This window comes from Photobacterium angustum (assembly GCF_003026365.1).
Taxonomy (GTDB): Bacteria; Pseudomonadota; Gammaproteobacteria; order Enterobacterales; family Vibrionaceae; genus Photobacterium; species Photobacterium angustum.
On the sequence record NZ_PYOM01000001.1, the window covers coordinates 1 to 57,671 of the forward strand.

Here is a 57,671-nt window from a genome sequence, read left to right on the forward strand (position 1 = left end):
GGAATCGATAACCGCTGAAAGCATCTAAGCGGGAAGCGAGCCTCAAGATGAGTCATCCCTAGACCTTTGAGGTCTCTAAAGGGTTGTTGAAGACTACAACGTTGATAGGTCGGGTGTGTAAGTGCTGTGAGGCATTGAGCTAACCGATACTAATTGCCCGTGAGGCTTAACCATACAACACCCAAGGGGTTTTATACGGACTCCAAGTACACTTGAACGTGTAGAGAACACTAGTTACCTTTCCCAGATTGCTATTTATTGTCGATGACAATAAATAAAACCGAATTTGCTTGGCGACCATAGCGTTATGGACCCACCTGATCCCATGCCGAACTCAGTAGTGAAACGTAATAGCGCCGATGGTAGTGTGGGGCCTCCCCATGTGAGAGTAGGACATCGCCAGGCTTTAAATTTAAGATACTTGTTCTGAACGACAGGTATCGGATAAAACGAAAGTTTTATCTCCGTGTGGAGCGGTAGTTCAGTTGGTTAGAATACCGGCCTGTCACGCCGGGGGTCGCGGGTTCGAGTCCCGTCCGCTCCGCCACTTTATTTAGACACAGTTAAGTCTTTAAAATAACTACAGGGGTGTAGCTCCAATTGGCAGAGCAGCGGATTCCAAATCCGCGTGTTGGGAGTTCGAATCTCTCCACCCCTGCCATCTTCAAGAAAGCCTCGTCAGAAATGACGGGGCTTTTTTACGTCTGGATATTATTAGGTCCGCTATGTTCTTTGTAACTCTAGTTTATTGATTTCTTTTATCGAATTTAAATTATCATTGTATTCACTCTTAAATGTATTCTGCTGTTGATATTGTATTGCTTGGTGTAAAAGCAAAAAAGGAGGGGTATGATTACGCTTATAAGTAAAGAGATTGACCCATCGCTAACAATAAAATCTCGAGCTTAGGTAAGATTAAGTGGTAATCTAGTGCTGCTAACATTGATTAATCAAGGAGAGTTCATGCCTCATCTTCGTTTCCGTGCTGTAGAGTTTGATGCAGTGAAAACCTTATCAACAGAGCTTGTTGATGAACTTCAACCACTCATGTCATGTCCTCGCGAAGACTTTACTCTAGAGCATATTCCGGCATCTTTTATTTTTGACGTAGAAGTATCTGATGCTTACCCGTTTGTAGAAGTATTGTGGTTTGATCGCGGACAAGAAACGCAAGATAAAGTTGCAGCTATAATAACCGCCGCAATACGTAAAACTCTGGATGATAAAGATCAGGATGTTGCTGTTATTTTTACCGCATTAACGGCGACCGCTTATTATGATAATGGCGAACATTACTAATATCCCTTTCTAAAACAGATATTCAAGCGTTTAAATATTCATTTTTATAAGTCAGCTTATATTCAATAGGCTGACTTACTCTGTTTAAGGGTTAGTATGGCACGTTATACAAAAACGAAGCTTGTTGCTGGTGTTGGGGTGGTTGCGGGGGCATTAGGCCTTGGGGCTTTTAATGCCTCTTTTGATATATCAACCCAACCCGATGTTACTAATGAGGTCTTTGCTCCACACCTCTCTTATCGTTGTATGGAAAGTGTTATTGCGCCGCCATTGGATATTGATGGTGAATTAACGGTAGCAGTCTGGAACATTTATAAACAACAACGTAGTAACTGGCGTAAGGCTTTAGAGTCTTTTTCAGCAGGAACGGATTTAGTTTTACTGCAAGAAGCGAGCTTAAATACTGATTTAAAATCATACCTTGATGATAATAGCTGGACAGTAAGGATGGCGAATGCTTTTCGTTTCCTAGATACGCCTGCAGGAGTGATGAATTTATCTCGAGTAGACTCTAAGCAGACGTGTGCTTATTTAGCTATGGAGCCTTGGTTGCGATTACCAAAGTCAGCATTGTTATCAGAGTTTTCGCTTTCTAATGGGCAAACACTGGTTGTTGTGAACTTGCACGGTGTGAACTTTGCACTAGGGCTTGATGAGTACAAAGCACAGCTAAATAGTTTAAAAGATGTGTTGTCCAATCATGTTGGTCCTATCATTTTGGCTGGGGATTTTAATACTTGGCGTCAGGGAAGGATCAAGGTGTTAAAATCGTTTGCGCATTCATTAGGATTGAAAGAAGTATCATTTGCGGATGATCAACGTATTCGTATATTAGGCAAGCCACTTGATCATTTGTATTATCGTGATTTAACGTTAGTAAAATCAGAAGCACCAAGAACTGATGCTTCCGATCATAATCCGCTACTTGCCTCGTTTAGGTTGAAGTAACAATACGAGCGACGAAGTTGCTAGGCCACAATAATCAGTAGTGGCCAAATGATAAGTGTTAATGCCCAAGGTAATACAGCAACAATAATTGCTTTAGGACGATCGAAGTCAGTCCAAGCGCCTACGGCAGCATAAGTGAGTGCAATATACCAAGGCGCTAACAAGGGTATTGTAGTTGCAAACGGCGCCCATGGGTTATTTAACGGTAGCTTTAATAGTCCATTAATGCTGTTTAAATCAGCGGCATTAGGCAGAATATTTGCAGAATTAAAGATAACATTAATATAACTCGCAATATCACCAATAAATGCAGGTAACATGATAAAGCAAGACGCTGCTAACCACTTACCGTAACTGTGTTGATATTGACTTCCTTTGGTGGCCATTTTTAACCATAATGCCAGTAGAAAAATAACCGCAGTTCTACCTGAAAAATCGCTAAATACTTCGCCAGCCAGTAATACTTCTTTTGTTAACCACGCTTGTTTTACGGATTCATCCACACTACCGAGTTGGCTTTGTAAGGCTTGTTGTAACCAAGGTAGGTCAACGTGATTAAAGTAATTCCCCCAGAAGATAAACGAGCCGAAAATAATAATGATGTAGGGTAAGAACGCCCACTTTGGACGTTCATAAACCGCTGCAAAACAATCAATTGGCGAACGGAAAAGATCAACAAGAGCAATTAATGGATTTTTGGACGGTGTCATGCTTTAACCTTGCTTGTATCTATAACCAACTTAAGTGTTTGGCCCTGTTTTAGATACTTTTTACTATTAAGATTATTCCATTTTACTATTTGTTTTACAGTTACTTTGTGACGTTGTGCAATAACACTTAAACTGTCGCCATTTTTTACTTTATAGCTGATTGTTTTGACTTTATTGGTTGATTTTCCTGTACTTGTCGATACTTTGTTGCTGACAATTTTCAGCTTTTGACCTAAACGTAATGTTGATTTTGTTGAGATTTTATTCGCTTTCGCGAGTGCCTTAACTGAAGTGTTGTATTGACGTGCTATTGTCCACAAGCTATCGCCTTTACGAACGGTATATTGCGTTTGAGTAATAGCATTGTTGTGTTGAGTACGAACTAAGACATAACTTGATGATGGTAGTTTCAGCTTTTGGCCAATGCGTATATTACTAGTTTTCAGGTGGTTTGTTTGTTTAATCGCACTGATTGTTGTGTTGTGGCGAGCGGCTATTACACCCAAGCTATCGCCAGACTTAACTGTGTAGGTAGTAGTAATTAACGCTTTCTTCCTATTATTAGCTAATGAGCGATTAAATTTATTGACGCTGTTTATTGGCAATAATAAATCGTTTAACCCATTAGTTGCTGTAACGCCTCGACGATAAGCCGGATTTAGCGCCTTTATTTCAGCGGTGCTGATACCTGCAAACTTTGCTGCAATATCGAGATCGATTTGTGTATTGGGTTTAACTATTGCAACCGCAGGTTTGTTACTAATTGCTGGCAATGTGATGCCGTACTTTTTCTGATTTTTGATAATATCAGCAACAGCATAAAGTTTAGGCACATAACTACTTGTTTCGTCCGGTAGATCTAAATCCCAATAATCGGTTGATTTACCAAGTGCTTTATTTTTCTTAATCGCATTAAATACTCGGCCTTCACCAGTATTGTAAGCAGCAAGTGCGTATTGCCAATTACCATCAAACTTTTTATTGAGATAAGTCAGTAGATTTAATGCAGCATCTGTTGATTTCACAATATCGCGACGACCGTCGTACCAACTATTTTGCTTTAAGCCAAAGCGACGACCAGTATCGGGGATAATTTGCCATAAACCTGCAGCAGCCATACTAGAGTAGGCGTTTTGATCAAATGAGCTTTCTACAATAGGCAGTAAGGCAATTTCTAATGGCATACCGCGCTTCTCAACTTGTTCTGTAATGTAGTACAAGAAAGGCTGAGCACGCTCTGCAATGATTTCCAAATTGCGAGGGTGTTTTAAGTACCAGTTACGGTAATAACGGATACGTTTATTATTCGGGATGTGGGTATCGATTTGCATACCAATGCGATCCCAGACATTTTTTTGTTGTTGGGGTGTAATTTTTTTTACTTCTGAAGTTACCTTGTCTAGTTGGGATTCAAACAAGGGTGGAATGACTTCATTTGTCGGTTTTACAACGACGGTATTTACATCGTTAGTCTCGGCTTTTTTGGTGGTAGGCTGTGTTGTTTCACAGCCAACTAATAAAAGCACGCTTGCTAAAAGAATCCGTGATTTCATAACTGTCGTCTATTGCTAAAGTGGCTGAAGATAATACGTGTCCAACCACCTTAGTGACAAGGTCTAGTATGTTAAAACTTATCTTTCCAACGTCGAAGTGCAGCGAAAGTCTCAAGATCGGAGTTATCATATGCTTTATCAGCAACAGAACGCTTGATGCTAGGTTGATCGCAACGTAAAAAAGGATTGATGCGTTTTTCTTGACTTAGTGTTGATGGAAGCGTTGATTTTCCGTTAGCACGCAGTCGAATCACTTTATCGCGGTATTGCTGTAGGTGGGGATTATCTTGCTCAGCGACAAGAGCAAAAGCGAGATTACTTGCAGTGTATTCGTGAGCACAAAAAACTTCTGTTTCATCAGGAAGGCTAGCAATTTTTTGTAGTGAATCGAACATTTGTGCAGGTGTGCCTTCAAATAAGCGTCCGCAACCCGCAGAGAAAAGGGTATCACCACAAAAGAGTTTTTCATCCCCGACATAAGCCACATGACCTAAGGTATGACCTGGAACACTAAGCACCATAAAACGTTCACCAAAAATATCTACTTGGTCGCCATCTTCTACTGGTTGCGTTAGCCCTGGGATTGGCTCATTAACCGGTCCGACGACTTTCGTTGATGGAAAGCGGCGTTTTAGTTCACTGATCCCCCCGATATGATCATGATGATGATGGGTAATAAGAATCGCATCAAGGGTAAAACCGAATTTATCGATGGTTTCTAAAACCGGAGTCGCATCACCTGGATCGACAACGACACAGTGATTATCTTTGTTGTGAATGAGCCAGATGTAATTGTCATTAAATGCGGGTATGCTTTTAACTGTTAGCATGAATTTCTTCTCCAGCCTTATTCAAGTGTTGAGCAGTACTATTATGAAGCCAGCGCGTACAGTAACACATATTGAAGTGCCTTATTCTTGGTCTAATGTGACCAATGGTGAATGGGCGGCACAATTATTACAAGCTCGAATCGATGAGTGGTGTCCGAAGCTGTTTGGTTACCATATGTTAAAGCTTGGTGGCTTAAGTGCAGAGCTGACCAGTCACCATTGTAATATCCAACATCAAATTAGTGTAGATAAATTCAGTAGTTATCGTAACGTCGAAGCAGAGTCTTTTGAATTACCCTTTGTCGAAAAGTCATTTGATGCGTGCTTGCTTATTCATCAGCTCGATTATTCAACGGATCCTCATCGATTATTGCGTGAGGTTGATAGAGTTACTGTTGATGATGGCTACCTGTTACTTAGTGGTAATAATCCATTAAGTGTTAATGGATTTTGTGGATTATTGCCGTGGAATAGAAAAAAAGCGCCATGGAATGGAAGAATGTATTTATCGTCTCGAGTCATTGATTGGCTTAGGTTGTTAAACTATGAGGTGATATATCATGAAACATTTGCGGTATTACCTTCTACGCGTCATTTAACGTGTTCAGCATGGCTGGAAAATATTTTATCAGAGCCCTTATCTATGGTCGGAAGTTTGTACTTTATCGTTGCTAGGAAACGTACTTTCCCATTAAGGCCGATAAAACCGAAATGGAAAGTGAGGCGTCAATTGGCTCCGTTACAAGTAAATTGTCGTACCGAAGCCTGTAATAAAATGGATAAAAGAGATGAGGCGTATAAAAAGTCAAACTAATTGGCTTGGTAACCCTCGTCAGTAAATTTGGGTTTTTCTGCCGCGGCTCTAGCTAATACGTCGCAACGTTCATTTTCTGGATGACCCGCGTGACCTTTTACCCAGTGCCATTGCACCTGATGGCGTTGGGTTTCTGTATCTAAACGTTGCCATAAATCTGCATTTTTTACTGGTTTTTTATCTGCTGTTTTCCAACCACGTTTTTTCCAATTATGGATCCACTGCGTAATTCCTTGACGCACGTACTGGCTATCAGTGGTAAGATCAACTAAACATGATTCCTTAAGGCTTGCTAACCCTTCAATGGCTGCAAGTAGCTCCATTCGATTGTTAGTTGTCATGAAAAAGCCGTCACTTAATTCTTTTTCATGTTGCTTGTATCTAAGTACAGCGCCATAGCCACCGGGACCTGGATTACCTAAACAAGAACCGTCTGTGTAAATTTCTACCTGCTTCATCATATTTGGTAGTATTGCCCTAGATAAAAACTTAAGTCTGACACATAAGCCACTATGAAAGCCACTAACCAACGCATTATTGTATTTGATACAGAAACCACCGGTATGAATATGACGGGCCCGCATTATGAAGGGCATCGGATTGTTGAGATTGGTGCGGTTGAAATTATTAATCGTAAATTAACCGGTAAAACATTCCATGTTTATATCAAGCCCGATCGTCCAATCGATCCTGAAGCGATTGATGTTCACGGTATTACGGATGAGTTCTTAATCGGTAAGCCGAGCTATGCTGACATCCATCAAGAGTTTATCGACTTTATTGATGGCGCAGAGCTAGTGGCTCATAACGCATCGTTCGATATTGGTTTCATGGATTATGAATTCCAGTTAATGGGATCTGATCTTAAGAAAACGGAAGATATTTGCAAAGTAACGGATACCTTGGAAATGGCAAAACGCCTCTTCCCTGGTAAACGTAATAACCTTGATATTCTTTGTTCACGTTATGGCATAGATAACTCGCATCGAACGCTCCACGGGGCCTTGCTTGATGCTGAGATCCTTGCTGACGTTTACTTAATGATGACGGGTGGTCAAACATCATTGAAATTAAGTGGTGATGACGAAGGGGATAGCGAGAAAGAATTTGCGATAAAGCGTTTGGTCGGTGAGAGAAAAGGGCTAAAGGTTATCTGTGCTTCTGCCGATGAATTAGTTTCACATGAAGAAAGACTCGATTTGATCGGTAAAAAAACTGACGTTCTTTGGCGTCTGTAGGAGAGTTATGCTGAAGCGGTTATTAATATGTATGGCTGTCTGGCCGTTATTTGCCTGGGCGCAAGATAATGATCGGATGACGTGGCTTGATAACCGTTTCCGTGTGGATCCAACTATAAAGCAAGTGTCTTTCATGGTTAAACGAGAGCAACCCAGTCGCCCTGTGGTGTTGGTTGCGCCGGATGGTACGAAATATTATTCCAGTCGTCATCCTAAGCATGTTTCTTGGTATTCTGAAAATGATCTCGATATTATTTCGATTGATGAGCCAATGGCGGGACCTTGGCAAGCAATTGGACGCGTTTCGCAAGATAACCGCATTACCTTGTTATCTAATCTCCGCCTAACAGCTGATACGTTACCGCAAAATTTATACCAATCTGAAGTGTTAAAGTTCTCAGCAAAACTGTTGCAGAATGAGCAGCTTTTAACCGTCCGTGACTTTTTAGATCGGGTTAAATTACGTGTGTCATTTTATCCCTATATATCGAAAGAGCAGCAACTCGTTAATGACGTACAGCCAGAACCAATAGTGGTTGGTAACTTTGAAGATAATGGTCAAGATCGTGATGAAGTGGCAGGGGATGGTATATTTACTGTTTCTCTTCCAATAACGGTTGAACCGGGTAAATACCGTGTTGTGATTAAATCAATGAATGGTGTTTTTACGCGAGCCATAGAGCAAGAAGTATTAGTATACCCTAAACCGTTTTCTGTCACTCTCATTAAAAGTCATAAACTGCAAGAACCTCACCAGTTAGTGGTATTGCCACAAGATGATGCATTGGTTGCAGGATCGTTAGCTGCTTATATTCGCTACGGTACACCAAATACCAAACAGCAAATTATTCAGCAAAGAACATTATCGAATGAAACTGAGCTGTCGATTGGATTACCTTTTGATGGTGAGACGGGGAAATATTCGTGGGAAGGTTGGCTCTATGGAACTGATCGGTTGTATCAACGCGAGCTGATATTTCCATTAGTTGAGAGCCACTTTGCGGTGATTAATAATATTCGCTCTGAAACTCATATGGAGCTTCCGCCTATCGATAAAGCGGAGCTTGAACGACAACAGATATTGAAAGAGATTGAATTGCAAAAAGCCTCACGTGAAAAAACACTTAGCGTGATGGTGATGGGTAATATGGCGATAATCGTATTGGTTATTAGTGGAATATGGGGTTGGCGAGTATTTAAAAAGCGTCGAAAAGAGAAAAAAGAAGCCCTTGTTTTACCCTCATAAACAAGGTTCAGAGAACAAATAAAAGGGAAGCGCTAGCTTCCCTTTTGTATTTTTAACTGATTTCAACAATGAAATTTGTCGTGATTAAGCCGCGTTATTGATCGAGCAATCAGCGTTTGGTGTTGTCTTTGCCGCTAATTGTTCTGGCTCAAAGTCATCAACATTAATCGTACGTAAGCGACCTAACTCAGTACGGCGCAATAGCTCTGCTTCAGCATGTTCAATCACACCGAGTTCAAGTCCTTTATCGGCCACATTACCTAACTGTACAAACGGATATTTTTTGTTCGCAGCTTTACAAACGCGATCATAAATCGGCTCAGCGGCAAGAATATCGTTAAGTGCAGCTTCCATCATACCGACTGGATTCCCTTCAGATGCTTCTAAGAATTGACCTCGACCTAGGCGATCTCGAGTTTCTGATGGGGTTTGTGCTAAACGAGCAACGGCATGATCTAAGTTATCACTTGGTTTGATACGACGTTGACCTAATGGGAACAATACAACACGTAGTGCGCCAGCAATGAACTTATTAGGGAAGTTACTTAGGAAGTCATCAAGGGCTGTTTCTGCTTGGTATAATGAATCCTGTAGACCCCAATGTACTAATGGAAGATCTTGCTGTTGATAACCATCATCGGCATAACGTTTAAGTGTTGCTGATGATAAATAAAGCTGGCTAAGCACATCACCTAAACGGGCAGATAAACGCTCTTTACGTTTTAATGAACCACCAAGCACAGCCATAGAAATATCAGCCAGCAGCGCAAGGTTAGCACTGTAGCGGTTGAGTTGTTGGTAATAACGTGTGGTTGCATCTTTGCGTGGTGCGGATGAACCGTAGCCATCGGTAATACCTAACCAGAAAGAGCGTGCCATGTTACTTATCACGAAGCCAACATGCGCAAATACGGCTTTATCAAAGCTTTCTAAGGCTTGTTTTTTATCATCATTATAAGCGGCGTTCATCTCTTCTAACACATAAGGGTGACAACGGATTGCACCTTGTCCAAAGATGATCATTGAACGTGTTAGAATATTCGCCCCTTCAACGGTTACAGCAATAGGCGCACCTTGATAACCACGAGCAATAAAGTTGCTCGGCCCCATACAGATCCCTTTACCACCGACAATATCCATCGCATCAATCACACCGCGTTGGCTACGATGGGTACAATGGTATTTTACAATCGCTGAGATAACAGAAGGTTTTTCACCAAGATCAATACCAGCGACAGTTAGAGTACTGGCTGCATCTAAGACATAAGCATTACCTGCAATACGCGCTAGCGGCTCTTCAATACCCTCCATTTTACCAATTGGCATTTTAAACTGGCGACGAATGCGGGCATAAGCGCCTGTTGCGATTGCTGCGGTTTTTAATCCACCCGTTGAGTTAGACGGCAGAGTAATACCGCGACCAACTGATAGACATTCCACTAGCATACGCCATCCTTGGCCTGCCATTTCCTGACCACCGATAATAAAATCAATAGGGACAAAGATCTTGTTACCTTTAGTCGGACCATTTTGGAATGGTACATTAAGAGGGAAGTGACGACGGCCAATCTCAACGCCCTCTAGATCGGTTGGGATCAAAGCACAAGTAATACCCAGATCTTTTTGATCTCCGAGTAAGTTGTCAGGATCCGAGAGTTTAAATGCAAGACCTAGTACCGTAGCTACTGGTGCTAGAGTGATATAACGTTTGTTCCATGTTAATTCCATACCAAGGACTTCTTCGCCTTGCCACATACCTTTTTTCACAATACCGAAATCAGGAATTGAGCCTGCATCTGAGCCTGCTTCTGGGCTAGTTAAGGCAAAACAAGGGATCTCCTGACCAGCTGCTAAGCGGGGTAAATAATGGTTTTTCTGCTCTTCTGTACCATAGTGTTGAAGCAGTTCGCCTGGACCTAGTGAATTAGGAACACCAACGGTTGATGATAATACTGCAGAGACGCCTGTTAATTTTTGTAGTACTAGAGATTGGGCATAGGCTGAAAACTCAAGTCCACCATATTGCTTTTTAATGATCATGGCGAAGAACTTATGATCTTTTAAGTATTGCCATACTTCGGGTGGTAGATCGGCAAGTTCATGGGTAATTTGAAAATCATTCACCATACGGCAAAGTTCATTTACTGGTCCATCGAGAAAAGCCTGCTCTTCTGCTGAAAGGGTTGGTGCTGGAATATCATGGAGCTTTTTCCAGTCTGGATTACCACCAAAAAGATCAGCTTCCCACCACACAGTACCGGCATCGATTGCTTCTTTTTCGGTACGAGACATTTCTGGCATGACACCTTGAAAGGCTTTTAATGCAGGAGCGGCGAGATATTTTTTACGTAAAGCTGGGATATTAAGAGGAATTGCAATCGCAGCAAAAATTAACCAGCTAATAATTCCTGTAATAGAAAAAATAGTACCGATTAATAGTGTTGCAGCAATTACCGCCGTAAAGGTTTTTAATGACGCGCGATGATACGCCAATATGAACATAACACCGATAAAGCTAATGACATACGCAAGCGTAACCATAGAGATTCTCCTTAATCTGTGTATTAAGACTGTTTACACATCATCAGGAATAATTGAGCTAGACCTGACTTCATGATGGAGAGTTCAGTACATTGCTACACATTTTATTGTTAATTATAGGGTAATTATTATCAAGGTAAGAGGTCTTACCACTTTTGAATTATTGTAATTCGTTTTTTAACAAAATGTAAAATAGTTTTTCGGCATGAAAGTAAACTGTTACGTGTACAAAGTGGGCGTAAGTCAGGTTATTAAAGGGATTGATCGAGATCATTGAGGCTATTTTTTTTACTTGCAGATTTTTAGCAGAGCGTTAACATACGCCGTATTGTGATACTGTTCACGTTATTTGGGGGGGTTGAATTTTAACCATCCATGCAGAATGGTATTTCCCTTTGTTGCCTTTCCCGATTCCGACTGACACATGCCCGCCGGACTCCCTTACATCGGGTTGACATCAATTCCTGTTTATCAAATGTACGCAAAGTACAAGAGGTCTTGTTGTGTTGTTATTTCATGCTTTATCACAAGCGTGGAAGGATGGTTATTCCTTCTCTAAACTTCGTGCCGATATTGTATCGGGTATTACTGTTGGCATTGTGGCTATCCCATTGGGGATGGCATTAGCAATTGCTGTCGGTGTACCACCACAACATGGATTGTATACGGTCATTGTGGCGGGCTTTTTAGCGGCGTTATTAGGTGGTTCACGATTTAATATCACAGGTCCTACTGCGGCCTTTGTGGTTATCCTTTTACCGATCACTCAAAAATACGGCTTATCAGGCTTAATGTTAGCCACCATGATGTCAGGTATTATCCTGTTATTGATGGGGGTTTTCCGCTTAGGGCAGCTGGTGGCGTATGTGCCATATCCGGTTACTACGGGCTTTACTGCGGGGATTGGTTTTGTTATCGCTTTTTTGCAGCTTAAAGATTTATTAGGTCTAAATATTCAAGGTAGCCCAATCCATTTTCCTGAAAAAGTGATGTCATATGCCCATGCATTACCTACCACGAACTATGCTGATGCGATTGTCGGTGTGGTCACCATTTTTGTCTTTATTGGCTGGGCGAAATTAAAAACGCGTGTTCCACCCCATTTAGTCTCATTACTGGTAGGGACGGTTTTAGCCTTAGCACTAAACAAATTTGGTCCTGAGCATGTGACTTTGCTGGGTGAAAAATTTAGCTACACCATTGGTAGCCTTGTGGGTCATGGTATTCCACAAGAAGCGCCCCAGTTTATTGCTCTGTGGAAGTCAGATACCTTTAACTGGGCTACAGTGATTGAATTAATGCCATCAGCGCTGACTATCGCGATGCTTGGTTGTATTGAATCACTATTATGTGCGGTTGTTGCTGACGGTATGACAAGTAAAAAGCACAATCCGAATGCTGAGCTTGTCGGTCAAGGGATCGCGAATATTGTCGTGCCTTTCTTTGGCGGAATTCCAGCAACGGCGGCGATTGCGCGTACGGCAACAAATATTCGCTCTGGCGCGTTTTCACCAATATCTGGTATGACGCATGCGCTTTTTGTTTTAGCTGCGATGATTGTGTTAGCACCAGTACTCTCGTTTGTTCCAATGAGTGCGTTGGCTGGCTTATTAATTATGGTGGCATGGAATATGTCTGAAGCGCCTCACTTTGTGCATACGTTAAAGGTTGCACCACGTCGTGACGTTGCCGTCTTGATGACATGCTTTATCTTAACCGTTGCATTTGACATGGTGGTTGCCGTTATTGTCGGGTTATTACTTGCGGGCGTATTATTTATTCAGCGTATTGCGACATTAACTACAGTCACGATCACCCATGATGAGCATCCACATCTCAACTTTGGTGGTGATGTTGTTGTTTATGATATTAATGGTCCACTATTTTTTGCTGCGAGTGAGAAAGCATTTTCTGTTATTGAACATGCAACAACAGAAACGCGTGCCGTTGTAATTGATTTTAGTGATGTCTCAACCATTGATATTACAGCGATCAATGCCTTTGATATGGCGTTAGATCGCCTGTCTGAGCTACCTGTCTATTTATTGGGCGCGCAGCCGCATGTTGAACGTAAACTCTACCATGCTGGAATATTTGAGGCAGAGAATGTGCATTTAGCCCACTCTATTAGTCAATTACAGCAAGTTTTACTGATTAATTCTCACAATGATTCTGATCAGGAGTCGACACTGTAAGTTATTTGTATGTAAACTGCGAATAACGATGTATTTAAAACATCAAGCGGGTCTTTACCCGCTTGATTTGTATCTAAATAATAATAGAGAGAATCGATTATGTATCAGGATCTGATCCGCGATGAACTAACAGATGCAGCTGATGTACTAAATCGCTTTTTAAGTGATGATAAAAACCTTGCAGATATTGAAGCGGCAGCAAAGCTATTGGCTGATTCCTTTAAACAAGGTGGTAAAGTGCTGTCTTGTGGTAACGGTGGCTCACATTGTGATGCAATGCACTTTGCTGAAGAACTAACCGGTCGTTACCGTGAAAACCGTCCTGGTTATCCTGGTATCGCGATTTCTGATCCAAGTCACTTATCGTGTGTAAGTAATGACTTCGGCTATGAATACGTATTTTCACGCTATTTAGAAGCTGTTGGCGCTAAAGGTGATGTATTGTTTGGTTTGTCTACTTCTGGTAATTCAGGCAATATTTTAAAGGCGATTGAAGCTGCAAAAGCTAAAGGCATGAAGACGATTGCCTTAACCGGTAAAGATGGCGGTAAAATGGCTGGCTTGGCGGATGTTGAAATCCGTGTTCCCCACTTTGGTTATGCGGATCGCATTCAAGAAATTCATATTAAAATTATTCATATTTTAATTATGCTAGTTGAAAAGGAAATGGCAGCAGAATAAGCTTTAGATCATTCTAGCTATTGATAAGTATCGTTAATTAATAATAAAAGGGCATAAAGGAAAATGTGTGAATTGCTAGGCATGAGCGCAAATGTGCCAACAGATATTTGCTTTAGTTTTACTGGATTAATGCAGCGAGGAGGCAATACTGGACCTCATCGCGATGGTTGGGGCATTACGTTTTATGAGGGTAAAGGTTTTCGAACCTTTAAAGATCCGAATCCAAGCTGTCAGTCTCGTATTGCTGAATTAGTACAACAATATCCGATAAAGAGTCGGGCTGTAGTGAGCCATATTCGCCAAGCTAACCGTGGTGGTGTGAACTTAGAAAACACCCATCCATTTACTCGTGAGCTTTGGGGAAATTATTGGACGTTTGCTCATAATGGTCAGTTAACGGGCTATGAGAGTTTAGAAACAGGTAGGCATAAAGCGGTAGGTGATACAGACAGTGAAATTGCTTTCTGTTGGTTACTCAATCAACTTGAATCGAAGTTTCCAGAATTGCCTGACGATTTAAATCCGGTATTTAGCTACTTTGCCCAGTGTTGTGATCAGTTACGTCAGCTTGGCGTTTACAATATGCTATTAAGCAATGGTGAGTACGTACTAACTTATTGTACCAATAATTTGCATTGGATCACGCGTCGAGCACCATTTGGTCAAGCTTCATTAATTGATGAAGATGTCACGATTGACTTTCAGCAAGAAACGACACCTAAGGATGTGGTGACGGTAATTGCTACTCAGCCGTTAACCAATGATGAAAGTTGGCACAAAATGGCAATTGGCGAGTTTATTGTGTTCCATTTTGGTGAGCCTGTATTTAATCAATTGGCGACTGAATAAGTTGATGTAAGATCGAACGGTTATAACAATTTGGCTGACAAACGAAGGGGCGATCAGATGATCGCCTTTTTTATTGTTAACATTATCTTGAAAGGTAAGTACAAAAAATAAGCCATAGTTATACTCCTAACTTTGATTCTGTGACGGATTAAATATATTTATTGAATAGTAGGTTTTATTTAAACGTTGAGTTAAATTTTTTATTAAAAATATAAACGAATTTTTGTGATAAAATATGTAATGGTCTTGTTATTAGATATTTAGGTTTGCTATGAAAAAAAATGTTATTGAAAAGAGACTGAGTTTGGTTTGTTATTTAATTGACAGTAAACCTAATGAAAAATATTCACTGCAAGAGCTTAGTGATGTTGCAAGACTTTCAAAGTATCATTTTCAGCGCGTATTTAAATCTATGGTTGGTGTTACTCCTCATCGTTATATATTACTTTCTCGATTACGTCGTGCTTCTTTCGAGTTAGTTTATTTTAAAGAACTAAAAATAATAGATATTGCGCTTTCAGCTGGGTTCGAAAGTCCTGAAGCATTTACTCGTGCATTTGTTAGGTTATTTGATCAAACGCCAACAGAGTTTAGAAAGAAACCTCAATGGTCAAGTTGGGGACATAGATTTAATATTCGGGTACCCGTGAGAGAAAAAAAGTATGAAATTAAAGTAGAAGAATACCCGAGTAGGGAATGTGTAATGATCACCCACAAGGGGGATTATCTGGAAGGTATGAAAACTTTTGATACATTAGTTTCATGGTTGGTAGAAAATAATTTTTATAGTGAAACGAGCATTAAATCGATACCATTTATTACTATTCCTTATGCAAATCCCTTAGAGAGTGATAGATCTGATTATCGCTGCGATATTGCCATTGTAATTAATTGTAAAGTCTTACCCAATGATCTTGGTATTTTTTCAGGAACGATTTCAAGAGGCGATTTTGCTGTTGTTACTTATGTCGGACAAAGAGAAGTTTATGGTTTTGTTCATGCCATTACAAATGTTCTTACCGAGTGGTTACCAAAAACACAATGGGAGCCGTTATCAGCTCCCATTCTTTTCGAACATATAAACTCTCCGCTTGTCGTTCCTGAAACGGATTTAATTACAAAAATTTGTATACCTGTATGTAGGAAAATTAATCTTTAAATAACACATAGGGTTAGTATAAAGTTAATACCAAAATGAGTATAACAATCATAAAGAAAGACAAAATAAGGCTATTCATTATCGAATAGAATATTACCTTCAAGCCAGGTTAAGTTTGTTGTCATTCCTGCTAATAGCCAAGTTGATGCGTTTAAGCAGAATAAAACAGCGATATGATCTAAACCATCGATTGAATCGCCATGTAAGTAACTAGGTTTAAGTGGGTAATGTGCGACGTAAGAGCATTCAGAACCCAATGAGAGTTGTTTATAATTTTGTACCCAACTTGTCAGTACTGCTTTAGTAGATTGGGCTTTCGGCTGACTTAAAACAGTTATACAAGCATCATTATCTTCAGGTGTTCGTCTAAATTTATTGATTGCATGACGTATATCTTGAGCCGTCAGAGTGCTTTCAGTACTGATAATTATTGGTTTGATATAATTTCCAACATCCGTCTCATCAAGGTAATTGATATGAGGTCTCGCATTTACTGGAAATATGGCTAGATCTGGTTTTACTGAATTAAAAAATAATGAATTGATAATATCATGAGTAGACACCCATTCACCGTGCAAGTTTTCGTTAGTTTCATCTTTTAATTTATTAATTAATTCTAAGTTTATCTTTTTCACAAACGTTTGTTTTTCTATGGATGTGAATTTATTAACCTCTCCTTCGATTCTGGAAAATTGTAATTTCCTCTCAAAGTTAAAAGGTTTAATTTCTTCATCAAAGCTTAATAAACTTAACAGCTGATAATAACTTGTTCCATCACCAATAATATGATTCATTGAATAGATAATCGCAAACTCTTTTGCTTTTTTATCTTCAATGAGACTAAATTTTATTAATGGATTGTCAGTGTTAATACATTCTTTTGTCGATAATGGATAAAGTTTATTAATTATCTCTTTGTCTTGGCTATTATCGATAATTTCAATAAGATTATTAATGTTTGCGTTTTCATTCAACAAATCTTTTATATCAAAGAACTCCAAAAATGGGGAAGTATCATTAACTATTTCTGGTGTTTGACATGCAATTTCATCATCATTAGTACTTATTAGTTTCGCTCCAATCCAAGGGTTCGCAGTTAAAATGTCTTTAAATCTATCCTTTAATTTATCTAGAGGAGGCGTTCCATTAAACCTTGAAATTGTTGCAACGATACCATCGTGGCGAGCTGTGTTGATTTCTGACTTTAGAAGCGGACTGATTGGCATATATTTATACTCTTGGTTTTATTGTGAGAAAATTATAAAACCGAAGCGTAATCATTACCTGACCGATATTGCTATTTAGGTATTTGATGTGAATTTAAAAAAACACTGAAGCATACTCAGTATACTTCAGCATGTTTGATGTTAATATTGTGTTTTTATTTAACTATCTTCGGCTGCGTAGCCATGAGCACCAAGTTCTAAACCATCTAAATATGCTTTTCGATTTTTCATGGTTAAGCGTTCATCGGCTAACCATTTTACGACAATTGGATAAATGCCGTGTTCTTGTGTTAGCACGCGTGAAGCGAGAATATCGGCATTATCATCCTCAAAAACGGGAACTTTAGCTTGCAGTACTACAGGCCCGCCATCTAATTCTTCTGTGACAAAGTGAACACTGGTTCCGTGCTCTTTATCTGATGCATCAATAGCACGCTGGTGGGTGTGTAGACCTGGATATTTAGGCAATAGAGAGGGGTGGATATTTACCATTTTCCCCAAGTAATGAAGAACAAACGCTTTACTGAGAATACGCATATAGCCTGCTAGCACAATAATATCAGGTTGGTATTCATCTATTTGTTTCATTAATTCATCATCGAAAGCTTCACGAGATTCAAATGACTTTGGATCAAGAAAATGATCAGCAGCGCCAAATTTTTTCGCACGCTCTAAACCGTAAGCTTCTTTTTTATTAGAAAAAACAGCAACAACTTTTGCGTTGGGGATTTGGGCTTCAAAAATGGCTTGTAGGTTGCTTCCGCTACCTGAAATGAGGACAACGATATTTTTCATAATCTGGGACTACCATTGTGTTGTAAGCTGGAGATGTGTCATGACTAAACTAATACATTTTTAAAGGCTATCGATGTATAGATAGCAGAATGAGGACATAGCGTCCTCATTCTTTTTACGAGTCAGCATTGTTGAGAGTTATTTGATCTCGACTTGCTCTTCGTTATCAGCAGCGTTTGCAATTTCACCTAGTAGCCATGCGTTTTCGCCTTCAGCATTTAGGATATCAATGGCTTGTTGTGCTTGCTCTTGTGGAAGGGCAATCACAAGGCCAACACCACAGTTAAACGTACGGTACATTTCGTAAGTTTCTACATTACCTGCAGTTTGTAGCCAGTTGAAGATTGCAGGCCATTGCCAGCTCGCACCATTTACAACCGCTTTTGTACCTTTTGGAAGTACACGTGGAATATTTTCCCAGAAACCACCGCCTGTAATGTGTGAAATAGCATGTACGTCACAGCTTTCCATCATTTTTAGCGTTGATTTAACGTAAATTTTGGTTGGTGTTAATAGATGTTCAGAAAGTGTTTTACCTTCTAATTCTTCATTCAAATCGGCATTGGAAACGTCAATGATTTTACGCACTAATGAATAACCGTTTGAGTGTGGGCCGCTTGAACCTACAGCGATAAGTGCATCACCAGCAGTTACTTTTGAACCATCGATGATGTCTGCTTTTTCAACAACACCAACGCAGAAACCAGCTACGTCGTAATCTTCACCGTGGTACATACCCGGCATTTCAGCGGTTTCACCACCAATTAAAGCACAACCTGATTGGATACAGCCTTCGCCAATACCTGTTACGACACTTGCAGCAGTATCAATATCTAACTTACCGGTTGCGTAGTAATCAAGGAAGAACAAAGGTTCAGCACCTTGAACAATAAGGTCGTTAACACACATAGCAACCAGATCGATACCGATTGAATCGTGTTGATTTAAATCCATAGCCAAGCGAAGTTTAGTTCCTACACCATCCGTGCCTGAAACTAAAACGGGCTCTTTATATTTGGTTGGTAGTGAACAAAGTGCACCAAAACCACCAATTCCCCCCATAACTTCTGGGCGATGAGTACGTTTTACCACCCCTTTAATACGGTCTACTAATGCATTACCGGCATCGATATCAACACCAGCATCTTTGTAACTAAGAGAAGAGTTTTTGTCGCTCACAGATGATCCCTCAACGTATTAAAGTAAAAAAGCGGATACATGATAACAGCAGTCACCGTCTAAAGGAAAACGTTTGCGTCAATTTTTTTAGCTGGATACTAAGTAAACAGTTAAACGTTTACTACTACCTGCAATCGTTTGGCTTAGTATATAATGATGCGATTTTATTTTTTATTTGCTCAGGAGTCAGAGATGAAAGTTGTTGAGGTAAAACACCCACTGGTTAAACATAAGATTGGTCTTATGCGCGAAGGTGACATCAGCACTAAGCGTTTCCGTGAGTTAGCAACTGAAGTTGGTAGCCTACTGACATATGAAGCGACTTCAGACTTCGAGACAGAAAAAGTTACGATTGAAGGTTGGAATGGTCCAGTAGAAATTGACCAGCTCAAAGGTAAAAAAGTAACGGTAGTGCCAATTCTTCGTGCAGGTCTAGGTATGATGGATGGTGTACTTGAGCATATGCCAAGTGCACGTATCAGTGTTGTTGGTATCTACCGTGATGAAGAAACGCTTGAGCCGGTACCATACTTCAACAAGCTAGCATCAAACATAGATGAGCGTATTGCGCTTGTTGTTGACCCAATGCTAGCAACGGGTGGTTCTATGATTGCAACACTAGATCTATTAAAAGAGCACGGTTGTACGCAATTTAAAGTACTAGTGTTAGTTGCGGCACCAGAAGGTATTGCTGCATTAGAGAAAGCACACCCAGATGTTGAGCTATACACAGCTGCAATAGATGAGAAGCTAAATGATAAAGGCTACATCGTTCCTGGTTTAGGCGATGCAGGTGATAAAATCTTCGGTACTAAGTAAGTAGTATACAAGATTAAAATAAAACCGGACATTACGTCCGGTTTTTTATTTCTGAAAGTGCAAAACGTTAAGATAAGCAATTATAAGTGTTCGGTATCTTCGATTTGCGCATTATCGACCACATTATTTTCGCCCAAGTCTTTAGGTAGAATCAGGTTGAGTACAATCGCAACAATACCGCATAAGCTCACGCCTTGTAGACTAAATTCACCAATACCAAAAGCCATCCCACCAATACCAAAAACCAATGTCACAGCGACGATCACTAAGTTACGCGCTTTATGTAAATCTACTTGATTTTTGATCAATGTATTTAAGCCAACAGTTGCGATAGAGCCAAATAGTAAGATCATAATACCGCCCATCACTGGTGCTGGAATCGTTTGTAATACGGCGCCTAATTTACCGACAAACGCTAATACCAATGCTGTTATCGCAGCCCATGTCATGATCACAGGATTAAAGGCTTTTGTTAACATTACCGCCCCCGTGACTTCTGAATAAGTGGTATTTGGTGGAGCGCCAACAAGGGATGCGGCAATAGTGGCGATACCATCACCCGCCATAGTGCGGTGTAAACCAGGCTTTTTCAGGTAATCTTTTCCTGTCACATTCGAGATTGCCAGCATATCACCTACGTGCTCTACCGCTGGCGCGATAGCAACAGGGATCATAAAGAGTACAGCGTTAATATTAAACTCAGGAAAGGTAAAGTTAGGAAGCGCTAACCAACTTGCATTATGAACAGGCGTAAAGTCAACCACACCAAAGGCAAGACTTGTAATATAACCTGCTGTTATACCACCGACGATAGGGACAAGCTTTAATATACCTTTAGCAAAGACACTTAAGCCTATCGTCACGATTAACGAAATGGCTGAAATCCATAGTGCGGTATCGTGAGCAATCAACTGTACGCCACCATCCCCCGTTTTACCTATTGCCATATTGACGGCAGCTGGCGCTAAACCTAAGCCGATCACCATAATGACAGGGCCAACAACAACGGGAGGAAGCAATTTGTGAATAAAGCCAACGCCACGTATTTTGATGATAATTCCCATGATGACGTAGACAATACCAGCCATCATTAGGCCGCCCATAGTACTTGCGATTCCCCACGTTTGAATGCCATACATAATTGGAGCGATAAAAGCAAAAGATGATGCGAGGAAGATAGGAACAGAACGTTTTGTGACAAGTTGAAAAAGGAGGGTTCCTATACCAGCACCGAATAGGGCCACGCTAGGATCAAGCCCCGTAAGTAATGGGACTAGAACGAGTGCGCCAAATGCAACGAATAACATTTGGGCACCTTGTAATACCTGCATCATATTCAAAATCACCTTGTCATAAAAAAATCGCGCAATCCTATCACACATAGCAAACGATTAACTAGGTCGATTAAGAGAAAAATAATGCTAATTTTTTAAACACTACTATTTATCACTAGAGAATATTTTTCAGCAAATGGTTTGTTTTTTGCTTGTTGTATTGTTTTGGTTCAGGAAAAAGTACATATTGTAGAACTAATTGATTTTAGACTACGTGGCTATACAGAATATCAATGAGTCTTTATGCCTTTTTGATTATCTTTTTATTTTTTGACGACTTATTTTTGTAAATTACGAGTGCGATATGTTGCGATTTGCGTTGTTATTTTTAGCTCTACTGGCTTTACCTATTAAAGCGGCTACTGTCAGTGATTTATATCAGGCTCAAGTAGTGATGCCTGCTAATGGTCAAAACCCCGATCAAGCTGCAAGAGAGCAAGGCTTTAAGCAAGTATTAGTTAAAGTGACAGGTAATCCGAACATTACCCAAAATAGTGTTATGGCTCAGGCGATTGCGAACAGTTCAAATTACGTGAGTCAATTTGGTTATGGTCAAGATAATGGACAAAAGACGTTAGATTTAACGTTTGATCAGGTACAAATTAAACAGCTTTTAACACAAGCTAAAGCGAATTTTTGGAGCGCTCAGCGTCCTAATATTCTCGTTTGGATGGTTGATGATAACGGTAATAGCCGAGATATTTTATGGGATCAATCAACCAATGCACTCGTCTCTGATACAAAACAAGCTGCAAATAACCGTGGTCTACCCGTTACTTTCCCTGTGGGTGATTTTAACGATGTTACAGCAGTACATGTATCCGATCTTTGGGGGAGTTTTATCGATCCCATCACTAGCGCAAGTCAACGTTATAATGCGGGTGGTTTATTGTTAGTAAAAGCTCACCAACAAGGCGCAGATAAGGTTGAATTAACATGGCAGCTGTATGCTCAGCAGCCTAGTACGATTGCAGCTGATACGCAACCTATCACTGGTAAAGCGAGCGGTACATTGGTACAAGCTAGTCTCGATATGATGAATCAAGTGACAAACCAATTAGCGCAGAAATATGCTGTCGAATTAGGTGGTGTCGCGTCAGGTAGAGTTAATATTGAAGTTGAGAATGTTAATTCAACAGAAGACTTTTTTACGCTTGAACGTATGCTAAATCAGATGACGACAGTAAGCAGTGCTAATGCGGTAAATATTAAAGGTGATAAGGTGATTTTCAGTATGAATTTATCAGCATCTGATACTGAGTTTAAGCGTGAATTGAGCCATGAAAGTCGTATTAGCGCCGATGATTCTACTGTTACAAATACTAACGTAACGACAATGCCAAATACTGATGTGAGCCAAGATCCTAATTCGTTGGATGTTACAGCGACACAATCACAGCCGCAAACTCAACCAGAAAATTATGTTGCACCTGATGACATGTATATATGGCATAACTAAAATTCGGTGTTAATAGCAAAAATTAAGCCCTCATTATGAGGGCTTTTTAATATCTCATTATTAGAGAACGAGTCAATCTTTAGGTGGTTCAAAACGTTCGCGTTCTTGTCGCTCCACTTGCGATAGGCGCTGGAGTTTTATGCCGAGTTCTTTTGCTCTTACGCGTGCAAAAAGTATATTACTGAGAAAAGCGATGGTTACGAGTAGTAACTCTACGCTGGCTAACCAGCGTTCGCCTTCATCAATAGTGAGTAGCGTCAGAGCATGCAGGAAATAGAACATTAAAATGAAGTTCGACCATGCGTACGTATAAGGTTTCGCTGCTAACATCCCATGCAATGGTAGTACTAAAGGAATGATCCAAACAGCAGCCATTATCCAGTGATTAAGATGTGGGTGGGGAGAGAGGATCATTTGCCATAACGCGACCCATAGCATAAGGGTTAAATTCGCGCAGAATGCAAAGCGGTGCAGATATTGTGTTTGCGGTTGCATTGGAGGCATCGAATGTTCCTTTTCGTTAGCCATATGGGTTAACGCTGAAGTTGCATCGCGGTTAGTGCAAGCCGTTTACCGAGAGCTTGTGCAAGTTCAATTTCATCACTATGGAGTTGCTTGTTAGTACCTGTGTTGAGATGTGAAGCTCCATAGGGGGTACCTCCATGTTGCGTAGTATGCAAAGTGGGTTCGGAGTAAGGGATACCAACAATTAGCATGCCGTGATGCAATAACGGTAACATCATTGATTGTAACGTTGTTTCTTGACCACCATGCATAGAGGATGATGAGGTAAATATACAGGCTGGTTTATCGATTAATGTACCTGATAACCATTCTTGGCTAGTACTATCAATAAAGTGTTTTAATGGCGCTGCCATATTACCAAACCGAACAGGGCTTCCCATCGCTAAACCAATGCATTGTTTCAGATCGTCATGATTGACGATAGGATCAAGGTTTGATTGCTGAAGATCATGTGTACCGATTTCAGCAACCGTTCTTAGCACTGCTTCACAACCAGATACTTGCTGAATACCACGACTAATATGTCGTGCTAACTGACGTGTATTACCATGACGGCTGTAATAAAGAACTAAGATTTTATGCATTATAAAATATCCAATACTTGCTCAGGTGGACGACCCAATGCCGCTTTTTCACCACGTACCACAATTGGACGTTCGATTAGCTTTGGATGAGTACTCATTGCAATGAAGAGTGCCTCATCAGATACGTCATTATTACCTAGTCCAAGCGCTTTATAATCCGCTTCTTTGGTACGCATCATTTTACGCACAGAGTTCAAGCCTAGTTGGCGATATAACGTTTCTAATTCCGCGACACTTGGTGTTTGTTCTAGGTATTTAACAATCGTCGGTGTGAGCCCTTTTTCTTCTAATAACGCCAGTGTTTCACGGCTTTTAGAGCAACGAGGATTATGATAAATAGTGACTGACATGACATCTCCTAACTGACTGTATTAGCAGTCTATTTTAATGCTATTGATTTGTTGTTGATAATCTATAATAAATTAAAATTAATCAATACGTTATTGTAATGCTTTGAATTCTTGACGCTGAAAGCGAAGTTGATCAATTCGTGCGTCATAACGTGCTTGCTCCATTGAGCCGAGCTTTGCCATTTGTGCTGCTTGCATATAATTATTAATAGCTTTGTCCCATTGTGCTCGTAAGGCAAGTAATTCACCAAATGATGCAAGTTCAGCCGCACGATTACCTAGTTTTGCATAACTTTTTGCCAATAATGCCCAACCATTTGTATCGTCAGGATGATCATAGGTATAGCGATTTAATATTTGGATACTCTGTTGATACTTTCCTGCTTCTATGTATGCATTGGCTAAATTTATTCGTAATACACTACTATCGGGATTATTTTTTTGAGCATTTACTAAGCGAGAAATAGCACGCTGATATTGTTTTTGATTGAGATCGAGATCTGTTGCTGCATCGATGTAGAACATATTATCGGGTTCACCTGCAATTAGTGGATCTAGTAATTGGTGAGCTTGTTTATATTTTGCATTATCGATATATACCAAAGCTTTACCGTAATTGAGTTCTTTACGACGATTTGGCGCAGCCTTTTTTAATTCTCGATTTAGCCAGTTTAATGATGAAGTTTCACTAAAACCTGCGTTACGTGCAACAACACGTGAGCGCGCAAGTAAGTATCGCTCAGAGGGTGGAAGAACAACGGTAGGGTAATTCCGTGCACGCATACGGCTATCTGTGACGCGAGACTCTGGTAATGGGTGAGTAAGTAGCATTGCCGGTAATTTAGATGTGTAACGATATTGTTCAGCTAAGCGCTCAAAAAAACGTGGCATCGCATGGGCATCAAAGCCTGCTTTGGCGAGTGTTTTAATGCCTATACTGTCAGCTTCTTTTTCGTTACTACGGGTAAAATTAATTTGCCCTTGTATATTTGCAGCTGTCGTTGCATGAATGGCTGCAATACCGGCTTCAGGTGCTGCAACGGTTAATAGTAAAGAACCAACCAATGCAGCCACAGTCAGTGGTGAATTTTTTGCGTCAGCTTCCATTTTTCGCGCTAAATGACGCTGTGTAACGTGGGCGATTTCATGGGCAAGTACAGAAGCCAGTTCACTTTCTGATTGTGCATGCAAAAATAATCCAGAATGCAGCGCAACATGACCACCAAAAAAAGCAAACGCATTGATTTCGTAATTTTGAATTAAGAAGAAATAAAAAGGTGTCCGTACACCTTCTGCATTGGCGACAAGCTTGTGCCCTAATGATTGAACATAATCAGATAGCAAAGGATCGCTGATAACAGGTTGGCTCGCGCGTATCACTCGCATATAGGCATCGCCATATTCACGTTCTTTATCAATCGTTAACGTAGAAGAGGCCGTCGTTCCCATTTCAGGTAAGCGATTATCATCACTAGCAATAGCTGGAATACTGCTACTAAGAAGAGCAGAAAGCAAAAGATAGGTCGGTGCTTTGGCAAATCGAAACATGGGAATGGTACAACCTCCTTGTTGAGTTTTCTTTAATATCTATAAGTTAGGACATCGAAATGCTTTAGAGGTTCGTTATTGTGATTCATGTCCTTTCTCTATCTCGCATCTTATATGTGCTGAGGTTACAATACGGCAATACAAAATATCTGTCACTTAAATGAAATGGAAATTATATCGCTTGATCTAATGGCCGAACGTTGTCCACTGGCTTTATTGTTAGCTAAACGCGCATGCGCAACACTTCTTCCCAATCAAGGGTTAGAAATACGAATTTCAGACAGCGGCGCAAGAGGTGATATCCCTCGTTTCTTGCATAATAATGGATATGTTACCGATATCTTAGTTGATGATAATACTCAACTGATCATGATAGTGAAAAAAGGATAGAGCTCAACATGTTACACATGCTAAACCGCTGGTATCAGCGTCGATTTTCAGACCCCCACGCTGTAAGCCTTGTTGTTATTCTTCTCGGCGGCTTTCTTACTATTTACTTTTTTGGCAGTTTGATCACGCCGTTATTAGTCGCTATCGTTTTGGCTTACTTATTAGAGTGGCCAGTTGCAAGGTTAAATAAACTAGGGATGCCAAGAACCCTTTCAGTCGCTATCGTGCTATTGGTCTTTGCAGGGTTAATGGTGCTTGCTTTATTTGGTTTAGTGCCGACGATTTGGCATCAAATTACTAATTTAAGTGCTGATGTGCCGAAGATGTTTAACGATCTTCAAATCTATGTATCTAGCTTACCTGAACGCTACCCTGATTTTGTTCAGCCGGCTCAAGTGGTTGATTTAATGAATACACTTCGTGAGAAAGTATTAGGGCTGGGCGAAAGTGTTGTAAAAGGTTCACTGGCATCGTTAGTCAGTTTAGCAACGATAGGGGTATATCTGATCTTAGTGCCGTTGCTTGTTTTCTTTTTACTTAAAGATAAAGACGAAATGCTGCGCACGTTATTAAACGTATTACCTAAAAATCGTCGTTTAGCCAGCAAAGTTGGTAGCGAAATGAATCAGCAGATCTCTAATTATATTCGTGGCAAAGTAACTGAAATTATTATTGTTGGCATTGCAAGTTATATCACATTTGAAGTTATGGATTTACGCTATGCCGTATTATTAGGTGTGTTAGTCGGGCTTTCTGTTCTTATACCTTACATTGGCGCAGCCGCAGTAACAATTCCCGTTGCTATGGTCGGATTGTTCCAATGGGGCTGGACGCCAGATTTTTGGTGGCTATTACTGGCATATGGCATTATTCAAATGTTAGATGGCAATGTATTAGTACCGATTCTATTTTCTGAAGCAGTAAATCTTCATCCTGTCGCAATTATTGTTGCGGTGTTGGTTTTTGGCGGATTATGGGGATTTTGGGGGGTGTTTTTTGCGATCCCATTAGCGACATTAGTTAAAGCCGTGTGGGGAGCATTACCTGCGAGCGATAATAATTTATCACCCTCTGATGTGTCAGAAAAAGTGTAGTGAAAAAGGCCGTGAAAACGGCCTTTTTTATATCCAATTAAAACCAAAGCGATCATTGGTTTAAATAATCAAGCACTACTTGGTGGTGATCTTTTGTTTTGAACTTATTAAATACGTGCTCAATCATACCGTTTTCATCAATTAAAAAGCTGATGCGGTGTAAGCCGTCATATTCTTTGCCCATGAACTTCTTAAGCCCCCAAACACCGAACTGATCAGCTACAGCATGATCTTCATCAGATAAAAGGGTGAAGTTTAAGTTATCGCGCTCGATAAATTTTGGCAGACGTTTTACTGCATCAATACTGATACCAAGTACCACCACATTTTTTTCATCAAGTTCGGCTTTGCTGTCACGTAGTCCACATGCCTGTACCGTACAACCTGGAGTCATTGCTTTAGGGTAAAAGTAAGCAAGAACTTTTTTACCTTTAAAATCACTGAGGCTAACAGGCTTGTTATCTTGATTCATTAAAGTAAAGGCAGGTGCAGGCATGCCAGCTGTGAGCGTATTCATAAGTATAATATCCTTTTAGTTATCGTATCGCGATGCATTGCATGTTGAACGAACATGAGGCTGATAATGAAAGTTTTGTTATTTTTGCTTTCGTTAATGTGTATGACTAATAAAATTCACAGACCCTTTTGCTGATAAGCTCTGGCACAAGGTTTCAAATTCCTCTTGCAGTGTCATCAGATTACAGTCTTCAGGTAAATTTGTGCTAATTTGCAAAACAAGTTGATTCATTGTTCCCACTGTTTGGCTTTCAACGGTATTGGCGCTAAGCGTCGAAATATCGATATGTCGGCTAGCCATAAAGTGAGTAAATTGCTTAATTAAACCTGGGCTATCATTAGCTTCAATATGGAAATCAGCGGTATAAGGGAAAAAGCGCTGTTGGTGTTTACTCGTACGTTTTATAACAGTAATAAGATCATGCTCTTGCCCTTTTAATGGCAAGGTCGATTCAATTCTAGATATTGCATTGTTATTACCTGATAACAACATGATCAAGGTAAACTCAGAACCAAACAGGGCAATGCGGCTATCTACGATATTACAGCCACATTGAGTCACAAGGTGGGTGATTTCATCAGAGATACCTGGGCGATCAGTACCTACAGCAGTGATGACAAGATAGTGTTCCATATTGGTCTTCATTGTAAAATTATAATCTAAACATGTTAGCACAGACTGTTATTGATACGATGGCAAATTTAATAACAATAGTTCTTACTGTTGAGGTGAAATTTGACTGTTCTTTAAGCAAAAAATGAGGAAAATTATTAGGTTTATTGAGATTTAAGTTTCAAAGTACAAAATTATGATGAAAGAAGACGATAAAGCCTGTTAGTTCACTGTTTTCAATCAGCCTTTGCTTGAGTTTATAGTCACTCAAAAGTACCATGACAAAGTTATACCCTAACGGCTTTAGCATACAGCCCCACAAGGTTATGTTGAGAGAGCCGTTTGGATATATAAGAAGAGGGGGATGGACATGTTTAAAGGAAGCATGGTTGCGCTATTAACTCCACTAGATTCAGCAGGCGAAGTAGATTACGTCGGTTTGAAAACGCTGGTGGATTATCATATTAACGCAGGAACAAGTGCGATTATTGCCGTGGGTACCACGGGAGAGTCTGCAACACTTACCGTTGATGAACATATCAAGGTTGTTTTAAAAACATTGGAATATGTTGATGGACGAGTTCCTGTTATTGCAGGTACAGGCGCAAATGCGACGCATGAAGCCATCACTATTACCAAGCTTTTTTCTGGCACGGGCGTAGCAGCATGTTTAAGTGTTACACCGTACTATAATAAGCCAACCCAAGAAGGTTTATTCCAACATTATAAAGCTATTGCTGAAGCAACAGATATTCCGCAAATTCTTTACAATGTACCGGGACGAACTGCGGTAGACTTATTACCTGAAACTGTCGCACGTTTAGCTAAAATCGATAATATTATTGGTATTAAAGATGCGACAGCTGATTTATCTCGTGTGAAAAAAACACGGGAACTTTGTGGCGAAGATTTCATCCAATTAAGCGGTGATGACGCTACAGCCGTAGATTTTGTCGCTGAAGGTGGTCACGGTGTTATTTCTGTTACGGCAAATATTGCCGCTGCAGATATGGCTCAAATGTTTACACTCGCATTAAGTGGCCAAATTGACGCTGCACGAGAAATTAATGAGCGTTTAATGCCATTACACAGTCATCTGTTTGTTGAAGCTAACCCTATTCCAGTGAAATGGGCCGCTCATCAGTTAGGTTTGATTGATAATGGTGAATTACGACTACCGCTAACTGTATTAAGCGAGTCACAGCAACCGATTGTTAAACAGGCTCTTTTGGATGCCGGTGTGCTTTAAGTTGCACAAGCGTAGGAGCGCAGGAGCATAAATGAATTATAAATATCGACTAGCACTAGCTGCATTCGTGGTAACCAGCTTGTCTGCTTGTTCAGGTGGGGCAGAGTCTCGTCGTCAGGCTAATCAAGATTTTAACTATCTTGATACTCAACCTTTAGAATCATGGACGTTGCCAACAGGAGCTATGCCTTTTAGTAATGCCAATTACGCGATTCCGAGTAAGGCGTTTGCTGGTGATGTTGGTGCTAGCGTTGATATTCGCCCACCGCAACAGGTGCTTAATCTGATCCCTGGTATGCGCTCTAACGTGGACCAAGATGGTGTAACAGTCCAACTTCCTCGTACTTCTGATTTAACCAAACTATGGCAAGTTACCCAAAATTTGATCAGTAAAAATAACATTGGTATTGCAAAGCAAAGCGCTGATCGTATTGATACTGATTGGGTAAGCTGGACAAATGAAGATGAAGATCATGAAGTGGGCAGTCGCTATAGTATTGAGAAATCACCAGCGACGAATAGTTACCGTATTATCTTAACGGATTGGCGTGAAGATGGTAAAACGGTGCCTGTTACTGCGAATAACAAACGTCGTTACAGTATTTTGATGACTAACTTAGTGATGTCGAAATACGATGAGACTATTCGTGAGCAAGCACGTTTAGCTGCGGCAGAGCAGCTAAAAAATATCCCTATTTCAATGGGTATGGACCGCAGTGGTTTCCCTGTACTTATTGCTCGTGCACCTTATAGTGATATGTGGGAACGTTTACCTAAGGCGTTAGAAAAACTTGGCTTTACTGTTGAAGATCGCAACCGTTCACAAGGCTTGATTGATGTTAAGTACCGCGAGCCTAATGATGAGTTCTGGCAAAAACTAGGGACTAAACCAATGAAATTAACTGATGATACGTATCGTATTTTAGTTGGTGATCTTGGTAATCGTACGTCAATTAATATCACTGACAATGATGGTAAGCCAGTGACTGGTGAAATTTTAGAATCTGCGGCTCCCGCTTTTGCTGCAAGTTTCCAGAAATAATTAGTTATTTGTGTCATAAAAAAAACCGCTTTAGTTAAAGCGGTTTTTTTATACTTAATTTTTAGCTTGCGCCCAAATATGTCGAGATATTATTTAATCTCTACACCTTGTGCTTGTAGATCGGCGTGGTACGACGAACGCACAAATGGCCCACATGCCGCGTGCGTAAAGCCAAGATCGAGAGCGATTTCTTTTAGTTCATCAAACTCTTCTGGCGGTACATAACGCTCAACCGGTAAGTGGTGACGGCTTGGCGCTAAGTATTGACCTAGTGTCAGCATGGTAACGCCATGAGCACGGAGATCTTTTAATACTTGAATGATTTCTTCTTTGGTTTCACCTAAGCCCATCATTACACCCGATTTAGTCGGTACATCAGGATGAAGCTCTTTGAATTTTTTCAATAAATCCAATGACCACTGGTAGTTAGCACCTGGACGCGCTTTACGGTACAGACGTGGTGCCGTTTCTAAGTTGTGGTTAAAAACATTCGGTGCAGTATCACGGAAGATCTCTAGTGCACGATCCATACGGCCACGGAAATCAGGCACTAATGTTTCAATATGAATGCTTGGGTTTTTTGCTCTTATTTCAGTAATACAGTCAACGAAATGTTGTGCGCCACCATCACGAAGATCATCACGGTCAACAGAAGTGACAACCACATAACGTAGTTTCATATCTGCGATTGTCTGTGCTAGATGAGCAGGCTCTTCTGCATTTGGTGGTAGAGGACGACCATGAGCAACGTCGCAGAATGGACAACGGCGGGTACAAATAGCACCTAAGATCATAAAGGTTGCTGTACCGTGGTTAAAACATTCTGCTAAATTCGGGCAAGATGCCTCTTCACAGACTGAGTGAAGTTTGTTTTTACGTAGGGCTGATTTGATTTCCTGAATACGCTTACTATCAGACGGTAGCTTGATTTTCATCCATTCAGGTTTACGTAATACTTCTTTTGGCGCTTCTTCATTCGCAACATTACGAACTGGGATCAATGCCATTTTATCGGCATCGCGATACTTGACGCCTTGTTCAATTTTAATTGGTTTACTCATGGTTGATTGCTTTCCGTCATCCACTCGATTTTCGGATAATCGAGTAATTTAGTTAATTCTTCAACGAGTACAGGCTGAACTTCCGTCAGTTCAGTTGGACCATTTAATGACGCAGTTTGTGTCATTTCCATTCCAGCATAACCACAAGGGTTGATACGAAGAAAAGGCGCCAAATCCATATTTATATTGAGTGCCAGACCGTGAAAAGAGCACCCACGCCTGATCCGTAATCCTAATGAGCATATTTTTTGATTATTAACATACACACCAGGTGCATCAGGGCGAGCGTTAGAGCTAATCCCAAAGTGGGATAAAGTATTGATTACTGTATTTTCGATGTGCGTAACTAATTCACGTACACCTAATTTTTTCCGGCGTAAGTCGATTAATATATAAGCCACTTGTTGTCCGGGACCATGATAAGTGACTTGACCGCCACGGTCGCTTTGAACAACAGGGATATCGCCTGTGTTGAGCAAGTGTTCGACTTTGCCTGCCTGTCCTTGAGTGAAAACAGGTGAATGTTCGACCAGCCAAATTTCATCTGCCGAGTCTTCAGTTCGGTTATTGGTGAAGTCATGCATGGCATCGTACGTCGCTTGGTAATCACAACGGCCAAGGTTTTTAATAATAAGAGCTGTTTGCAATGTACTACCCAGGTAATAATTAAGATGCCAATCATAAAGAAGGCTAGGTCGGAGCATTATACCTAAACTTGTTGCGGATGTAATGTTAGCGACTGATGAAGGAGTTATGGATAATAAATGGGGATTATAAGAAACGTAAAGAGAATAAGAAGACAGGCGGTATTGATAACCGCCTGAAAAATAGTGCTTATAACACTACACGAACAATATCAATTGCACCTAACTCTTTGTATAAGGTTTCAATTTGTTCAACATTGGTCGCGTTTACAGCAACAGAAACCGCTGTGTATGTTCCTTTGCTACTTGGTTTTGTTGTTGGAGTGTAATCACCAGGGATTACACTCTGAATAACTTCAACCACACGATCTGGCAATTCTGGTTTGTTTTCACCCATTACTTTAAAAGTAAAGATACAAGGGAATTCCAGTAGATCTTTTAGTTTTGGTTGCTCTTGTTCTTGCATATAGAACTCCAAAGTTCGCTTTCAATGTGTCTTTCATCATTACTATTATGGCTAATAGTAGTGTATTGCAGGCATCTTAATGTGTCAGTGATTGTAAAACAAGGGATGGATGAAGAGGATAGGGAATATAGGAGGTAATGTTTGTATTCAGTAATGAAAACAAAGAGACAACCGAAGCTGCCTCTTAGTCGTCGATGAAGTTGATGGCTTAAATTACTTAAACCAACTTTGTACTAGCATCATTACGTAGTCGACCATACGGCTAAATAGGCTACCTTCTTTAACATCGTTTAATGCGACAAGTGGGTATTCAGCAACGTCTTGATCGCCAACACGGTAAGTTAATTTACCAACTACTTCACCTTTAGTGATTGGCGCCTTTAGCTCTTTAGTTAGCACAAAGCTAGCTTTCAGATCTTTAGCTTGGCTACGAGGCAATGTTACGTAGGTGTTTTCAGCCACACCTAGGTTTACTGTGTCAGTGTCACCCATCCAAACTTTTTCAGTTTCAATGGTTTGATCTTTTTTGTTTGGTGAAAGTGTTTCGTAGAAACGGAAACCAAAGTTTAGCAGCTTCTTACTTTCAGCAAGGCGAGCATTTTTACTTGCAGTACCCATCACAACAGAGATCAGACGCATGTTACCTTCAGTGGCAGTACTTACTAGGCTGTAACCTGCGTTATCTGTATGACCTGTTTTTAGACCGTCAACGTGCATGCTTTTATCCCAAAGTAGACCATTACGGTTGTATTGGGTAATACCGTTGTAAGTAAATGATTTTTCAGCGTAGATTTTGAATTCATTTGGCAAATCACGGATCAGTGAGCGTGCTAGAATTGAAAGATCGTAAGGTGTTGTGTATAGATCTGGACGATCTAGACCATGAACATTAGCAAAGTGTGTTGATTTCATGCCAAGGTTTTTAGCCCAGCCATTCATTAAATCAACAAAAGACTCTTGAGAGCCAGCAACGTGCTCAGCCATTGCAACACAGGCATCGTTACCAGAATCTACGATAATACCGCGGTTTAAGTCAGAAACTTTTACGCTTTTACCGACTTCAAGGAACATTTTAGATGAGCCTGGGAAATTTTTCGCCCATGCATTTTTACTGATAACAACAGTATCATCTGGTGAGATGTTACCGTTTTTAATTTCTTGACCGATAACGTAACTGGTCATCATTTTTGTCAAACTAGCAGGCGCTAATTTTTCATATTCATTATGACCGGCAAGGATTTTACCTGAGTTATAGTCGACGAGGATATAGCCTTTTGCCGCGATTTGTGGAGCTTCAGGTACGACTGCTGGTGATGCAGCAACAGTAGCTGAAGCCAGCAAAGTGGCTGAGATGGCTACAGAACGGAAAAGCGCAGCTGTTTTCTTCATGATTATTATAACTTTAGTTTATCTAAGACAAGAAATGACGCTCACTATAGCAGATAACACCTTACCTATCAGTTGAATGGGGGGAGAATCCCAATTATTGACATTAAGCGGACGTAATGTGCGCAAAGGTTGGTGATTGCCTCATTGTTGTGAACAAAATAAAGCTTGCATGTTCATTACGTTAAACGAGTAAACATACAAGCCGATGTTATGAGTCCTAAATGTCGATTAGGTTCCCATTATCTATTAACAGTGGTAATAAATGCTTTTGGATAGCTATGAGATTTTACTTTGCTAAGTTGTATTTCAGCATCTCGGTGATCCATATAAGGGCCTAAGCGGACACGATATACAGCGCGACTATCAATTTTTTCGATATCAATATCCGTATTGAAGCTACGCTTTAGTTCTTTTTTCATCTCTTCGGCTTTTGCTAAGCTATTTACCGCAGCTAATTGGACAAAATAGTGATGAGGAATAGGAGAGTTCTTCATCGTACTTTTATTTGTCGGCTTAGGTATATTTATCACTTCTATCTTAACTGGGGCTGTGCCAAGACTAATGACCCCAATTTTTGCGGCAGCTGCCATGCTTAAATCGATGATACGACCATCATGGAATGGACCACGGTCGTTCACTCGAACGATGGTCGATTTACCATTAAGGGTATTGGTTACGCGTACAAAACTCGGAAGCGGTAAGGTTTTATGTGCCGCTGTCATAGCAAACATATTGTATGTTTCACCATTAGAGGTTTTGTGTCCGTGGAACTTTTCACCGTACCAAGAAGCGTAGCCTGTCTCTGTGTAACCTTTGGTGTTTTTTATTATATGGTAGCGTTTACCACGTAATGTGTAGTCTTTATTACCACCACGACTATAAGGTTCATAATGCGGTACCACTGGCGGCACTTTACTAAAATCAGGTACAACCTTTGGTGCACGGTCATCTTTTAATGAATAACGGCCCGCGTTGGGATCATCATTGGTTGGAGTATTAGGTTTAAACAGTAAGCCGGGTGTGGCTTGATCTGCTTTTGTCTCTGCCTGTTGAGGTTTATCTGGCGCGGAGCTACATCCTGCAAGTAGAACAAAGAACAATAAAAAAAGTGAACGCATTTAGGTCGCCTTAGACAACATTTTTCTGTGAGTGTGGATAGACATCAAAATACCGAAGCCAGCTAGTAGGGTCATCATGGATGTGCCGCCATAGCTCACCAAAGGAAGTGGAACACCTACCACAGGCAGAATGCCACTTACCATGCCGATATTTACAAAAACATAAACAAAGAAACTTAATACAATACTGCCAGCCATCATACGTCCAAATGCAGTTTGCGCTTGGCTGGCTAACCATAAACCTCGTCCTAATATGAACAGGTACATTGTTAGTAAACCAATGACACCGCTTAATCCCCATTCCTCTGCAATAACAGCAAAAATGAAGTCGGTATGCCGCTCTGGAACAAATTCAAGTTGCGATTGAGTTCCATGGAGCCAACCCTTACCGCTTATGCCTCCAGAGCCAATCGCGATTTTTGATTGGATAATATGATATCCCGCACCGAGCGGATCAGACTCTGGATTAAACAAAGTCAACACTCGCGTTCGCTGGTAGTCGTGCATAAGGAAGAACCATAACACAGGAATAAACGCACCGAGTAATACTAACGCCCCGATAATCAGTCTCCAGCTCATTCCTGACAGAAACAGAACAAAGATACCTGATGCAGCAACCAAAATTGAGGTTCCAAGGTCGGGTTGTTTAGCAATTAAGATAGTTGGTGTGAAGATTAATACTAAGGCAACAAAGATATTACGCATCGACGGCGGTAAGGGGCGATTACCAATGAATCTTGCCACCATCAAAGGTACAGCGAGTTTTAATAGTTCTGATGGCTGAAAGCGAACAAAACCTAAATTTAGCCAACGTTGAGCACCTTTAGAGACTTCACCAAAAGCCAATACACTAAATAACAGCAGTAAGCCAATACCAAATAAGTAAGGTGCCCATGCTTCGTAATGGCGTGGGGCAATTTGTGCGAGTAAAACCATGATCCCTAGTGACATCAGCATGCGCATTGCCTGGCGTTCCATCATAGCAATGTTTTGTCCGCTTGCGCTCCACATGATGATAAGGGCAAATCCCATTAAGGTAAGGATCCCTAGTAATAGTGGCATATCGATATGTAAGCGATCAGTTAATGTTCGCTTGGTACCGGTTGCCGCCATAATACTCATTATTGTACCTCTGTTGGTTGTGTTGCAGTGAGTTCAGGCTTTGATTTAAGAGCGCTGTCAGCGGTTGGTTTAATTAACATGTGATCAAAAATTTGACGTGCAATTGGCCCACCATTACTCGAGCCACCACCGGCATTTTCTAATACCATAGCAACGACTACTTCAGGTTTTTCAAATGGCGCAAATGCAGTAAATAAAGCATGGTCACGTAGACGCTCTTCGAGTTCATCAGCATTATATTTTTGGTTTTCAGCCAAACCGAATACCTGTGCTGAACCTGACTTTCCGCCAGCTTCATATGGCGTATCATAAAATGCTTTACGTGCTGTACCACGATTACCATAAAGTACGCGATGCATACCCTCACGAGCAATTTCCCATGTTTCAGGTGTCACGCCTGTTATCGGCGGGAAATCTTTAAATTCAGCAGGTTTAACTGTTTCTTCGTCAATAACATCTTTTAGAAGATGAGGGCGATGAACAACACCATTATTAACCAGTACAGACGTCGCTTTTGCTATCTGTAGTGGTGTGGCTGTCCAATAGCCTTGTCCAATTCCGACAGGAATGGTGTCACCTTGATACCAAGGACGTTTATGGCGTGCTTGTTTCCATTCACGTGTTGGCATGTTGGCTTTACTTTCTTCGTGAATGTCGATGCCGGTATAAACGCCATAGCCAAATTTATTCATCCACGTAGACAGCCTATCGATACCCATATCGTAGGCGATTTGGTAAAAGTAAGTATCTACTGACTCTTCAATGGCTTTATAAATGTTGACGCGCCCATGTCCCCAACGTAGCCAATCACGGAATTTACGGCTAGTCGTGTTAGGGATCTGCCACCAACCGGGATCATTACGGGTGGTTTTTGGCGTGATCACACCTTCAGTTAATGCAGCGATTGCAATTAACGGTTTTACCGTCGATGCTGGTGGATAAATACCAAGCGTGACACGGTTAACTAATGGGCGATCAGGGTTATTTAATAATTCGCGATATTTTTTACTGGAAATACCACGAACAAATAAATTGGGATCGTAACTTGGGCTAGAAACCATGGCGAGAATAGCATCGTCTTTTGGATCTAACACCACGACAGAGCCACGCTTGTGTTTAATGACCTCTTCACCTGTTTCAGGATCGATCTTACGTTCAGTTAGTAGATCTTGTACATAAAGCTGAAGCTGAATATCAATATTTAACGAAATATCTTTGCCTGGAATAGGGGGCACGTACTTAAGGGTACGAATAATACGTCCACGGCTGTTAACTTCGACTTCTTGATAGCCTGAAGTTCCATGTAATAGATCTTCGTAGTAACGCTCGATACCCAATTTACCGATATCACGAGTTGCTTTGTAGTTGCTGAGTTTTTCCGCTTTATCGAGTTTTTTAAGGTCACGATCGTTTATTTTCGCGACATAACCCAAGACATGTGTGAGCGAATCACCATATGGATAGTAACGTTTTAAATAGGCTTTAACTTCAACACCTGGGAATTTATGTTGGTTGACTGCAAACAAAGCAACTTGCTGCTCGTTCAATCCCTCAAGGATTGGCACAGATTTAAAACGGCGAGTACGGCGACGCTCTTTTTTAAATTGCTCAATATCTTCACCGCTTAGACCTAATACTGATTTTAAATCCGCATAGGTTTGTTCCATGTCTGGTACTTTTTCAATAGTGACTTCCAGGTTATAGATCGGTCGATTTTCAGCCAGAAGCACACCATTGCGGTCATAAATAAGACCGCGATTAGGTGCGACAGGAACAATTTTGATTCGATTGTCATTAGAGCGGGTCTTATAGTCTTGGTGTTGTTCAACCTGAATATTAAATAGATTGAACAATAAGACACTGACCAGAATGATAATTCCAATAAATGAGACAAGAGCTCGGCGGAAAAACAGCGCCGACTCAGCGCGATGGTCGCGGATCTGGGTTCGCTTTTGTCTCATCGATGGTTATTCCCTGTGGTACGGATGGTTAGCCGTGATGCTCCATGCACGGTATAAACTTTCTGCCATAACGACACGCACTAACGGGTGCGGAAGTGTTAATGGTGATAGTGACCAGCTTTGCTCTGCCGCTGCTTTACAAGCTGGTGAAAGGCCTTCTGGTCCGCCAATTAAAATAGAGACGTCGCGACCATCAAGTTTCCAAACTTCTAGCTGACTTGCTAGTTGCTCGGTATCCCAGCGTTTGCCAGGAATATCTAGAGTAACAATTCGGTTACCCTTAGCAACGGCAGCTAACATCGCTTCACCTTCCTTTTGAAGGATACGAGCAATGTCCGCATTTTTTCCGCGCTTACCCGCTGGGATCTCAATCAATTCCAGAGGCATATCTTTAGGGAAACGACGGCTATATTCTTTATAGCCTTCTTCAACCCACTTAGGCATCTTTGTGCCAACAGCAATTAATTGAAGCTTCATGACTCACTTAGCTCCAAAGCTTCTCCAGTTGGTATACTTGGCGAGCATCTTCTTGCATGATATGTAGCATTACGTTACCCATATCAACAATCACCCATTGACCTTCTTCTTCGCCACTAATACCAAATGGAGGGAAGTCAATTAACTTTGATTCTTTGTTTACGTGATCGGCAATAGAGCTCACGTGACGGTTTGAAGTACCAGTACAGATAACCATTACGTCTGTGATGCTTGATTTACCACGAACATCAATTGTTACGATGTCTTGTGCTTTAATGTCGTCAATTTTATCAACAATGAAATCGTGTAGTTCTTGAACTTGCAAAGGGATTCCCTCAATAAGCGTTTAATAAATGTTTAGTCGTTATGATCTATTTTACTACTGGATAGGATAGGTAAAAAGGTTGCGACCGTAATAAGATCGGAAGTATACCACGCTCTTATCTGACAGCGATAAAAGGACATGGTTCAGACGGTGATTTTTCGACCGCTTAAGGTCAGTTTCATAAAAAAAACGGTCAACAATGACTGAAGACCGTATTTAGATAGAATTATGTGTGTTGTAAGTGAGTTTCTAAGCCGCAGATTTCAGCACACAGGGCGCTAAGGGCTGGCCATGGTGTGGTGTCATAATCAGTTTTAACTTGTATTTCAAGTTGAGTTAATTGACGAATGATCTTTACCAAACGCGACAGCGGTAAGCGATGAAGTGCACCAACATAAATTTCACGGCGGTTTTGCCATACTCTAAATTGCTCAAAAATGATATTAAGTGGTGTCCCTTTTTTTCCCATCTCTTGCATCTTATAGAGTTGGGTTAATTCTCTTTGCAACGTACGTAATAAGATCGTGGCTTCAATCCCTTCCCCTTGCAATTGGCGAAGCACACGTTGACTACGTTTTGCCTGCCCCGCTAATACCGCATCAACCAATTGGAAAGGGGTATAGTGGTTATGACGACTTAATGCCTCTTGTAGGCGAATAATGGTTAACTCACCATCAGGATATAGTAAAACCAGCTTATGTAAGCTTTGTGCTAGGGCCAGTAAATTACCTTCATGCCATTGCGCTAGCATTTGTACCGATTCATGATCTGGCTTTAAACCGAGCATTCGACAGCGTGCTTGAATAAAGCGCGGCATTTGTTTAGCGTCGGGAGTATTACATGGCACATATAAGCCTAAGCCATCGAGTGCTTTAAACCACTTTGTCGCTTCTTGCTTCTTGTTTAAATAAGGGCCAGTAAGTAATAAAAGAATGTCAGGATTTAAGTGTGCAACAACCTCTAACAAGGCTTTTGCTTGGTTGGTATTAAGTCCTGTTTCTGGAAATTCTAATTCAATGATTTGCTGGGCAGAGAATAAGCTCATAGCTTGGCAGCAATCGAGAACTTGATTCCAATCTAATTGGTTGTCAATGGTAAAACGGTGGCGCTCAAGAAAGCCTTGCTGTTGAGCAAGTTGCTTAATATTGTCACCACATTCTTGTTTAAGTAGTGGCTCATTACCAAATAAGAGGTAAGCCTGACGCAGGCCCTTATTGAGTTGCTGCGTCAGTTGTTCAGGATAAACTCTCATTGCGCGTTATGACTATCATGCTCAATAACTGTATTTGACTGCTTAGCAGGTAATGTTGTGATAATCGTTTTACCTGTCTCATCTGAAGATTCTTTTTTATCTTCTTCGTTAAGAATTTCTTTTAATTGAGAGTCTAATTTATCTTCTTCAATCTTATTAAATACGGCGGTTAGACGCGCTAATTTACGCATGATTTGCTGTGCGGCTTGTTCACGCATAACGTCAACCAGTTCATCTCGCTCAACAGATTTTGCTAATGCTGTTAACGGGTTATCAAGGAACGTACGAGTAACTTTGGTGGTATACGTTTGCTGACCTTGATTAGGGATAGTTACTGAGTAATTAACCGTTAAGGTTAAATCGTATTCCGCTTTACCGTTATTTTGATAAATAGATAAAGTGCGCTCACCTTGAGACTCACTATTAATGTTTAGATTTGGTACATTTTTCGCAGGTGCAACTTCGCTAATACCATGGAGTTTAAATTGGTATCGAACCATACGTGTTAATTTACCGTAGGGGTCAAAACTGGTTAATGATAGTTTGGCGATACCGTCAGGAAGCATGTAATTACCGCGAAGATGGAAGCCACAAGAAGCTGTTGTTAGCGCGAGAAGAGTAATGATAAGTAGTCGAGTTAGGCTGTTGGCCGAGAAAAAACTTTTCACGAAAGTCAGCTCCTTGAAGTAAAAGAAGGTGCGCTAGGCGCAAAATAAAATCGAACTGTTATTATAAAGATCCCCGCAGAAGCGGGGATCTTTAGGTTACTAGCTCTGTTAGATGCACTAACAGAGAAAAATAACCTAATTAGCTAGCAACAATGTTAAGCAGTTTGCCCGGTACGTAAATAACTTTGCGGATCGTTAAACCATCAGTGAACTTAATGACGTTCTCATCGTTTAGACCAAGTTCTTCAACTTGCTCTTTGGTTGCATCTGCTGCAACTGTCAACTTAGCACGAAGCTTACCGTTAACTTGAACAATGATCAGTTTCTCATCTTCAACTAATGCTTTTTCGTCAGCTTGTGGCCATTGTGCATTATCAATGTCAGTTTCGCCCAGTGCAGCCCACATTTCGAAACAGATATGTGGAGTGATAGGGTAAAGCATAGTAACAATTGCTTTTAGTGCTTCATCAAGAATTGCACGATCTTGAACTGATTCTTGAGAGGCTTTAGCCAGCTTATTCATCAACTCCATGATAGCAGCTATTGCTGTGTTGAATGTTTGGCGACGACCAATATCATCACTTACTTTTGCAATTGTTTTGTGAATATCACGACGAAGTGCTTTTTGAGCGCCAGTTAATGCTGATACATCAACAGCTTCTGCTGCGCCTTTTGCTGTATGTTCACGAACGAGTTTCCAAACACGCTTAAGGAAACGGTTAGCACCTTCAACGCCAGACTCTTGCCATTCAAGTGTCATGTCGGCAGGTGATGCAAACATCATGAATAGACGAACGGTATCAGCACCGTACTTATCTACCATTTCTTGAGGGTCGATACCGTTGTTTTTAGACTTAGACATTTTGATCATGCCTGAGTGTTCAACGTTGTGACCTTGAGAGTCAACAGCAGACGTGATGCGACCTTTACCATCGCGTTCAACAGTTACGTCTGTTGGCGCAACCCACTCTTTACCGCCTTTCTCGGTGGTATAGAAGAATGCGTCAGCCAATACCATGCCTTGACATAGTAATTGCTTGAATGGTTCGTCAGACGTTACGTAGCCTGCATCACGTAGCAATTTGTGGAAGAAGCGAGAGTACAGCAGGTGCATACATGCGTGTTCAATACCACCAATGTATTGATCAACAGGTAGCCAGTAGTTCGCTTTTTCAGGATCTAGAATATCGTCAGCTTGTGGTGAACAGTAACGTGCGTAGTACCAAGATGATTCCATGAAAGTATCGAATGTATCTGTTTCACGAAGTGCTGGTTCGCCGTTAAAGGTAGTTTTTGCCCACTCTTTATCCGCTTTGATTGGGCTAGTTACGCCATCCATTACTACATCTTCAGGCAAGATCACTGGTAGTTGATCTGCAGGAACTGGGTGAACTTCGCCATCTTCAGTCGTTACCATTGGGATAGGTGCACCCCAGTAACGTTGACGAGAAACGCCCCAGTCACGTAGACGGAAGTTAACTGTCTTTTTGCCTTTGCCTTCAGCTTCAAGTTTCGTTGCAATTGCATCGAACGCTTGTTGGAAGTTAAGGCCATCGAATTCACCTGAATTAAACAGTACACCTTTTTCTGTGTATGCTGCATCAGAAATGTCAGCATCGCTACCATCTTCAGGTTTGATAACCGCCATGATGTCGATGTTGTATTTTGTTGCAAATTCAAAATCACGTTGATCGTGTGCAGGTACTGCCATTACTGCACCTGTGCCGTAATCCATCAGTACAAAGTTAGCAACGTAAACAGGTACTTCACGACCATCTAGTGGGTGGATAGCTGTTAAGCCTGTATCCATGCCTTTCTTTTCCATTGTTGCAAGATCAGCTTCTGCAACTTTGTTATTACGGCATTCGTGAATGAAATCGGCAAGCTCAGGGTTATTTTCAGCGGCTTTTGCTGCAAGCGGGTGACCTGCAGCAATGCTGACAAATGTAACACCCATAAGCGTATCAGGACGAGTAGTATAAACTTCTAAATCGTCTTGATCTTTAACTTTAAATGTTAGCTCAACACCTTCAGAGCGACCGATCCAGTTGCGCTGCATGGTTTTAACCATTTCAGGCCAGCCATCAAGGTTGTCAAGATCGTCAAGTAGTTCTTGCGCATACTCAGTGATCTTAATGAACCATTGTGGGATCTCTTTTTGCTCAACAGGTGTATCACAACGCCAACAACAACCATCTTCCACCTGCTCGTTAGCAAGTACAGTTTGGTCGTTAGGACACCAGTTAACAGATGAAGTCTTCTTGTAAACTAGGCCTTTATTGTAAAGCTTAGTGAAGAATTCTTGTTCCCAACGGTAGTACTCTGGCGTACACGTTGCGAATTCACGGTTCCAATCATAACCAAAGCCTAATAGCTTAAGCTGGTTTTTCATGTACTCAATGTTTTCGTAAGTCCATGGTGCTGGTGCTGTCTTATTTTTTACTGCCGCATTTTCAGCCGGTAAACCAAATGCATCCCAGCCAATTGGCTGCATTACATTTTTACCTTGTAAGCGCTGGTAGCGAGAGATAACATCACCGATAGTGTAGTTACGCACGTGACCCATGTGCAGTCGACCACTAGGGTACGGGAACATGGACAGACAGTAGAATTTTTCTTTATTAGGGTCTTCACTAACAACAAATGTTTTTTTGTTGTCCCAATGTTCTTGAACTTTCTGTTCAATGTCCTGTGGACGATATTGTTCTTGCATCGATGACATCCGGGATTTTGTGAGTTTAATATAAACACATTAAAATTAATCGACATAGAATAACCAAAGGTAAAGGTGTCAACAATAGCTGAAGGCAATTCGATACCTTTAATCTTGTATTTGGCGGTATTTCAGCACGCTTTTAGTCAATATAGGCTAAGGAGAAACATCATGACTCAGCAAAAAGCACATTACGAAGCGCTATTAGAAAAAGTAACAGAGACATTAAAGAATAGCCCACAAGAGCTTAAGAAGTTTATTGAGACGACTGAACTGTATGGTAAAGCCGCCAGCGATATGACCAAAGATGAACTTGCACTGATTGAAGCATATTTAAAAAGTGATTTAAAAACATTCAGTGATGAAGTGAAAAATAGTCCTGAACCGTTCAAAGAAAGTCCGTTTTACCGATTGGTGAGTGAAACAGTATGGCGACACCTTGCTGAGATCACAGATAAAACTCAATTGGAGTGGATTGAAGTGATGGATGATATTAAACATAAAGGAGTGTATCGCGCAGGTGAGCTGGTTGGCCTTGGTCACTTAGTTTGTGAAAAATGTGGATATCAGCAAACAATTACTCATGTCACTCGTATTGAGCCATGTATTAAGTGCGGTTGCGAAGAGTTTAATCGTCAGCCTTTAGAGCCTTAATCTTAGGTATATGGTGTTGATGTAATAAATAAAAACGCAGCGAATAGGCTGCGTTTTTTTATTTTAGAATAAGCTGTGACGCTTAGGAGTTAAAAATCGTCAGGGCGCTCGATAGTATCAACCACGACAGCAGAATCATCTTGGGGTTGAGTTAACGTTGCAGCAGGTTTTTGCTGCTTCTGTTTTGCCGGTTGCTGAAGCCCTTGGGGAATATCGTTATCGTAACCTTTTACTTTACGCGTTGCTTCTGTCATTGGCTCGAACGTAAATTTTTGTCCAGCCAGTGATGCTTCAACCATGGCACCGCCTTTCGTTTTGGTGAAAATCGCTACGCCATTGATGTAACTTTTTGTTGCATAGTTACCATTAGAGCCAGCACCCGCACCAGCGGTTCCCGCTTTTGCAGATGCGCCTTCATCTATGGCTACAGCTGATGCTTGGGCATCTAGCTCAAAACTGCCGCTGACGAAATTGTCATAGGCACGTTTGTCTTGGAAAAACAGAATCTCGCTGTAAGCTTGTCCTCCGAATTGTAAGCCAATAGAAACTTGAAACAGTTTCGCAAATCCAGTGGCTTTATTCGCTTTAAAGACAACGCCCTTACCGTAAGCACCGCCAACCCAGAAACCACCTTTACCGACAGATGGAAAAACCGCATAGCCATAGGCTGAGTTAAAGAAAGGTTGTGTTTGCGGTGATTGGTAAAAATGATCTAATGCGATTTTTGTATCGCTATCTTGTGCTAATGCAGACGTTGAGCTCAGCATCATGGCACAGGTACATAAGGTTACAAATAGTTTATGTATCGCTTTCATTATCCGATCCTTGTTGGTTGCGTAAGTACCAAGGGAAGCCTTACGAATCATAGGTTCTCATTATTAAGTGTTCTTTCGATATTTACTTTGTTATTCAACTCAACATACCTGAGCTGAAAAAAAAGGTGAAGTTTAAAGCTTCACCTTTTTGAGTATCTTATTCTGTTTCTAATTGCCTTGTGTCACGGAAATGTCCACGTTGACGGCGGATAAGGATCCAAGATAACGCGAAAGCCCAAAAGCTATAGAAATATAAAGGCCAACTACCAATGGTGGTATAAGGTGTCATACCTATCGTTGGGATCACCGTTGCTTTTAGTACCCCAGTGACAAACTGAGGTAATTTTTTAGTGATCATACCTTTATAATCAACGACCGCTGTAATACCTGTATTGGTTGCGCGTAAGAGTGGTTTACCCAACTCTAATGCGCGCATTTGGGCTATTTCCATATGTTGGAAAGGACCAATAGAGTGACCAAACCATGCGTCATTCGAAAGCGTTAGTAGCATTTCTGTGTGATTGGTAATGTTCTCACGCATTTGCTCACTAAATGCCACTTCATAACATAATGCCGGTGCTATTGAATAACCATGAGCTTGAATATTTGGTTGTACATACGCGCCACGACTAAATGATGACATTGGCAAATTAAACAACGGTGCAATAGGGCGCAATAAATCACCAAACGGCACAAACTCACCAAATGGGAGTAAGTGATGCTTACTGTATCGTGTTGCTGTGTCGTAGTTATACGGACCATCAGCATCTACACCTAGAGTTAAGATGTTATTGAAGAACTTGCCATCAGGTTTCTGATCAAGAATACCGGTGATCACCGTGCTGTTATTGGCACGGGCTGCATCATCTAAGCCTTGTAAAAAAACAGGAATATGTGCTTCGAGTGCAGGGATCGCAGCTTCAGGCCAAATAATAAGGTCGGATCCCCAGTTTTCACGGGTGAGATCCATATATTTCATCAAGGTTGGCCAGCGTTGGCTCGGTAGCCATTTTTGGTCTTGAGGAATATCACCTTGAATTAAAGCAACAGATACGCTGTGTTTATGATCAGGTTTTACCCATTGTGCTTTTCCTGCCCATAAAGACAAACCAATAATGACGATAGGGATCAGTAATGGTTTCCAATTACGGTAGGTTATCGCAGCCACAATGGCTCCGGAAATAAGTACTAAGGCAAGGGTAATACCTTCAACACCGAAGATTGGCGCAATAGCAGCCAAGGGGGTATCAATTTGGCTGTAACCCATCCATAACCATGGAAAACCAGTAAATAGCCAACCACGGATCCAGTCTAAAATTAACCAGATTACAGGGCCTGTTAATAGTAGCTGGTGGAAAGGACGAGTACGATTAAAGCGATTGTAGAGATAGCCATATAACGCAGGGTATAGAGCTAAGTAGCTGATAAGCAGTGTCATTAAGAAAACACTTGCTATCTTTGGCATACCACCAAAGTTATCTATACTCACGTGTACCCAGCTGATGCCAGTACCAAACATACCTAAGCCGTAAAGAAAACCGATTAGGGCTGAACGTTTGGCTGTTTTATGTTGGAGTAAAAAGAAAAAAGCGATGAGAGATAATGGCGCTAGAAGCCAGTAGTTATAAGGTGCAAATGAAAGTGTTGCAATTGCACCCGCAGGTACAGCTGCAAGCAGCTGTACCCACGATAATAATGATTTTTTTGTCATTCTTTAAGAAGTAATAGTCGGTTGAAATGCTTCGTCAGGTACCGTTACTTGTAACTGGATAACACGACGGTTATCGGCAGAAGTCACTTTAAACGAGTAACCATTGACTTCAACAACTTCACCACGTGTTGGTAGGTGACCAAAGTTCATCATCACAAGTCCGCCGACAGTATCGACTTCTTCATCACAGAATGAGGTTTGGAATAGTTCATTGAAATCTTCAATGGTTGTCAGTGCTTTTACCGCATAAGTATGTTTACTTAACTGACGGACATCTTGCTCTTCCTCGTCATCGAATTCATCTTCAATTTCGCCAACGATTTGTTCAAGAATATCTTCAATGGTGATAACGCCTGAAACACCACCAAACTCATCAACCACAATAGCCATGTGGTAACGCTCTTCACGGAACTCTTTTAATAGTCGGTCAACGCGCTTACTTTCCGGCACTACAACGGCAGGACGCAGCACTTTATCCATATCAAAAGGCTCGCTATCAGGAAGCAGATAACGCAGGAGATCTTTAGCAAGTAAGATACCTTCTACGTGGTCTTTATCATCACTGATTACAGGGTAACGAGAGTGTTGGGCTTCAACAATTAAATCAATCAGATCTTCTAACTTCTGAGAACGTTCAATCGTGATCATTTGCGAACGTGGGATCATGATGTCACGAACACGCATTTCAGAAATTTCCATTACACCCTCAAGCATATCGCGAGTGTCATGGTCGATTAGATCGTTTTCTTCTGAATCTCGAAAAACTTCAACTAATTCTTCACGGTTTTGTGGATCACCTTGAAATAGTTGGCCAATACGTTCAAAGAAGGACTTTCTACTCGGACCTTCAGATGTTGGAGAGTTATCTTCGTTCATTATTTACTTTCAGCAAATAGCTTGTCAGCTAAGTGGACGATGCCACGGAAATGCGATTCATCTTTGGATGAATCGCGATATAAATGATTACTGCTTCTCTGAAATGTAAGGGTCAACAAATCCCATGTTTTGCATGATTTCTGTTTCCAAGCTTTCCATTTCTTCAGCTTCTTCATCTTCAATATGATCATAACCTAGCAGATGGAGACTGCCATGTACAACCATATGTGCCCAGTGTGCTTTTAGGGGCTTGTTTTGTTCAAGTGCTTCTTTTTCTACAACTTGACGACAAATAATTAAATCGCCAAGTAGCTCCAATTCCATGCCAGGAGGCGCTTCAAATGGGAAAGATAACACATTTGTTGGGCGATCTTTGCCACGGTACTCGAGATTTAGTGCATGGCTTTCTTGTTCATCAACTAAACGTATCGTGACTTCTGCATCAGCTTGAAAAGGGATAACGGCTGCATTTAACCACTGCTGAAATTCCGCTTCTGTCGGTAATCCGTCCAGACTCTCAGTGGCGTGTTGTAAATCGAGGTAAATAGCCATTAATTACTCTTTTCTGACTCTATCTTTGCCGCAGTAGCGACGGCAACTAATGCCGCTTCTTTTGCTTCCTGCTCTGCTCGGCGGCGTTGTTCTGCAAGCTTACGTTGTTTTTGGTCTTCGCTTTCCCATACTTCGTAAGCTTGAACAATACGTGCTACCACAGGATGTCGAACGACATCATCGGCTAAGAAGAAATTAAAGCTGATCTCATCAACTTCAGATAATACTTCAATAGCATGACGTAGCCCTGAACGTGCACCACGAGGTAAGTCAATTTGTGTCACATCACCTGTGATAACGGCACGAGAATTAAAACCAATACGAGTAAGGAACATTTTCATCTGTTCCACTGTGGTGTTCTGGCTTTCATCTAGGATAATAAATGCATCATTAAGGGTACGTCCACGCATATATGCTAATGGGGCAACTTCAATCACATTTCGTTCAATTAATTTTTCAACACGCTCGAAACCTAACATTTCAAATAGCGCATCATAGAGAGGACGTAAGTAAGGATCGACTTTTTGGCTTAGATCGCCAGGTAGGAAACCTAACTTTTCTCCTGCTTCTACTGCTGGACGCGTTAATAGAATACGACGGATCTCTTGACGCTCTAATGCATCAACAGCAGCGGCAACTGCAAGGTAAGTTTTACCTGTACCTGCTGGACCAATACCAAAGGTAATATCATGCGTCACCATATTGGCAATATATTGTGCTTGGTTAGGAGTACGCGGTTTAATCACACCTTTTTTGGTTTTGATGTGAATTTCTTTACCATATGGGATTGAGGATTCAGTTGTTTGCTCTAATACACCAGACTCTTTAATCGCAAGATGAATTTGGTCTGGTTCAATATCAGGAATAACGTTACGAACAGGCGCCGTATCAACGTAGAGATCTTTGATGATATTTGTCACAGCGTCTACGGAATAGTTTTTTCCAACTACGCTAAAGTTATTGCTACGGTGATTAATTTCAACACCTAATCGGCGCTCTAATTGTTTGATATTGTCGTCGAAAGGGCCACAAAGACTAGATAAGCGTTGATTATCAGCAGGCTCAAGTTGAAATTCTACAGTAATTATTTTGCTCAAGGTTTGCCTCTCATTAAGGCCGTCATGGTGACGGCCATAGGTTCAGGGCAGGAGACGTACTCAGGTAAAACGTACATGCCTACCAATGTAGAGCAAGAGCTAACGGTTTACTCTGGTGTATATACGCCTACACCCAATTCATTTTCTTTACGTGTTTTTGCCATCATTTCAGATGGTGACATTGCAACACGTAGATCCATTTCTGCTTCAGTACGTACTAATTCGCCACGCAGTGAGTTGGTAAATACATCAACAATTTTCACATCGACGAATTGACCAATTAAATCAGCAGAACCTTCAAAGTTTACGATTCGGTTGTTTTCAGTACGGCCACGTAGTTCCATAACGTTTTTACGTGAAGGACCTTCAACTAGGATACGTTGTTCTGTACCTAACATTTGACGCGCATGTCGCATTGCTTGACTGTTTAACTGCTGCTGTAGTGCGTACAAACGTTCTTTCTTCACTTCTTCAGACAAATCACAAGGGTAATCTGCTGCTGGTGTACCTGGACGTGGAGAGAAGATGAAGCTGTAACTAATATCAAAGTCGATTTCACGAATTAACTTCATGGTATCTTCGAAATCTTGATCCGTTTCACCAGGGAACGCAACAATAAAGTCTGAGCTCATTGTGATATCTGGGCGAACTTTACGCAACTTACGAATCTTAGACTTGTACTCTATTGCCGTATGAGGGCGTTTCATCATCGTCAGAATACGATCTGAACCACTTTGTACTGGTAAGTGTAAGTAGTTCACTAATTCTGGTGTATCTTTGTACACATCAATGATGTCATCAGTAAATTCAATAGGGTGACTAGTTGTGTAGCGAATACGGTCGATACCATCAATGGCAGCAACTAAACGCAGTAGCTCGGCAAAGCTTGCTACTTCTCCATCGTGCATTGGACCACGATAAGCATTTACGTTTTGTCCAAGTAGATTGACTTCACGAACGCCTTGTTCTGCAAGTTGTGCAATTTCAAACAGTACATCATCTAGTGGACGACTAACTTCTTCACCGCGAGTATAAGGTACTACGCAGTAAGTACAGTATTTAGAACAGCCTTCCATAATAGATACGAATGCTGTTGCGCCTTCAGCACGAGGCTCAGGCAAGCTATCGAATTTCTCAACTTCAGGGAAGGAGATATCCATAACGGTTTTTTCATTTGATTGCGAACGCTTAATCATCTCTGGCAAACGGTGCAGTGTTTGCGGGCCAAAGATTACGTCAACATACGGTGCACGTTTACGAATCGAGTCACCTTCTTGTGTGGCTACACAACCACCGACACCGATCACAAGATCTGGCTTATTATCTTTTAATTTTTTCCAACGCCCTAGCTGGTGGAAAACTTTCTCTTGTGCCTTCTCACGGATCGAGCAGGTGTTAAGTAGCACAACATCTGCTTCTTCTGGGATATCGGTTAACTCAAAGCCATTAGCTGCATTAAGAAGATCTGCCATTTTAGATGAATCGTATTCGTTCATCTGGCAGCCCCAGGTTTTGATCAGCAGTTTCTTCGCCATCTCTAACTCTTCGCTCGTAGTGTTGATTTCATTACATTCAGATTACGGGCTGACAGGGGACATGATAGTAATCGCCTGTAGCAAGCCGCGTATTGTACTGCTTTAAACTCGCTCTGACCAGATCATCACCACCCTGAATAAATTGTGGGTTTATTCCAAGCTATGGATAAAGATGGAATGATTTGAAAAGTGATTGTTCATTATAGACTTTATTGAGTGTTACCATACCAAGTTGACGCATTTGACGGCGGATCCATAGAGTACGTTGATAGACATAATTACTCATTGGTGATGCTTTTATCTTATATGGGTTCGGTAATACAGCGGCAAGTTGTGCTGCCTGTTGGGCACTTAGTCGGCTCGCAGGTATATGGAAAAAGTGTTCACTCGCTGCTTCGACACCATAAATACCAGGACCAAATTCAATAATATTTAGATAAACTTCAAGAATACGCTCTTTTCCCCAAACTATTTCCATCAATAAAGAGAAGTATAATTCGATGCCTTTACGAATATATGAGTGTACTGGGAATAGAAACATATTTTTAGCCGCTTGCTGGCTAATCGTACTGGCACCACGCACTGGCCCAGTTTTACCTTCATGTCTTAATACTGCCAGCGTCGCTTGTACGTCAATACCGTGATGCTCAGGAAAGGTTTGATCTTCTGAAGCTATCACAGCTAACTGCATGTTTTTTGATATTTTATCTAAATTAACCCATTCGTGTTGAGTGTGCGCAGGGTAACCTTGAGGTGGAAATAGCATTCGGCTAATTTCCCATCCCCAAAATGGCGGATTAATAAATTTAAAAATAATCACGAGAAATATAGGAAACAAAAGTACAAATAAAATAAATTTAATGAAAAAGCGTTTTAGCATGGTAAGGCTGTTTCCTGCTTATTAAAGTGATCGCACAATAAAAGAATGTTTATCTTAGTGACATTCCCTATATATTAAAATTTTTTATACAATTCGAGTTACTATGATGGTTTATTGGATTATAACCAAATAATGAGCCTGAACGTAATAGGTAGGTAAATAATGAAGCAGTATGATGTCATCGTTGCTGGTGGCGGTATGGTTGGGGCTGCAACCGCGCTTGGCTTAGCGAAGTTAGGTTTAGACGTTGCCGTATTAGAAGGCTTTGCTCCTCGACCTTTTGCGAACACACAGCCGATGGATTTGCGTGTTTCCGCAATTTCTCCTCATTCCGTTGCATTATTAGATCGGTTAGGCGCATGGGATGAGGTACTCAACATGCGTTTGTGTCCTTTTAAACGATTGGAAACGTGGGAAACCCCAGAATGTCGTACACGCTTTAATGCTGACGATATGGGGTTAGAACAACTAGGCTATATTGTTGAAAATCGCCTGTTGCAACTTGCGCTTTGGCAGCAGTTCGACAATATCGATAACTTGACGTTATATTGCCCATCAAAAATGGTTTCAACAACATCGATTGAAAATGGCTATATCGTTGAGTTGGAAGATACTCAACAGCTACAGTGCCGATTATTAATTGGTGCCGATGGCGCTAATTCTCAAGTGCGCCAACAAGCCGATATTGGTATTACAGCGTGGGATTACCGTCAACACTGTATGCTGATTAATATAAAAACAGCATTGCCGCAACAAGATATTACATGGCAGCAGTTTACGCCTGCAGGCCCTCGTTCATTCTTACCGTTGCCTGGACATCAAGGGTCATTAGTATGGTATGACAGCCCTGAACGCATTCGACGCCTATCACATATGACTTCTGAACAGTTGCATGCAGAGATCTCTGCCGTTTTTCCTGAAGAGCTTGGTGAGTTCAGTGTGGTTGATCATGGATCTTTTCCACTAACGCGTCGTCACGCACAAACCTATTACAAACCAAATGTCGTTTTATTAGGTGATGCTGCTCATACGATTAATCCATTAGCAGGCCAAGGTGTAAATCTAGGCTTTAAAGATGTTGATGTTTTACTTCAAGAAATAGAAGCGGCAGGTGAGCATTGGGATGAATGTTCGACACTTGATAAATATCAACGTCGTCGTCGTCCTGATAACCTTGTAATGCAAACAGGGATGGATTTTTTCTATATGGCGTTTAGTAATAATATCGGGCCATTAAAGTTTATTCGTAATGCAGGGCTTCGTTTAGCCGATGGGGCTGGCGGTATTAAAAAACAAGTATTGAAGTACGCTATGGGGCTTTAATTAAAGATTTTGCTATTTACGTAACGAAATGTAGAAAGCCGAGAGACATTGTCTCTCGGCTTTTTCTTTATCTAATAATTTATTGCCAGATAAAAGAAAACCCACTCAAAGAGTGGGTTTCTAATATATGGTGCGGAAGGAGAGACTTGAACTCTCACACCTTGCGGCGCCAGAACCTAAATCTGGTGCGTCTACCAATTCCGCCACTTCCGCATGATTAACTGTCGAGACAATCAATCTTAAATAATGGCAGGTCTACCTGGATTCGAACCAGGGAATGGCGGCATCAAAAGCCGCTGCCTTACCGCTTGGCGATAGACCTACAGCGCTTGTTCACACAAGACTTTCACAAACTAGAGAGAATGGTGCGGAAGGAGAGACTTGAACTCTCACACCTTGCGGCGCCAGAACCTAAATCTGGTGCGTCTACCAATTCCGCCACTTCCGCATATTGTCAGTTACAAGTAACTGTTGTCTCTAGTTGTATAATTTAAATCAGTAATTGGTAAAAAGCTGATTTAAAGAATAATGGTGGCTACGACGGGATTCGAACCTGTGACCCCATCATTATGAGTGATGTGCTCTAACCAACTGAGCTACGTAGCCAACACAGAATACTGACATTCATCAATACTCTTAAATAATGGCAGGTCTACCTGGATTCGAACCAGGGAATGGCGGCATCAAAAGCCGCTGCCTTACCGCTTGGCGATAGACCTACAGCGCTTGTTCACACAAGACTTTCACAAACTAGAGAGAATGGTGCGGAAGGAGAGACTTGAACTCTCACACCTTGCGGCGCCAGAACCTAAATCTGGTGCGTCTACCAATTCCGCCACTTCCGCATATTGTCAGTTACGAATAACTGTTGTTTCTCTAGTTGTATTTTTTAAATCAGTAATTGGTAAAAACTGATCTAAAGAATAATGGTGCGGAAGGAGAGACTTGAACTCTCACACCTTGCGGCGCCAGAACCTAAATCTGGTGCGTCTACCAATTCCGCCACTTCCGCATGATTAACTGTCGAGACAATCAATCTAAATAATGGCAGGTCTACCTGGATTCGAACCAGGGAATGGCGGCATCAAAAGCCGCTGCCTTACCGCTTGGCGATAGACCTACAGCGCTTGTTTACACAAGACTTTTCACAAACTAGAGAGAATGGTGCGGAAGGAGAGACTTGAACTCTCACACCTTGCGGCGCCAGAACCTAAATCTGGTGCGTCTACCAATTCCGCCACTTCCGCATATTGTCAGTTACAAGTAACTGTTGTCTCTAGTTGTATAATTTAAATCAGTAATTGGTAAAAAGCTGATTTAAAGAATTAATGGTGGCTACGACGGGATTCGAACCTGTGACCCCATCATTATGAGTGATGTGCTCTAACCAACTGAGCTACGTAGCCAACATAGAATACTGATATTCATCAATACTCTTAAATAATGGCAGGTCTACCTGGATTCGAACCAGGGAATGGCGGCATCAAAAGCCGCTGCCTTACCGCTTGGCGATAGACCTACAAGTGCTTTTTTAAAGCATCTCTCAACTCTATTGAGAGAATGGTGCGGAAGGAGAGACTTGAACTCTCACACCTTGCGGCGCCAGAACCTAAATCTGGTGCGTCTACCAATTCCGCCACTTCCGCATTTTATCAGTTTCTAGAACCGATATTCAATTTTAACGTGAAAATTGAATGGTGGCTACGACGGGATTCGAACCTGTGACCCCATCATTATGAGTGATGTGCTCTAACCAACTGAGCTACGTAGCCATTTTCCTATTTTTCACAGTATTTCTTAACGAGCCACTGTGTCGGGAACGGGGCGCATTATGCTCATACCAGCGAAAACCGTCAATAGTTTTTTTAAATATATCGCTAAAATTCGTTTGTTCGGCGCATATTTGGACGATGTGTGCGAATGACAAACTGAAATTACGATTGTCAGCTTAAAACTTCAATAAATGTGAACACTATCAAGTTATTTATATTGCTAACAAATAAGTGAAATTTCTATTTAGATAAAAATAAGCCAGCTAATAAAGCTGGCTTATAGAATTTGTGAGACTAGCGACTAAGCAAAAAATTACACGTTAAAACGGAAGTGAACAACATCACCGTCTTTAACAATATATTCTTTACCTTCTAGGCGCCATTTACCTGCTTCTTTAGCACCTGACTCACCACCGCAATTGATGTAATCGTCATAGCCAATAACTTCTGCACGAATAAAGCCTTTTTCGAAGTCAGTGTGGATAACACCTGCTGCTTTTGGTGCTGTTGCACCTACAGGGATTGTCCATGCACGTACTTCTTTAACACCAGCAGTAAAGTAAGTTTGAAGAGACAGTAGCTGATAGCCAGAACGGATCACGCGGTTAAGACCTGGTTCTTCGATACCCATATCAGCAAGGAACTCTTCACGATCTTCATCATCCAGTTCAGCGATCTCTGATTCCATTGCCGCACATACTGGAACAACAACCGCATTTTCTTCTGCTGCACGTGCAATTACTTTGTCAAGGAATGGGTTATTTTCAAAACCGTCTTCATTAACATTAGCAATGTACATAGTTGGCTTAAGCGTTAAGAAGTGCAGGTAATCGATCGCTGCTTTTTCTTCTTTTGTCAGCTCTAGCGCACGTAGCATGCCACCTTCAGTTAGGTGAGGAAGCATCTTCTCTAGTACTTTGATTTCAAACTTAGCATCGTTATCACCGCCTTTTGCACGTTTAGCTAAACGCTGAATAGCGCGCTCACACGTATCTAAGTCAGCCATCGCAAGCTCAAGGTTGATGATATCCATGTCTTCTAGAGGATCGATACGACCAGCAACGTGGACAATATTGTCGTTTTCAAAACAACGTACAACGTGACCAATAGCATCTGTTTCACGGATATTAGCTAGAAACTTGTTACCAAGGCCTTCACCTTTTGATGCACCAGCAACAAGACCCGCGATATCAACAAACTCCATCGTCGTTGGCATAATTCGTTCTGGATTTACGAATACTGCTAATGCATCCATACGTGGATCTGGCACAGGAACTACACCTGTGTTTGGTTCAATAGTACAGAACGGGAAGTTTGCTGCTTCAATACCTGCTTTTGTTAAGGCGTTGAATAGAGTTGACTTACCAACGTTTGGTAGACCTACGATACCGCATTTAAAACCCATGGTTTAAAACCCTTTTGGTGATTATTCTGTGTAACAACTCAACTATAGTACGAATGACTGTATCTATAGCGGCAAAATAGTACGCGAAAATGTGTGGCTATTCTGCTTTGAATGTATGTAGGCGATTTTGCGCCTTTGTTAAGCCGTCTTTAAGTAAGACATCAATACAGCGAACAGATTCATCTACAGCTGCATCAATCAATTCTTGCTCTTTAGCTGGTGCTTTTCCAAGTACGTAGCCTGCGACTTTGTTTTTATCGCCTGGATGACCGATAGCGATCCTCAGACGATAGAAATCCTTATTATTACCCATTTTGCTAATGATATCGCGAAGACCATTATGTCCGCCATGACCACCACCTTTTTTAAATTTCGCAACACCGGGTGGTAAATCTAATTCATCGTGAGCAACTAAAATTTCTTCGGGTTTGATTTGGAAGAAGTTAGCTAACGCAGCAACCGACTTTCCTGACAGGTTCATAAAAGTCGATGGGATCAATAGGCGAAGATCTTGTCCATTGGCTGTAATTCTTCCTGTTAAACCAAAATACTTTGGGTCAGGGCGAAGGGTTACATTGTGGACGCGCGCTAATTCTTCAACTATCCAGGCACCGGCATTATGGCGGGTGTTGGCGTACTCTTGACCCGGGTTAGCGAGGCCAACAAGCAAACGAATATTATTACTCACGTTTATCTCTCTTGTCATTTACCAGTAACTTAGCGGGTTGCACCTGAAATTATAGTGACAATGAGTTACTGGATGTCGGGCTCAAAACGCGCCATATATTATATTAAATTAACTAAAATTGATATGGCTCTTCATCGTCACTGTTTTTGCAGGCTAGACAAAAGAAAACGCCTCGCAGTAGCGAGGCGTTAAATATCTTATCCGATTAAATTAAGGCAATCTAACCGAGTGAGCAAATTAGTGCTCAAACATTGCTGAAATTGATTCTTCGTTGCTAATACGACGAATAGCTTCAGCTAGCATACCTGACAGTGTTAATACTGATACTTTACCCGTAGCTTCAATTTCTTTTGTTAGCGTAATTGAGTCTGTAACGATAAT

General features: G+C 41.1%; 54 protein-coding genes, 15 tRNA genes and 2 rRNA genes (1 of these 71 running past the window's edge). 21 read left to right on the forward strand and 50 right to left on the reverse strand.

Annotation, left to right across the window (positions count from 1 at the left end):
• From CTN01_RS00005 to CTN01_RS00030, 6 genes are all read left to right on the forward strand, one after another.
• Window positions 1-174: ribosomal RNA gene (locus CTN01_RS00005) — 23S ribosomal RNA — on the forward strand; the annotation flags it as partial.
• Between the two features lie 115 nt (window positions 175-289).
• A 5S ribosomal RNA gene (rrf, locus tag CTN01_RS00010) occupies window positions 290-405 on the forward strand.
• Window positions 406-470: 65 nt separating this feature from the next.
• Window positions 471-547, forward strand: a tRNA-Asp gene (locus CTN01_RS00015).
• Between the two features lie 37 nt (window positions 548-584).
• A tRNA-Trp gene (locus tag CTN01_RS00020) sits at window positions 585-661 on the forward strand.
• 302 nt (window positions 662-963) lie between these two features.
• Window positions 964-1,299: a DUF1904 domain-containing protein gene (locus CTN01_RS00025; RefSeq protein ID WP_045150286.1), complete on the forward strand. Its 336-nt coding sequence runs from the start codon at window positions 964-966 to the stop codon at window positions 1,297-1,299.
• Between the two features lie 96 nt (window positions 1,300-1,395).
• Window positions 1,396-2,247 (forward strand): endonuclease/exonuclease/phosphatase family protein, encoded by an 852-nt coding sequence (locus tag CTN01_RS00030; protein WP_045150285.1) that lies wholly within the window; start codon window positions 1,396-1,398, stop codon window positions 2,245-2,247.
• A 20-nt stretch (window positions 2,248-2,267) separates the two neighbouring features.
• On the opposite strand, the gene CTN01_RS00035 is transcribed toward CTN01_RS00030, so the two are convergent.
• The 3 genes from CTN01_RS00035 to gloB form a co-directional block, all read right to left on the reverse strand.
• Window positions 2,268-2,957 carry a YIP1 family protein gene (locus tag CTN01_RS00035; RefSeq protein WP_045084818.1) on the reverse strand — a complete coding sequence of 230 codons (690 nt, stop codon included), beginning with the start codon at window positions 2,955-2,957 and terminating at the stop codon, window positions 2,268-2,270.
• A complete protein-coding gene (locus CTN01_RS00040; protein WP_107342075.1) occupies window positions 2,954-4,510 on the reverse strand; it encodes a lytic transglycosylase in 1,557 nt (518 codons plus the stop codon). Before CTN01_RS00040 ends, CTN01_RS00035 begins: the two co-directional genes overlap by 4 nt.
• Window positions 4,511-4,581: 71 nt before the next feature.
• A complete protein-coding gene (gene gloB, locus CTN01_RS00045) occupies window positions 4,582-5,340 on the reverse strand; it encodes a hydroxyacylglutathione hydrolase (protein WP_005363468.1) in 759 nt (252 codons plus the stop codon).
• Window positions 5,341-5,383: 43 nt separating this feature from the next.
• On the opposite strand from gloB, the gene CTN01_RS00050 reads away from it, so the two are divergent.
• The gene (locus CTN01_RS00050; RefSeq protein WP_005363470.1) at window positions 5,384-6,154 is read left to right on the forward strand and encodes a methyltransferase domain-containing protein; all 771 of its coding nucleotides are present in this window, start codon (window positions 5,384-5,386) and stop codon (window positions 6,152-6,154) included.
• On the opposite strand, the gene rnhA is transcribed toward CTN01_RS00050, so the two are convergent.
• On the reverse strand, window positions 6,151-6,615 hold the full coding sequence (rnhA, locus tag CTN01_RS00055) for a ribonuclease HI (protein ID WP_005363471.1): 465 nt from the start codon (window positions 6,613-6,615) through the stop codon (window positions 6,151-6,153). The genes CTN01_RS00050 and rnhA overlap by 4 nt on opposite strands.
• A 51-nt stretch (window positions 6,616-6,666) precedes the next feature.
• On the opposite strand from rnhA, the gene dnaQ reads away from it, so the two are divergent.
• Together dnaQ and CTN01_RS00065 are read left to right on the forward strand one after the other, a co-directional pair.
• Complete coding sequence (gene dnaQ / locus CTN01_RS00060; RefSeq protein ID WP_045150282.1) at window positions 6,667-7,392, forward strand: DNA polymerase III subunit epsilon; 726 nt, start codon at window positions 6,667-6,669, stop codon at window positions 7,390-7,392.
• Window positions 7,393-7,399: 7 nt separating this feature from the next.
• Window positions 7,400-8,638 carry a TIGR03503 family protein gene (locus tag CTN01_RS00065; RefSeq protein WP_045150281.1) on the forward strand — a complete coding sequence of 413 codons (1,239 nt, stop codon included), beginning with the start codon at window positions 7,400-7,402 and terminating at the stop codon, window positions 8,636-8,638.
• Between the two features lie 84 nt (window positions 8,639-8,722).
• Here CTN01_RS00065 and fadE read toward each other — a convergent pair whose 3' ends face one another.
• Window positions 8,723-11,179, reverse strand: a complete 2,457-nt coding sequence (gene fadE / locus CTN01_RS00070; RefSeq protein WP_045150280.1) for an acyl-CoA dehydrogenase FadE — start codon at window positions 11,177-11,179, stop codon at window positions 8,723-8,725.
• Window positions 11,180-11,682: 503 nt separating this feature from the next.
• On the opposite strand from fadE, the gene dauA reads away from it, so the two are divergent.
• From dauA to CTN01_RS00090, 4 genes are all read left to right on the forward strand, one after another.
• Window positions 11,683-13,374: a C4-dicarboxylic acid transporter DauA gene (gene dauA, locus CTN01_RS00075; protein ID WP_045150279.1), complete on the forward strand. Its 1,692-nt coding sequence runs from the start codon at window positions 11,683-11,685 to the stop codon at window positions 13,372-13,374.
• 99 nt (window positions 13,375-13,473) lie between these two features.
• Complete coding sequence (gene lpcA, locus CTN01_RS00080) at window positions 13,474-14,055, forward strand: D-sedoheptulose 7-phosphate isomerase (protein ID WP_045150278.1); 582 nt, start codon at window positions 13,474-13,476, stop codon at window positions 14,053-14,055.
• 63 nt (window positions 14,056-14,118) lie between these two features.
• Window positions 14,119-14,904: a class II glutamine amidotransferase gene (locus CTN01_RS00085; RefSeq protein ID WP_045150277.1), complete on the forward strand. Its 786-nt coding sequence runs from the start codon at window positions 14,119-14,121 to the stop codon at window positions 14,902-14,904.
• 271 nt (window positions 14,905-15,175) lie between these two features.
• A complete protein-coding gene (locus tag CTN01_RS00090) occupies window positions 15,176-16,063 on the forward strand; it encodes an AraC family transcriptional regulator (RefSeq protein WP_045150276.1) in 888 nt (295 codons plus the stop codon).
• A 71-nt stretch (window positions 16,064-16,134) separates the two neighbouring features.
• On the opposite strand, the gene CTN01_RS00095 is transcribed toward CTN01_RS00090, so the two are convergent.
• The 3 genes from CTN01_RS00095 to purM form a co-directional block, all read right to left on the reverse strand.
• Window positions 16,135-17,289 (reverse strand): Cir/Yir/Bir family protein, encoded by a 1,155-nt coding sequence (locus tag CTN01_RS00095; RefSeq protein ID WP_045150275.1) that lies wholly within the window; start codon window positions 17,287-17,289, stop codon window positions 16,135-16,137.
• A 159-nt stretch (window positions 17,290-17,448) separates the two neighbouring features.
• The gene (gene purN / locus CTN01_RS00100) at window positions 17,449-18,084 is read right to left on the reverse strand and encodes a phosphoribosylglycinamide formyltransferase (protein ID WP_045150274.1); all 636 of its coding nucleotides are present in this window, start codon (window positions 18,082-18,084) and stop codon (window positions 17,449-17,451) included.
• Between the two features lie 138 nt (window positions 18,085-18,222).
• Window positions 18,223-19,263, reverse strand: coding sequence for a phosphoribosylformylglycinamidine cyclo-ligase (purM, locus tag CTN01_RS00105; protein ID WP_045129098.1), 1,041 nt, complete (start codon window positions 19,261-19,263; stop codon window positions 18,223-18,225).
• A 192-nt stretch (window positions 19,264-19,455) separates the two neighbouring features.
• On the opposite strand from purM, the gene upp reads away from it, so the two are divergent.
• The gene (upp, locus tag CTN01_RS00110) at window positions 19,456-20,082 is read left to right on the forward strand and encodes a uracil phosphoribosyltransferase (protein ID WP_005363504.1); all 627 of its coding nucleotides are present in this window, start codon (window positions 19,456-19,458) and stop codon (window positions 20,080-20,082) included.
• A gap of 80 nt (window positions 20,083-20,162) precedes the next feature.
• Here upp and CTN01_RS00115 read toward each other — a convergent pair whose 3' ends face one another.
• Window positions 20,163-21,416: a uracil-xanthine permease family protein gene (locus tag CTN01_RS00115; RefSeq protein WP_045150273.1), complete on the reverse strand. Its 1,254-nt coding sequence runs from the start codon at window positions 21,414-21,416 to the stop codon at window positions 20,163-20,165.
• Between the two features lie 304 nt (window positions 21,417-21,720).
• Between CTN01_RS00115 and CTN01_RS00120 the strand changes: the two genes are divergently transcribed.
• On the forward strand, window positions 21,721-22,875 hold the full coding sequence (locus tag CTN01_RS00120) for a DUF2066 domain-containing protein (protein ID WP_045150272.1): 1,155 nt from the start codon (window positions 21,721-21,723) through the stop codon (window positions 22,873-22,875).
• Between the two features lie 72 nt (window positions 22,876-22,947).
• Here the strand turns inward: CTN01_RS00120 and CTN01_RS00125 are convergent, their stop codons facing one another.
• From CTN01_RS00125 to bepA, 4 genes are all read right to left on the reverse strand, one after another.
• Window positions 22,948-23,379, reverse strand: coding sequence for a DUF2069 domain-containing protein (locus tag CTN01_RS00125; protein WP_045150271.1), 432 nt, complete (start codon window positions 23,377-23,379; stop codon window positions 22,948-22,950).
• 29 nt (window positions 23,380-23,408) lie between these two features.
• Window positions 23,409-23,984, reverse strand: coding sequence for an NAD(P)H:quinone oxidoreductase (wrbA, locus tag CTN01_RS00130; RefSeq protein WP_045150270.1), 576 nt, complete (start codon window positions 23,982-23,984; stop codon window positions 23,409-23,411).
• Complete coding sequence (arsC, locus tag CTN01_RS00135; RefSeq protein WP_045084804.1) at window positions 23,984-24,334, reverse strand: arsenate reductase (glutaredoxin); 351 nt, start codon at window positions 24,332-24,334, stop codon at window positions 23,984-23,986. The genes wrbA and arsC overlap by 1 nt, the downstream gene beginning before the upstream one ends.
• Window positions 24,335-24,424: 90 nt before the next feature.
• Window positions 24,425-25,882, reverse strand: coding sequence for a beta-barrel assembly-enhancing protease (gene bepA, locus CTN01_RS00140; protein ID WP_107174386.1), 1,458 nt, complete (start codon window positions 25,880-25,882; stop codon window positions 24,425-24,427).
• A gap of 165 nt (window positions 25,883-26,047) precedes the next feature.
• Between bepA and CTN01_RS00145 the strand changes: the two genes are divergently transcribed.
• A complete protein-coding gene (locus CTN01_RS00145; protein WP_005363520.1) occupies window positions 26,048-26,272 on the forward strand; it encodes a sulfurtransferase TusA family protein in 225 nt (74 codons plus the stop codon).
• A gap of 8 nt (window positions 26,273-26,280) precedes the next feature.
• Entirely contained in the window at window positions 26,281-27,366 is a 1,086-nt protein-coding gene (locus CTN01_RS00150) for an AI-2E family transporter (protein ID WP_045186548.1), read from the forward strand.
• A gap of 52 nt (window positions 27,367-27,418) precedes the next feature.
• Here the strand turns inward: CTN01_RS00150 and bcp are convergent, their stop codons facing one another.
• Window positions 27,419-27,883: a thioredoxin-dependent thiol peroxidase gene (gene bcp / locus CTN01_RS00155; RefSeq protein ID WP_045150269.1), complete on the reverse strand. Its 465-nt coding sequence runs from the start codon at window positions 27,881-27,883 to the stop codon at window positions 27,419-27,421.
• A gap of 93 nt (window positions 27,884-27,976) precedes the next feature.
• Window positions 27,977-28,516: a glycine cleavage system transcriptional repressor gene (locus tag CTN01_RS00160; protein WP_045150268.1), complete on the reverse strand. Its 540-nt coding sequence runs from the start codon at window positions 28,514-28,516 to the stop codon at window positions 27,977-27,979.
• Window positions 28,517-28,865: 349 nt separating this feature from the next.
• Between CTN01_RS00160 and dapA the strand changes: the two genes are divergently transcribed.
• Together dapA and bamC are read left to right on the forward strand one after the other, a co-directional pair.
• Window positions 28,866-29,744, forward strand: a complete 879-nt coding sequence (gene dapA, locus CTN01_RS00165; RefSeq protein ID WP_045084821.1) for a 4-hydroxy-tetrahydrodipicolinate synthase — start codon at window positions 28,866-28,868, stop codon at window positions 29,742-29,744.
• A gap of 31 nt (window positions 29,745-29,775) precedes the next feature.
• Window positions 29,776-30,786, forward strand: coding sequence for an outer membrane protein assembly factor BamC (bamC, locus tag CTN01_RS00170; protein WP_045084800.1), 1,011 nt, complete (start codon window positions 29,776-29,778; stop codon window positions 30,784-30,786).
• A gap of 89 nt (window positions 30,787-30,875) precedes the next feature.
• On the opposite strand, the gene lipA is transcribed toward bamC, so the two are convergent.
• From lipA to leuS, 12 genes are all read right to left on the reverse strand, one after another.
• Complete coding sequence (gene lipA / locus CTN01_RS00175; protein ID WP_005363402.1) at window positions 30,876-31,847, reverse strand: lipoyl synthase; 972 nt, start codon at window positions 31,845-31,847, stop codon at window positions 30,876-30,878.
• On the reverse strand, window positions 31,844-32,494 hold the full coding sequence (gene lipB, locus CTN01_RS00180; protein ID WP_005363398.1) for a lipoyl(octanoyl) transferase LipB: 651 nt from the start codon (window positions 32,492-32,494) through the stop codon (window positions 31,844-31,846). Before lipB ends, lipA begins: the two co-directional genes overlap by 4 nt.
• Before the next feature lie 187 nt (window positions 32,495-32,681).
• A complete protein-coding gene (gene ybeD, locus CTN01_RS00185; RefSeq protein ID WP_006647053.1) occupies window positions 32,682-32,957 on the reverse strand; it encodes a DUF493 family protein YbeD in 276 nt (91 codons plus the stop codon).
• A gap of 213 nt (window positions 32,958-33,170) precedes the next feature.
• On the reverse strand, window positions 33,171-34,346 hold the full coding sequence (locus CTN01_RS00190; RefSeq protein ID WP_005363394.1) for a serine hydrolase: 1,176 nt from the start codon (window positions 34,344-34,346) through the stop codon (window positions 33,171-33,173).
• Between the two features lie 239 nt (window positions 34,347-34,585).
• A complete protein-coding gene (locus tag CTN01_RS00195) occupies window positions 34,586-35,464 on the reverse strand; it encodes a septal ring lytic transglycosylase RlpA family protein (protein WP_107188424.1) in 879 nt (292 codons plus the stop codon).
• On the reverse strand, window positions 35,465-36,586 hold the full coding sequence (gene mrdB / locus CTN01_RS00200) for a peptidoglycan glycosyltransferase MrdB (protein ID WP_045150267.1): 1,122 nt from the start codon (window positions 36,584-36,586) through the stop codon (window positions 35,465-35,467).
• Entirely contained in the window at window positions 36,586-38,547 is a 1,962-nt protein-coding gene (mrdA, locus tag CTN01_RS00205) for a penicillin-binding protein 2 (protein WP_045150266.1), read from the reverse strand. Before mrdA ends, mrdB begins: the two co-directional genes overlap by 1 nt.
• Before the next feature lie 6 nt (window positions 38,548-38,553).
• Window positions 38,554-39,024: a 23S rRNA (pseudouridine(1915)-N(3))-methyltransferase RlmH gene (gene rlmH, locus CTN01_RS00210; protein ID WP_045150265.1), complete on the reverse strand. Its 471-nt coding sequence runs from the start codon at window positions 39,022-39,024 to the stop codon at window positions 38,554-38,556.
• Window positions 39,025-39,031: 7 nt separating this feature from the next.
• Complete coding sequence (rsfS, locus tag CTN01_RS00215) at window positions 39,032-39,349, reverse strand: ribosome silencing factor (protein ID WP_005363382.1); 318 nt, start codon at window positions 39,347-39,349, stop codon at window positions 39,032-39,034.
• Window positions 39,350-39,575: 226 nt separating this feature from the next.
• Window positions 39,576-40,601 (reverse strand): DNA polymerase III subunit delta, encoded by a 1,026-nt coding sequence (gene holA / locus CTN01_RS00220; RefSeq protein ID WP_045150264.1) that lies wholly within the window; start codon window positions 40,599-40,601, stop codon window positions 39,576-39,578.
• Complete coding sequence (locus CTN01_RS00225) at window positions 40,598-41,269, reverse strand: LPS-assembly lipoprotein LptE (protein WP_045150263.1); 672 nt, start codon at window positions 41,267-41,269, stop codon at window positions 40,598-40,600. The genes holA and CTN01_RS00225 overlap by 4 nt, the downstream gene beginning before the upstream one ends.
• A gap of 139 nt (window positions 41,270-41,408) precedes the next feature.
• Window positions 41,409-43,982, reverse strand: a complete 2,574-nt coding sequence (gene leuS / locus CTN01_RS00230) for a leucine--tRNA ligase (RefSeq protein ID WP_045150262.1) — start codon at window positions 43,980-43,982, stop codon at window positions 41,409-41,411.
• A 171-nt stretch (window positions 43,983-44,153) separates the two neighbouring features.
• On the opposite strand from leuS, the gene CTN01_RS00235 reads away from it, so the two are divergent.
• Window positions 44,154-44,636, forward strand: a complete 483-nt coding sequence (locus CTN01_RS00235; RefSeq protein WP_005363370.1) for a zinc ribbon-containing protein — start codon at window positions 44,154-44,156, stop codon at window positions 44,634-44,636.
• Window positions 44,637-44,725: 89 nt separating this feature from the next.
• On the opposite strand, the gene CTN01_RS00240 is transcribed toward CTN01_RS00235, so the two are convergent.
• From CTN01_RS00240 to mtgA, 7 genes are all read right to left on the reverse strand, one after another.
• Window positions 44,726-45,451: a lipid-binding SYLF domain-containing protein gene (locus tag CTN01_RS00240; protein WP_045150261.1), complete on the reverse strand. Its 726-nt coding sequence runs from the start codon at window positions 45,449-45,451 to the stop codon at window positions 44,726-44,728.
• 157 nt (window positions 45,452-45,608) lie between these two features.
• Window positions 45,609-47,162, reverse strand: coding sequence for an apolipoprotein N-acyltransferase (lnt, locus tag CTN01_RS00245; RefSeq protein WP_045150259.1), 1,554 nt, complete (start codon window positions 47,160-47,162; stop codon window positions 45,609-45,611).
• 3 nt (window positions 47,163-47,165) lie between these two features.
• Window positions 47,166-48,038, reverse strand: coding sequence for a CNNM family magnesium/cobalt transport protein CorC (gene corC / locus CTN01_RS00250; RefSeq protein ID WP_005363367.1), 873 nt, complete (start codon window positions 48,036-48,038; stop codon window positions 47,166-47,168).
• 87 nt (window positions 48,039-48,125) lie between these two features.
• Window positions 48,126-48,590 (reverse strand): rRNA maturation RNase YbeY, encoded by a 465-nt coding sequence (gene ybeY, locus CTN01_RS00255; protein WP_045084791.1) that lies wholly within the window; start codon window positions 48,588-48,590, stop codon window positions 48,126-48,128.
• Complete coding sequence (locus CTN01_RS00260) at window positions 48,590-49,687, reverse strand: PhoH family protein (protein WP_045150258.1); 1,098 nt, start codon at window positions 49,685-49,687, stop codon at window positions 48,590-48,592. Before CTN01_RS00260 ends, ybeY begins: the two co-directional genes overlap by 1 nt.
• A gap of 107 nt (window positions 49,688-49,794) precedes the next feature.
• Window positions 49,795-51,222 (reverse strand): tRNA (N6-isopentenyl adenosine(37)-C2)-methylthiotransferase MiaB, encoded by a 1,428-nt coding sequence (gene miaB, locus CTN01_RS00265; RefSeq protein WP_045150257.1) that lies wholly within the window; start codon window positions 51,220-51,222, stop codon window positions 49,795-49,797.
• A 160-nt stretch (window positions 51,223-51,382) separates the two neighbouring features.
• Window positions 51,383-52,102 (reverse strand): monofunctional biosynthetic peptidoglycan transglycosylase, encoded by a 720-nt coding sequence (mtgA, locus tag CTN01_RS00270; RefSeq protein ID WP_045150256.1) that lies wholly within the window; start codon window positions 52,100-52,102, stop codon window positions 51,383-51,385.
• Window positions 52,103-52,264: 162 nt separating this feature from the next.
• Here mtgA and CTN01_RS00275 point away from each other — a divergent pair, with 162 nt between their 5' ends.
• Complete coding sequence (locus CTN01_RS00275) at window positions 52,265-53,425, forward strand: 2-octaprenyl-3-methyl-6-methoxy-1,4-benzoquinol hydroxylase (RefSeq protein ID WP_045150255.1); 1,161 nt, start codon at window positions 52,265-52,267, stop codon at window positions 53,423-53,425.
• Window positions 53,426-53,553: 128 nt separating this feature from the next.
• Here CTN01_RS00275 and CTN01_RS00280 read toward each other — a convergent pair.
• The 16 genes from CTN01_RS00280 to CTN01_RS00355 form a co-directional block, all read right to left on the reverse strand.
• Window positions 53,554-53,638 (reverse strand) — tRNA-Leu (locus CTN01_RS00280).
• 34 nt (window positions 53,639-53,672) lie between these two features.
• Window positions 53,673-53,747: transfer RNA gene (locus tag CTN01_RS00285), tRNA-Gln, on the reverse strand.
• Window positions 53,748-53,788: 41 nt separating this feature from the next.
• A tRNA-Leu gene (locus CTN01_RS00290) sits at window positions 53,789-53,873 on the reverse strand.
• A gap of 81 nt (window positions 53,874-53,954) precedes the next feature.
• Window positions 53,955-54,031, reverse strand: a tRNA-Met gene (locus tag CTN01_RS00295).
• A gap of 38 nt (window positions 54,032-54,069) precedes the next feature.
• Window positions 54,070-54,144: transfer RNA gene (locus CTN01_RS00300), tRNA-Gln, on the reverse strand.
• Window positions 54,145-54,185: 41 nt separating this feature from the next.
• Window positions 54,186-54,270 (reverse strand) — tRNA-Leu (locus CTN01_RS00305).
• Window positions 54,271-54,352: 82 nt separating this feature from the next.
• Window positions 54,353-54,437, reverse strand: a tRNA-Leu gene (locus CTN01_RS00310).
• Between the two features lie 33 nt (window positions 54,438-54,470).
• A tRNA-Gln gene (locus CTN01_RS00315) sits at window positions 54,471-54,545 on the reverse strand.
• A gap of 42 nt (window positions 54,546-54,587) precedes the next feature.
• A tRNA-Leu gene (locus tag CTN01_RS00320) sits at window positions 54,588-54,672 on the reverse strand.
• 82 nt (window positions 54,673-54,754) lie between these two features.
• Window positions 54,755-54,831 (reverse strand) — tRNA-Met (locus CTN01_RS00325).
• Window positions 54,832-54,869: 38 nt separating this feature from the next.
• Window positions 54,870-54,944 (reverse strand) — tRNA-Gln (locus CTN01_RS00330).
• A gap of 42 nt (window positions 54,945-54,986) precedes the next feature.
• Window positions 54,987-55,071: transfer RNA gene (locus CTN01_RS00335), tRNA-Leu, on the reverse strand.
• Window positions 55,072-55,120: 49 nt separating this feature from the next.
• Window positions 55,121-55,197 (reverse strand) — tRNA-Met (locus CTN01_RS00340).
• 313 nt (window positions 55,198-55,510) lie between these two features.
• Complete coding sequence (gene ychF, locus CTN01_RS00345) at window positions 55,511-56,602, reverse strand: redox-regulated ATPase YchF (RefSeq protein WP_005370028.1); 1,092 nt, start codon at window positions 56,600-56,602, stop codon at window positions 55,511-55,513.
• A 97-nt stretch (window positions 56,603-56,699) separates the two neighbouring features.
• Window positions 56,700-57,290: an aminoacyl-tRNA hydrolase gene (gene pth, locus CTN01_RS00350; RefSeq protein ID WP_045150540.1), complete on the reverse strand. Its 591-nt coding sequence runs from the start codon at window positions 57,288-57,290 to the stop codon at window positions 56,700-56,702.
• Window positions 57,291-57,527: 237 nt separating this feature from the next.
• A protein-coding gene (locus tag CTN01_RS00355; RefSeq protein ID WP_005370023.1) for a ribose-phosphate pyrophosphokinase crosses the window boundary here: on the reverse strand, window positions 57,528-57,671 show its final stretch. Its footprint extends 804 nt past the window's final position; the window shows 144 of its 948 coding nt (coding positions 805-948); its start codon lies off the right edge, out of view; the stop codon is at window positions 57,528-57,530.

What these genes read in the sequence shown, in the direction of transcription:
- CTN01_RS00025 (WP_045150286.1), top strand. Translation starts at nt 964, where the DNA reads ATGCCTCATCTTCGTTTCCGTGCTGTAGAGTTTGATGCAGTGAAAACC.
- CTN01_RS00030 (WP_045150285.1), top strand. Translation starts at nt 1,396, where the DNA reads ATGGCACGTTATACAAAAACGAAGCTTGTTGCTGGTGTTGGGGTGGTT.
- CTN01_RS00035 (WP_045084818.1), bottom strand. Translation starts at nt 2,957, where the DNA reads ATGACACCGTCCAAAAATCCATTAATTGCTCTTGTTGATCTTTTCCGT.
- CTN01_RS00040 (WP_107342075.1), bottom strand. Translation starts at nt 4,510, where the DNA reads ATGAAATCACGGATTCTTTTAGCAAGCGTGCTTTTATTAGTTGGCTGT.
- gloB (WP_005363468.1), bottom strand. Translation starts at nt 5,340, where the DNA reads ATGCTAACAGTTAAAAGCATACCCGCATTTAATGACAATTACATCTGG.
- CTN01_RS00050 (WP_005363470.1), top strand. Translation starts at nt 5,384, where the DNA reads ATGAAGCCAGCGCGTACAGTAACACATATTGAAGTGCCTTATTCTTGG.
- rnhA (WP_005363471.1), bottom strand. Translation starts at nt 6,615, where the DNA reads ATGATGAAGCAGGTAGAAATTTACACAGACGGTTCTTGTTTAGGTAAT.
- dnaQ (WP_045150282.1), top strand. Translation starts at nt 6,667, where the DNA reads ATGAAAGCCACTAACCAACGCATTATTGTATTTGATACAGAAACCACC.
- CTN01_RS00065 (WP_045150281.1), top strand. Translation starts at nt 7,400, where the DNA reads ATGCTGAAGCGGTTATTAATATGTATGGCTGTCTGGCCGTTATTTGCC.
- fadE (WP_045150280.1), bottom strand. Translation starts at nt 11,179, where the DNA reads ATGGTTACGCTTGCGTATGTCATTAGCTTTATCGGTGTTATGTTCATA.
- lpcA (WP_045150278.1), top strand. Translation starts at nt 13,474, where the DNA reads ATGTATCAGGATCTGATCCGCGATGAACTAACAGATGCAGCTGATGTA.
- CTN01_RS00085 (WP_045150277.1), top strand. Translation starts at nt 14,119, where the DNA reads ATGTGTGAATTGCTAGGCATGAGCGCAAATGTGCCAACAGATATTTGC.
- CTN01_RS00090 (WP_045150276.1), top strand. Translation starts at nt 15,176, where the DNA reads ATGAAAAAAAATGTTATTGAAAAGAGACTGAGTTTGGTTTGTTATTTA.
- CTN01_RS00095 (WP_045150275.1), bottom strand. Translation starts at nt 17,289, where the DNA reads ATGCCAATCAGTCCGCTTCTAAAGTCAGAAATCAACACAGCTCGCCAC.
- purN (WP_045150274.1), bottom strand. Translation starts at nt 18,084, where the DNA reads ATGAAAAATATCGTTGTCCTCATTTCAGGTAGCGGAAGCAACCTACAA.
- upp (WP_005363504.1), top strand. Translation starts at nt 19,456, where the DNA reads ATGAAAGTTGTTGAGGTAAAACACCCACTGGTTAAACATAAGATTGGT.
- CTN01_RS00115 (WP_045150273.1), bottom strand. Translation starts at nt 21,416, where the DNA reads ATGATGCAGGTATTACAAGGTGCCCAAATGTTATTCGTTGCATTTGGC.
- CTN01_RS00120 (WP_045150272.1), top strand. Translation starts at nt 21,721, where the DNA reads ATGTTGCGATTTGCGTTGTTATTTTTAGCTCTACTGGCTTTACCTATT.
- CTN01_RS00125 (WP_045150271.1), bottom strand. Translation starts at nt 23,379, where the DNA reads ATGCCTCCAATGCAACCGCAAACACAATATCTGCACCGCTTTGCATTC.
- wrbA (WP_045150270.1), bottom strand. Translation starts at nt 23,984, where the DNA reads ATGCATAAAATCTTAGTTCTTTATTACAGCCGTCATGGTAATACACGT.
- arsC (WP_045084804.1), bottom strand. Translation starts at nt 24,334, where the DNA reads ATGTCAGTCACTATTTATCATAATCCTCGTTGCTCTAAAAGCCGTGAA.
- bepA (WP_107174386.1), bottom strand. Translation starts at nt 25,882, where the DNA reads ATGTTTCGATTTGCCAAAGCACCGACCTATCTTTTGCTTTCTGCTCTT.
- CTN01_RS00145 (WP_005363520.1), top strand. Translation starts at nt 26,048, where the DNA reads ATGGAAATTATATCGCTTGATCTAATGGCCGAACGTTGTCCACTGGCT.
- CTN01_RS00150 (WP_045186548.1), top strand. Translation starts at nt 26,281, where the DNA reads ATGTTACACATGCTAAACCGCTGGTATCAGCGTCGATTTTCAGACCCC.
- bcp (WP_045150269.1), bottom strand. Translation starts at nt 27,883, where the DNA reads ATGAATACGCTCACAGCTGGCATGCCTGCACCTGCCTTTACTTTAATG.
- CTN01_RS00160 (WP_045150268.1), bottom strand. Translation starts at nt 28,516, where the DNA reads ATGGAACACTATCTTGTCATCACTGCTGTAGGTACTGATCGCCCAGGT.
- dapA (WP_045084821.1), top strand. Translation starts at nt 28,866, where the DNA reads ATGTTTAAAGGAAGCATGGTTGCGCTATTAACTCCACTAGATTCAGCA.
- bamC (WP_045084800.1), top strand. Translation starts at nt 29,776, where the DNA reads ATGAATTATAAATATCGACTAGCACTAGCTGCATTCGTGGTAACCAGC.
- lipA (WP_005363402.1), bottom strand. Translation starts at nt 31,847, where the DNA reads ATGAGTAAACCAATTAAAATTGAACAAGGCGTCAAGTATCGCGATGCC.
- ybeD (WP_006647053.1), bottom strand. Translation starts at nt 32,957, where the DNA reads ATGCAAGAACAAGAGCAACCAAAACTAAAAGATCTACTGGAATTCCCT.
- CTN01_RS00190 (WP_005363394.1), bottom strand. Translation starts at nt 34,346, where the DNA reads ATGAAGAAAACAGCTGCGCTTTTCCGTTCTGTAGCCATCTCAGCCACT.
- CTN01_RS00195 (WP_107188424.1), bottom strand. Translation starts at nt 35,464, where the DNA reads ATGCGTTCACTTTTTTTATTGTTCTTTGTTCTACTTGCAGGATGTAGC.
- mrdB (WP_045150267.1), bottom strand. Translation starts at nt 36,586, where the DNA reads ATGAGTATTATGGCGGCAACCGGTACCAAGCGAACATTAACTGATCGC.
- mrdA (WP_045150266.1), bottom strand. Translation starts at nt 38,547, where the DNA reads ATGAGACAAAAGCGAACCCAGATCCGCGACCATCGCGCTGAGTCGGCG.
- rlmH (WP_045150265.1), bottom strand. Translation starts at nt 39,024, where the DNA reads ATGAAGCTTCAATTAATTGCTGTTGGCACAAAGATGCCTAAGTGGGTT.
- holA (WP_045150264.1), bottom strand. Translation starts at nt 40,601, where the DNA reads ATGAGAGTTTATCCTGAACAACTGACGCAGCAACTCAATAAGGGCCTG.
- leuS (WP_045150262.1), bottom strand. Translation starts at nt 43,982, where the DNA reads ATGCAAGAACAATATCGTCCACAGGACATTGAACAGAAAGTTCAAGAA.
- CTN01_RS00235 (WP_005363370.1), top strand. Translation starts at nt 44,154, where the DNA reads ATGACTCAGCAAAAAGCACATTACGAAGCGCTATTAGAAAAAGTAACA.
- CTN01_RS00240 (WP_045150261.1), bottom strand. Translation starts at nt 45,451, where the DNA reads ATGAAAGCGATACATAAACTATTTGTAACCTTATGTACCTGTGCCATG.
- lnt (WP_045150259.1), bottom strand. Translation starts at nt 47,162, where the DNA reads ATGACAAAAAAATCATTATTATCGTGGGTACAGCTGCTTGCAGCTGTA.
- corC (WP_005363367.1), bottom strand. Translation starts at nt 48,038, where the DNA reads ATGAACGAAGATAACTCTCCAACATCTGAAGGTCCGAGTAGAAAGTCC.
- ybeY (WP_045084791.1), bottom strand. Translation starts at nt 48,590, where the DNA reads ATGGCTATTTACCTCGATTTACAACACGCCACTGAGAGTCTGGACGGA.
- miaB (WP_045150257.1), bottom strand. Translation starts at nt 51,222, where the DNA reads ATGGCGAAGAAACTGCTGATCAAAACCTGGGGCTGCCAGATGAACGAA.
- mtgA (WP_045150256.1), bottom strand. Translation starts at nt 52,102, where the DNA reads ATGCTAAAACGCTTTTTCATTAAATTTATTTTATTTGTACTTTTGTTT.
- CTN01_RS00275 (WP_045150255.1), top strand. Translation starts at nt 52,265, where the DNA reads ATGAAGCAGTATGATGTCATCGTTGCTGGTGGCGGTATGGTTGGGGCT.
- ychF (WP_005370028.1), bottom strand. Translation starts at nt 56,602, where the DNA reads ATGGGTTTTAAATGCGGTATCGTAGGTCTACCAAACGTTGGTAAGTCA.